The sequence below is a fragment of the Flavobacterium sp. LHD-80 genome (genome assembly GCF_030929605.1).
In the GTDB taxonomy this organism is placed as follows: Bacteria; Bacteroidota; Bacteroidia; order Flavobacteriales; family Flavobacteriaceae; genus Flavobacterium.
Genome location: NZ_JAVFVS010000004.1, coordinates 1 through 57,671, shown reverse-complemented (window position 1 = coordinate 57,671; position 57,671 = coordinate 1). Strand labels below are relative to the sequence as shown.

The 57,671-nt window shown below is 33.5% G+C and carries 46 protein-coding genes and 1 tRNA gene (1 of these 47 running past the window's edge); 26 read left to right on the top strand and 21 right to left on the bottom strand.

The window, feature by feature from the left end:
• The 6 genes from RB619_RS04805 to RB619_RS04780 all read right to left on the bottom strand — a co-directional run.
• On the bottom strand, window positions 1-381 hold the beginning of the coding sequence (locus RB619_RS04805; protein WP_308094844.1) for an MATE family efflux transporter. 924 nt of this gene lie to the left of the window's left edge; only the first 381 of its 1,305 coding nucleotides appear in the window; the start codon lies at window positions 379-381; its stop codon lies off the left edge, out of view.
• 4 nt (window positions 382-385) lie between these two features.
• On the bottom strand, window positions 386-1,363 hold the full coding sequence (locus RB619_RS04800; protein ID WP_308094842.1) for a hypothetical protein: 978 nt from the start codon (window positions 1,361-1,363) through the stop codon (window positions 386-388).
• 8 nt (window positions 1,364-1,371) lie between these two features.
• Window positions 1,372-3,051: a hypothetical protein gene (locus tag RB619_RS04795; RefSeq protein WP_308094840.1), complete on the bottom strand. Its 1,680-nt coding sequence runs from the start codon at window positions 3,049-3,051 to the stop codon at window positions 1,372-1,374.
• A gap of 75 nt (window positions 3,052-3,126) precedes the next feature.
• Window positions 3,127-3,735: a transposase gene (locus tag RB619_RS04790; protein ID WP_308094838.1), complete on the bottom strand. Its 609-nt coding sequence runs from the start codon at window positions 3,733-3,735 to the stop codon at window positions 3,127-3,129.
• A 70-nt stretch (window positions 3,736-3,805) separates the two neighbouring features.
• Window positions 3,806-5,302, bottom strand: a complete 1,497-nt coding sequence (locus RB619_RS04785; RefSeq protein ID WP_308094836.1) for a GH3 auxin-responsive promoter family protein — start codon at window positions 5,300-5,302, stop codon at window positions 3,806-3,808.
• 11 nt (window positions 5,303-5,313) lie between these two features.
• A complete protein-coding gene (locus tag RB619_RS04780) occupies window positions 5,314-5,814 on the bottom strand; it encodes a peptidase (RefSeq protein ID WP_308094834.1) in 501 nt (166 codons plus the stop codon).
• Window positions 5,815-6,026: 212 nt separating this feature from the next.
• On the opposite strand from RB619_RS04780, the gene RB619_RS04775 reads away from it, so the two are divergent.
• A complete protein-coding gene (locus RB619_RS04775; RefSeq protein WP_035646675.1) occupies window positions 6,027-6,203 on the top strand; it encodes a twin-arginine translocase TatA/TatE family subunit in 177 nt (58 codons plus the stop codon).
• A gap of 100 nt (window positions 6,204-6,303) precedes the next feature.
• On the opposite strand, the gene RB619_RS04770 is transcribed toward RB619_RS04775, so the two are convergent.
• Window positions 6,304-8,427, bottom strand: a complete 2,124-nt coding sequence (locus RB619_RS04770) for a Tex family protein (protein WP_308094831.1) — start codon at window positions 8,425-8,427, stop codon at window positions 6,304-6,306.
• Window positions 8,428-8,537: 110 nt separating this feature from the next.
• Between RB619_RS04770 and RB619_RS04765 the strand changes: the two genes are divergently transcribed.
• Entirely contained in the window at window positions 8,538-8,813 is a 276-nt protein-coding gene (locus tag RB619_RS04765) for a DUF1294 domain-containing protein (RefSeq protein ID WP_308096162.1), read from the top strand.
• Between the two features lie 147 nt (window positions 8,814-8,960).
• Here RB619_RS04765 and rpiB read toward each other — a convergent pair whose 3' ends face one another.
• Window positions 8,961-9,392 carry a ribose 5-phosphate isomerase B gene (gene rpiB / locus RB619_RS04760; RefSeq protein WP_308094829.1) on the bottom strand — a complete coding sequence of 144 codons (432 nt, stop codon included), beginning with the start codon at window positions 9,390-9,392 and terminating at the stop codon, window positions 8,961-8,963.
• Window positions 9,393-10,217: 825 nt separating this feature from the next.
• Entirely contained in the window at window positions 10,218-10,451 is a 234-nt protein-coding gene (locus RB619_RS04755; RefSeq protein WP_026727317.1) for a putative signal transducing protein, read from the bottom strand.
• Window positions 10,452-10,560: 109 nt separating this feature from the next.
• On the opposite strand from RB619_RS04755, the gene rnr reads away from it, so the two are divergent.
• The 3 genes from rnr to RB619_RS04740 are packed head-to-tail and all read left to right on the top strand — an operon-like array spanning window position 10,561 to window position 14,120.
• Window positions 10,561-12,741 (top strand): ribonuclease R, encoded by a 2,181-nt coding sequence (rnr, locus tag RB619_RS04750; RefSeq protein WP_308094825.1) that lies wholly within the window; start codon window positions 10,561-10,563, stop codon window positions 12,739-12,741.
• A 23-nt stretch (window positions 12,742-12,764) separates the two neighbouring features.
• On the top strand, window positions 12,765-13,433 hold the full coding sequence (locus RB619_RS04745; protein ID WP_308094823.1) for a head GIN domain-containing protein: 669 nt from the start codon (window positions 12,765-12,767) through the stop codon (window positions 13,431-13,433).
• Between the two features lie 6 nt (window positions 13,434-13,439).
• On the top strand, window positions 13,440-14,120 hold the full coding sequence (locus RB619_RS04740) for a LysE family transporter (RefSeq protein WP_308094820.1): 681 nt from the start codon (window positions 13,440-13,442) through the stop codon (window positions 14,118-14,120).
• Window positions 14,121-14,469: 349 nt separating this feature from the next.
• Here the strand turns inward: RB619_RS04740 and RB619_RS04735 are convergent.
• Together RB619_RS04735 and folB are read right to left on the bottom strand one after the other, a co-directional pair.
• Window positions 14,470-14,540, bottom strand: a tRNA-Cys gene (locus RB619_RS04735).
• 94 nt (window positions 14,541-14,634) lie between these two features.
• Entirely contained in the window at window positions 14,635-14,994 is a 360-nt protein-coding gene (folB, locus tag RB619_RS04730) for a dihydroneopterin aldolase (protein ID WP_308094817.1), read from the bottom strand.
• A 107-nt stretch (window positions 14,995-15,101) separates the two neighbouring features.
• Between folB and RB619_RS04725 the strand changes: the two genes are divergently transcribed.
• The 5 genes from RB619_RS04725 (at window position 15,102) to RB619_RS04705 (ending at window position 19,683) form a co-directional block, all read left to right on the top strand.
• The gene (locus RB619_RS04725) at window positions 15,102-17,219 is read left to right on the top strand and encodes a glutamine--tRNA ligase/YqeY domain fusion protein (protein ID WP_308094815.1); all 2,118 of its coding nucleotides are present in this window, start codon (window positions 15,102-15,104) and stop codon (window positions 17,217-17,219) included.
• Window positions 17,220-18,103: 884 nt separating this feature from the next.
• On the top strand, window positions 18,104-18,583 hold the full coding sequence (locus tag RB619_RS04720) for a hypothetical protein (protein ID WP_308094811.1): 480 nt from the start codon (window positions 18,104-18,106) through the stop codon (window positions 18,581-18,583).
• Between the two features lie 90 nt (window positions 18,584-18,673).
• On the top strand, window positions 18,674-19,000 hold the full coding sequence (locus tag RB619_RS04715; RefSeq protein ID WP_308094807.1) for a YtxH domain-containing protein: 327 nt from the start codon (window positions 18,674-18,676) through the stop codon (window positions 18,998-19,000).
• 72 nt (window positions 19,001-19,072) lie between these two features.
• Entirely contained in the window at window positions 19,073-19,423 is a 351-nt protein-coding gene (locus tag RB619_RS04710; protein ID WP_308094804.1) for a competence protein, read from the top strand.
• 5 nt (window positions 19,424-19,428) lie between these two features.
• Window positions 19,429-19,683: a DUF6327 family protein gene (locus RB619_RS04705; protein WP_308094801.1), complete on the top strand. Its 255-nt coding sequence runs from the start codon at window positions 19,429-19,431 to the stop codon at window positions 19,681-19,683.
• Between the two features lie 14 nt (window positions 19,684-19,697).
• Here RB619_RS04705 and RB619_RS04700 read toward each other — a convergent pair whose 3' ends face one another.
• Window positions 19,698-20,678 carry an SPFH domain-containing protein gene (locus tag RB619_RS04700; protein ID WP_308094799.1) on the bottom strand — a complete coding sequence of 327 codons (981 nt, stop codon included), beginning with the start codon at window positions 20,676-20,678 and terminating at the stop codon, window positions 19,698-19,700.
• Between the two features lie 135 nt (window positions 20,679-20,813).
• Window positions 20,814-22,319 carry a glutamate--tRNA ligase gene (gltX, locus tag RB619_RS04695; protein ID WP_308094797.1) on the bottom strand — a complete coding sequence of 502 codons (1,506 nt, stop codon included), beginning with the start codon at window positions 22,317-22,319 and terminating at the stop codon, window positions 20,814-20,816.
• A 164-nt stretch (window positions 22,320-22,483) separates the two neighbouring features.
• Here gltX and RB619_RS04690 point away from each other — a divergent pair, with 164 nt between their 5' ends.
• The 4 genes from RB619_RS04690 to RB619_RS04675 all read left to right on the top strand — a co-directional run bounded on the left by RB619_RS04690 (window position 22,484) and on the right by RB619_RS04675 (window position 29,657).
• The gene (locus RB619_RS04690) at window positions 22,484-25,876 is read left to right on the top strand and encodes a DUF4175 family protein (RefSeq protein WP_308094794.1); all 3,393 of its coding nucleotides are present in this window, start codon (window positions 22,484-22,486) and stop codon (window positions 25,874-25,876) included.
• Window positions 25,873-26,292, top strand: a complete 420-nt coding sequence (gene ybeY, locus RB619_RS04685) for an rRNA maturation RNase YbeY (protein ID WP_308094791.1) — start codon at window positions 25,873-25,875, stop codon at window positions 26,290-26,292. Before RB619_RS04690 ends, ybeY begins: the two co-directional genes overlap by 4 nt.
• A 328-nt stretch (window positions 26,293-26,620) precedes the next feature.
• The gene (mnmG, locus tag RB619_RS04680) at window positions 26,621-28,492 is read left to right on the top strand and encodes a tRNA uridine-5-carboxymethylaminomethyl(34) synthesis enzyme MnmG (protein WP_308094786.1); all 1,872 of its coding nucleotides are present in this window, start codon (window positions 26,621-26,623) and stop codon (window positions 28,490-28,492) included.
• A 316-nt stretch (window positions 28,493-28,808) separates the two neighbouring features.
• Window positions 28,809-29,657, top strand: coding sequence for a class I SAM-dependent methyltransferase (locus RB619_RS04675; protein ID WP_308094783.1), 849 nt, complete (start codon window positions 28,809-28,811; stop codon window positions 29,655-29,657).
• On the opposite strand, the gene RB619_RS04670 is transcribed toward RB619_RS04675, so the two are convergent.
• The gene (locus RB619_RS04670) at window positions 29,643-29,885 is read right to left on the bottom strand and encodes a hypothetical protein (protein WP_308094781.1); all 243 of its coding nucleotides are present in this window, start codon (window positions 29,883-29,885) and stop codon (window positions 29,643-29,645) included. The two genes, RB619_RS04675 and RB619_RS04670, sit on opposite strands and share 15 nt — an antisense overlap.
• Window positions 29,886-30,286: 401 nt before the next feature.
• Here RB619_RS04670 and RB619_RS04665 point away from each other — a divergent pair, with 401 nt between their 5' ends.
• The 3 genes from RB619_RS04665 to RB619_RS04655 all read left to right on the top strand — a co-directional run bounded on the left by RB619_RS04665 (window position 30,287) and on the right by RB619_RS04655 (window position 34,196).
• Complete coding sequence (locus RB619_RS04665; RefSeq protein ID WP_308094779.1) at window positions 30,287-30,868, top strand: OmpH family outer membrane protein; 582 nt, start codon at window positions 30,287-30,289, stop codon at window positions 30,866-30,868.
• 105 nt (window positions 30,869-30,973) lie between these two features.
• Window positions 30,974-33,253, top strand: coding sequence for a helix-turn-helix domain-containing protein (locus RB619_RS04660; RefSeq protein WP_308094778.1), 2,280 nt, complete (start codon window positions 30,974-30,976; stop codon window positions 33,251-33,253).
• 181 nt (window positions 33,254-33,434) lie between these two features.
• Complete coding sequence (locus RB619_RS04655) at window positions 33,435-34,196, top strand: hypothetical protein (RefSeq protein ID WP_308094777.1); 762 nt, start codon at window positions 33,435-33,437, stop codon at window positions 34,194-34,196.
• Between the two features lie 35 nt (window positions 34,197-34,231).
• On the opposite strand, the gene RB619_RS04650 is transcribed toward RB619_RS04655, so the two are convergent.
• Both RB619_RS04650 and RB619_RS04645 read right to left on the bottom strand, forming a co-directional pair.
• Window positions 34,232-34,699: a hypothetical protein gene (locus tag RB619_RS04650; protein WP_308094776.1), complete on the bottom strand. Its 468-nt coding sequence runs from the start codon at window positions 34,697-34,699 to the stop codon at window positions 34,232-34,234.
• A gap of 128 nt (window positions 34,700-34,827) precedes the next feature.
• On the bottom strand, window positions 34,828-35,793 hold the full coding sequence (locus tag RB619_RS04645; RefSeq protein WP_308094774.1) for an SPOR domain-containing protein: 966 nt from the start codon (window positions 35,791-35,793) through the stop codon (window positions 34,828-34,830).
• Between the two features lie 238 nt (window positions 35,794-36,031).
• Here RB619_RS04645 and dprA point away from each other — a divergent pair, with 238 nt between their 5' ends.
• Both dprA and RB619_RS04635 read left to right on the top strand, forming a co-directional pair.
• Window positions 36,032-37,132: a DNA-processing protein DprA gene (gene dprA, locus RB619_RS04640; protein ID WP_308094772.1), complete on the top strand. Its 1,101-nt coding sequence runs from the start codon at window positions 36,032-36,034 to the stop codon at window positions 37,130-37,132.
• A 74-nt stretch (window positions 37,133-37,206) separates the two neighbouring features.
• The gene (locus RB619_RS04635) at window positions 37,207-38,055 is read left to right on the top strand and encodes a hypothetical protein (RefSeq protein WP_308094770.1); all 849 of its coding nucleotides are present in this window, start codon (window positions 37,207-37,209) and stop codon (window positions 38,053-38,055) included.
• Between the two features lie 69 nt (window positions 38,056-38,124).
• Here the strand turns inward: RB619_RS04635 and trpS are convergent, their stop codons facing one another.
• Entirely contained in the window at window positions 38,125-39,099 is a 975-nt protein-coding gene (gene trpS, locus RB619_RS04630) for a tryptophan--tRNA ligase (protein ID WP_308094768.1), read from the bottom strand.
• A gap of 193 nt (window positions 39,100-39,292) precedes the next feature.
• Between trpS and RB619_RS04625 the strand changes: the two genes are divergently transcribed.
• Window positions 39,293-40,078 carry a lysophospholipid acyltransferase family protein gene (locus tag RB619_RS04625; protein ID WP_308094766.1) on the top strand — a complete coding sequence of 262 codons (786 nt, stop codon included), beginning with the start codon at window positions 39,293-39,295 and terminating at the stop codon, window positions 40,076-40,078.
• A 540-nt stretch (window positions 40,079-40,618) separates the two neighbouring features.
• Here the strand turns inward: RB619_RS04625 and recA are convergent.
• The 4 genes from recA to RB619_RS04605 all read right to left on the bottom strand — a co-directional run bounded on the left by recA (window position 40,619) and on the right by RB619_RS04605 (window position 43,925).
• Window positions 40,619-41,626, bottom strand: a complete 1,008-nt coding sequence (gene recA, locus RB619_RS04620) for a recombinase RecA (RefSeq protein WP_308094763.1) — start codon at window positions 41,624-41,626, stop codon at window positions 40,619-40,621.
• Window positions 41,627-41,779: 153 nt separating this feature from the next.
• A complete protein-coding gene (locus RB619_RS04615; protein WP_133523739.1) occupies window positions 41,780-42,289 on the bottom strand; it encodes an acyl-CoA thioesterase in 510 nt (169 codons plus the stop codon).
• Window positions 42,290-42,385: 96 nt separating this feature from the next.
• On the bottom strand, window positions 42,386-42,769 hold the full coding sequence (locus RB619_RS04610) for a DoxX family protein (RefSeq protein WP_308094752.1): 384 nt from the start codon (window positions 42,767-42,769) through the stop codon (window positions 42,386-42,388).
• Window positions 42,770-42,776: 7 nt separating this feature from the next.
• On the bottom strand, window positions 42,777-43,925 hold the full coding sequence (locus tag RB619_RS04605; RefSeq protein ID WP_308094750.1) for a DNA polymerase III subunit delta': 1,149 nt from the start codon (window positions 43,923-43,925) through the stop codon (window positions 42,777-42,779).
• A gap of 434 nt (window positions 43,926-44,359) precedes the next feature.
• Here RB619_RS04605 and RB619_RS04600 point away from each other — a divergent pair, with 434 nt between their 5' ends.
• The 6 genes from RB619_RS04600 to RB619_RS04575 all read left to right on the top strand — a co-directional run.
• Window positions 44,360-44,812: a hypothetical protein gene (locus RB619_RS04600; RefSeq protein WP_026727351.1), complete on the top strand. Its 453-nt coding sequence runs from the start codon at window positions 44,360-44,362 to the stop codon at window positions 44,810-44,812.
• Window positions 44,813-45,000: 188 nt separating this feature from the next.
• Complete coding sequence (locus RB619_RS04595) at window positions 45,001-46,290, top strand: hypothetical protein (protein ID WP_308094746.1); 1,290 nt, start codon at window positions 45,001-45,003, stop codon at window positions 46,288-46,290.
• Window positions 46,291-46,391: 101 nt separating this feature from the next.
• Window positions 46,392-46,805: a hypothetical protein gene (locus RB619_RS04590; RefSeq protein WP_308094744.1), complete on the top strand. Its 414-nt coding sequence runs from the start codon at window positions 46,392-46,394 to the stop codon at window positions 46,803-46,805.
• Window positions 46,802-48,250 (top strand): gliding motility protein SprC, encoded by a 1,449-nt coding sequence (gene sprC / locus RB619_RS04585; RefSeq protein ID WP_308094742.1) that lies wholly within the window; start codon window positions 46,802-46,804, stop codon window positions 48,248-48,250. The genes RB619_RS04590 and sprC overlap by 4 nt, the downstream gene beginning before the upstream one ends.
• Window position 48,251: 1 nt before the next feature.
• Window positions 48,252-52,679, top strand: a complete 4,428-nt coding sequence (locus tag RB619_RS04580) for a type IX secretion system membrane protein PorP/SprF (protein WP_308094740.1) — start codon at window positions 48,252-48,254, stop codon at window positions 52,677-52,679.
• 128 nt (window positions 52,680-52,807) lie between these two features.
• A partial coding sequence (locus RB619_RS04575) for a hypothetical protein (RefSeq protein ID WP_308094738.1) occupies window positions 52,808-57,671 on the top strand: 4,864 nt, incomplete at its 3' end.

Here is a 57,671-nt window from a genome sequence, read left to right as displayed (position 1 = left end):
TGGATCTGAAAAGTAATTGTTTATCGTTTCTTTGCTAATAATGGCAATTAAAAGCAATACAATCAATGAGGTTCCAAAAAGCATTAGAACCATTTTTGCGTATATATTTTTTAATTCGTCAAGCGCATTTTGACTGGCCAATTTCCCTTTAAAATAGATAATCGACTGATCAAAACCAAGCAAACACATACTCCCGATGGATAACAAAAAAGAACGCACAAAATCGTATTGTCCGACCAATTTTGGACTATAGTTTTTTGTCAAGAAAACGGTAAATCCAAACAAAAGCAACGCACCAAAAACACGTAAAGATAAAGTGCTGAAACTTTGCCTTAAAAAGCGATTCTTTGAAAATCTTTCAAAAATAGAACTGGCTTTCAATTACTTAAAGTTGATTTGCTTTTGAAAGAGCAAGTTGTTTGCGGTAAAATTTTCCAAACATACTAATCAAAACAAAAACAAAAATGAAGAAAAGCGGGAACCAGATTTTAAGATTTCCGTTCACAACTTTGTTTTCATTTATATTAAGCGTCGAGTTGATTTCTTTAATCGTTTTGTCAGAACTAATTAATCTGATTTTGTTTTTTCCTTGTTCTAAAATCAGTTTTTGTTTGGTTTTTAAAATGTCATTCAGTTGCAGATTTTCATTGTAATAAACCAATTTATCATTTTTTGCTGTACTCGAAAGTCCTTTTAAAACTTGATCGATCTGCGAAATAATAGTATCATTTTGAGCAATTTCGCGTTCTAGGTTTTTGTATCCAATTTTTTGCGCTGCATCAAAATAATCCGAATTATTCAAGAATTTTAATAACGGCTCAACGATTTCTTTTTCGCTGATTTCTCCACTTGACGTAAAAGTAATGGTGTGAAAAGTATAGTTTTTACTCGTTACATTGTCTTCCAAAACCTTTTTTACGTCGCCAACCTCAGCCATTAATTTAATCAATTCCAGATTTTGTTCCTTGTCTTCAATAAATTTATAAACGTCAGCAACTGGTTTAATTTCAATTCTTCTAATGGCATTTGGACTTGAATTTCCAAAAACTTGATGTAAAAAATCAACGTCTCCGGCCACAATTTTCGCCTGAATCAAATCGATTTTGGCATACAAATAATCAACGCTTTCAAAATTTGGCGTTACAACTACCTGATTTTGAAATGACTTTTTATTTGAATCCAAATAAAATCCAAGCGCAATTCCAAGTACAGCCAAAATCAGAATCGCAATCCAGTTTCGGATAAAAAACTGAATCGCTCTAAAAATAGATCTGTTTACACGGTCAAAAAAACCGCCAATGCTTTTTGAAAGCTGAAAAATATCTATTTCCTGATCTGTATTTTGGGGTACGTTTGTACTCATGTATTGCTTTATTTTACGTTGAAAATTTGTTCCAAAATTTTAATGGTAATCAAATAAGTTGGTTTTACACCGGTTGTTCCCAATCCGCCCGAAGCTAAAGTGCTTCCAGTTTCCAATGGATTATCTGATGCATAATACGCATAACGAACTTTAATATCGTGTGGCACACTTTTTCTAATTTTTGATGCCGACTGAATTGCTTTTTGGTAATATGAACCTTCCATTTCAAGGCCAATTACACCCCAAGTCGATTCGTGGAAAAACTTCAATAAATCCCTATTTTGCAAAGATGTTCCAAGAACGGTTACCATTGCGCCTTCATAAACCGCAATATCATTTCCTCTGAACATATCTCCTGTTAATTCATTTTCGAAGAAATAATTATCCGCGGTTCCTTCGTTGATATGTGCTGTTGGAATCATAATATCGCCTTTTCCACCTTCCAGAATTCCAGCTTTCCCCATAATCGAAACTGATTTTACATTCAGCAGCGTTTCTTTTTTAAATGGTTTTAAAAGTTCGTCGATTGTTTCATATGCTTGCTCGCCAAAGGCATAATCCATTACAATAATTACCGGCTTTTCTTCGCCCACATTTGCGTTAGAAAATGCTGTTTTTGACCAGTCTATTTTAGCTGTATCAAAAATCTGAACATCAATATTAGTTCCCGAACAATCTGGAAGTGAAATCATTCCGTTTTTTAACGCCAATTCTTCAACTTGACCTCTAATTTCTTTTGAACCCGAACTACTTAATTCTTCATAAATATGGAAATCACTTTTCCCTTTGTATTTTGAAGTCAATAACGGCGTTGCAAAAATAGAATTCATCACACTGTGCATGTTTGCACTAATAACGTGAATTGGTCGTTTTAAAAGATCGTTTGTTTTTAAAACTTCCTTGATGTTTGTTGCCCAGATTTCTCCGTGAATATGATGTCCTAAACGCTCACGCAAAACCGGACTGAACGTAATTGTTCTTTTGTTATTTTCAACTATTTCTTCAATCGCTAATTTTCCTAACCAATAAATGACATGCAAGAAACGATCTGGCGCATTTTCGGAACCGAAAGCGTCGTAGATATCCAAAACTTCTTCAAAAGTTCTGGCTAATATATTTGCAACGTGCGAAATTGCTTTTTCTTTTTCAATTTGCGAAAGCTTTTTGGTCTGCGTAACGGCTTGTTCTAATTTTAACCAATCTCGCGAAACTTCTCCGCCGTCGTCAATTAAAACTCTGTTTTTGATTTTGTGCGATTCGATGAAAATAAAAGTCAAATGCGTCAGAATATCATAAATATCTGAACGTCCGCGCGTGATTTCGACATTCATTTGTTCCTCGTCGATTCGGTAACAATTTCTTCTTCTTTTTGGAGGAACAATTGGCTGAAAATGCGATTTAGAATATCCTTCGTCTGAAGTTAAATTGATGAATCGGCATTGTTCGATTCCTATTGGAAGACGCTCTATAACGTACAAAAGTCCGTTTAGTTCTACTTTTTCCTCGGCGATATTTCCATAAATTTCCGGGCGTAAAGCTAATAATGATTCGCGTAAACTGTCGCCAGAAACTCCCATTGGTTTATAAAAACCACGGTTGAATAAATGGCGCATTGTAATGTACATTTTTTCAATAGCCGCAGATGATTCCTGCGCTCTTGATCTTGATATATGTTTGGTTTCTTTCATGCTTTTTTATTTTGTAAAATCAAATTTAAGCAAATACAAGGCATACCTTGTATCTACTACATTATTTTTTAAAAATCATTTCGATTTATTTTCTGTTTTAAATTTATCCTTTGTCCAATTTTCTGGATTTGAAACAATGTAATCAGAAATTCTTTGATAGTCATTATTGCTCCTAATGATATTGTCGTAAAATAATTTTTGCCATTGATGTGGATATCCTAATCTGTTGGCATGTTTGGTTACCGCAGATTTATAGGATCCAACAATTGACGAAATGGTGTTTTTTCCAATATTTTGAAACCGTTGCGATCCAGGATTTTGTAGAGACAGGGCATGCCCTGTCTCTACATGCCCTGTCTGTACAATATTGGCGTCATTTACGAAATCCAAATCAATATTATTCGATTTTTTATCAATAATCAAAATCCCATGAATATGATTTGGCATGACCACAAAATCACCCAATTCAACGTTTTTATGATGTATGGGAATTTGATGCCACAATAGATCGGCAATAATTCCAACCTCTGACAAAATCATTCTATTATTTAGAATTTCTCCAAAATAATGTTCTCTGTCTTGTGTACAAATTGTTATAAAATACGCTCCGTTCCAACCATAATCCCACCATTGCGCTCTTATTGAAGAAATGCGATATTTATTTTGAAATTTTTCTTTATTCATAATAACTAAATGCTTCTATCTTTTTTATTCACTAAAAAAGAGGCACTAACTTACAAATATAAATATTTTCCTACTTTAAATTATCGGCAATCTTTCTATCATTGGACAATCTCGGAATTTTATTCTGCCCGCCCAATTTCCCTTGCGATTTCATATATTCTTGAAATCCGTTTTTTGAAACTTTGCTTACAACTACTTTCTGCAAAACATTTCCGGTAATCAAATCGTCATAATAAATGTTTTGCTTTCGCATTGAATCGTCTATTGCTTCGGCGAAAGCCTGCATATTGTCTGGTTCATTTTCAAATTCTACAAACCATTCATGATACGGCAATCCGCTTGACGGCGTAATTTGAGGCGCAACTGTAAATTCATTAATTACTATATTAGTTCCGGCTGTTGCTTCTTTCATTGCATTTTCGACTTCATTGGCAATAACGTGTTCTCCAAAAGCCGAAATATAATGTTTGATACGTCCTGAAACTATGACACGATAAGGAGCCAAAGACGTAAACTGAACAGTATCACCAATATTATAACCCCAAAGTCCGGCATTTGTCGAAACAATTAAAGCATAATTTACGCCCAATTCTACTTCGCCAATTGTATATCTTTTTGGTCCCGAACCATCGGGATCTGCAAAGAATTCATCGGCTTTAATAAATTCGTAGAAAATTCCTGAATTCAAAAGCAAAAGCATTCCTTTTTCTTTCTGAGAATCCTGATAAGCAAAAAATCCTTCAGAAGCTGGAAACAGTTCAATACTGTCTACTTTTTTGCCAATCATTTGTTCAAATTTGGCACGATACGGCTCGTAATTAACACCTCCGTAAATGAACAAATTAAAATTTTTGAAGATTTCGCTGATTTTTTTTCCACCGCTTTTTTGCTGTAAACGCTCAAAATACATTTGTACCCAAGACGGAATTCCTGAAATCACCGACATATCTTCTTTGATTGTTTCGTCAACTATGGCGTTTACTTTGGTTTCCCAATCATCAATACAATTGGTTTCCCAGGATGGCATTCTGTTTTTCTGCAAATACTTTGGAACAAAATGCGCTACAATTCCAGAAAGTCTTCCAAATTTAATTCCGTGTTTTTCGGTCAAAATTGGGCTTCCTTGTAGAAAGATCATTTTTCCATCAACAAAATCGGCATTTCCGGTTTCGTGAATATAATGCAGAATCGCATTTCGCGCAGCTTCAACATGATAAGGCATTGATTCTTTGGTCAGCGGAATATATTTTGCGCCCGAAGTTGTTCCAGAAGTTTTAGCAAAATAAATAGGTTTTCCTTTCCAGAGAATGTCTGCTTCGCCAATTTTTACTTTTTCAATATACGCTTTCAAGTCTTCATAATCCCTAATTGGAACATTCTTTTGAAAATCTTCAATTGTTTTGATGTTTCCAAAATCATGATCTTTTCCAAATTCAGTTTCTTTGGCGTTTTGAATCAAACTTTTAAAAACTTCAAACTGTATTGCAACTGGTTTATTTGACCAAGCCTGAGTTTGATAGTATATTTTGCGCGCAAAAATTTTTGCTGCTATCGATTTAATTGACATTTGATATGGTATTATTTTTTGTCGCTTTTCTTTTTCTTGGTTTTGTTTTCACCCGATTCTTTCTCTGTTTTGGCAACATCTTCTCTCAATTTAATTTCTTCTTCAGAAGCTTTCATATTTACTTCAGAAGGTTCATCAACTTCTGCCAAAATAGAATCTTTGTTGAATTTCGCATATTCCAGTTCGCCTCTCAAAACTTTCTGAACGCCTTGCAAATAGGCTTCATTTTTCTTCAAAGCAGTTTCCAAAGAATCTGATTTTATCGCCAATTTAGTTGCATTTCGTTTTAATTCAGTCGAAGAATACCCTGGAATAAACTCACGCAACGGTGTAAACGCAATAATGAAAGTGGTTACTAAAATTAAAAATATCCCTCCTAAAGTAAACGTTACAAACACATTCATTAAAGTCAGCCTAAATGAAAAAATTTCTTCAAATGTGTTTTCATTCAAAATTACCAATCGGTTTTTAATGAATAATTTTTTTCTGAAATCAAATCTTTTCTTAGTCATTTCGGATGATTATTATGAGCAAATATAGCAATTAATAGTATTGATGGTAGTGAAGAAAAAACGCCAAATAATGTAATTTTATTATTTTATAAAATATTTAACGCGGTAAGAAACAAATATTTTAATCCAAAAACTCTTGTTGTTCGTATATTCTATATACCTTTGCGGTTAAAATAAAAAATAAATTTGCTTCGGCATTAAATATAATAGTCATGGGAAGATTAGGTCTTACAGAAATCCTTGTTATCGTAGGTATTGTGATATTACTTTTTGGAGGTAAAAAAATTCCAGAATTAATGAAAGGTTTAGGAAGTGGAATTAAGGAATTTAAAAACGCTGCTAAAGACGATCAACCTGCTGCTTCTAAAAAAGAAGAAGAAACAAAATAAGAAATTAAAACGTATTAAAAATCCCAGATTACAAATTGTAGTCTGGGATTTTTTTGTTTATCATTCCAATTGGAATTTGGAATTTAAAAATTGGGTTTTTCTAAAGTATCATCGTCAATTGAATTCTCTTTCTATCTTCATCAACCTCAGTAACTTTCACATCAACATGTTGATGTAATTTTACGACTTCGTTTACATCGCTTACAAAACCAGCTTTCAATTGCGAAATATGAACCAAACCACTTTCTTTGATTCCAATATCAACAAAACAGCCAAAGTTGGTAATGTTATTCACGATTCCAGGCAGAATCATTCCGGTTTTCACGTCTTTGATTGATTTTACGTTTGCATCAAATTCAAAAACCTTAGCCGACTTTCTTGGGTCTAAACCTGGCTTTTCAAGCTCTTTTATGATGTCTTTTAATGTTAGTAAACCAATTTCAGGTGTAATATAGTTTTCGGCTTTAATAAGCGCTGTTTTCTCTTTGTTTGCAATTAAGTCGTTTACCGAAATTTTCAAATCTTTCGCCATTTTCTCCACAACCGGATACGCCTCAGGATGCACCGCCGAATTATCCAACGGATTTTTAGCATTTGTAATTCTGATAAACGCTGCGCCTTGTTGATATGCTTTATCACCCAAACGTGGCACTTTTTTCAACTGCTTTCTGTCTTCAAAAGGTCCGTTTTCAGAACGATATTGTACAATGTTTTCGGCCAGCTTCTCTCCTATTCCACTCACATAACTAAGTAAATGTTTACTTGCTGTGTTGATGTTAATTCCAACTGAATTCACACAACGAATTACCGTGCTATCCAATTCTTCTTTCAATTTCGTTTGGTCAACATCATGCTGATATTGTCCAACTCCAATCGCTTTTGGATCAATTTTTACCAATTCGGCCAAAGGATCTGAAAGTCGTCGCCCGATAGAAACCGAACCACGAACCGTCACATCATAATTTGGAAATTCTTCTCTCGCAATTTTTGATGCCGAATAAACCGAAGCTCCAGCCTCAGAAACAATAAAAACCTGCACCGGTTTGTCGAACGCAATTTTTTTGATGAAAAATTCAGTTTCTCTTGAAGCTGTTCCGTTTCCAATCGAAATCGCATCAATTTGATACGCATTTACCATCGAACGGATTTTCTTGATCGCCATTGATTCCTCATTTTGAGGTGCATGCGGATAAATCGTTTCGTTGTATAATAAATCGCCTTTTTCATCCAGACAAACTACTTTACAACCACTTCTAAATCCTGGATCGATTGCCAGAATGCGTTTTTCTCCCAAAGGCGGAGCAAGCAATAACTGACCTAAATTGTTAGCAAAAACCTGAATTGAATTCGCATCGGCTTTTGCTTTTGCTTCTTGTAAAGTTTCATTTCCAATCGCCGGATTCAATAAACGTTTGTAACTATCCTCAATTGCTAACTGCAAATGAGCTGTTGTATTATTTTGTTTTTTAATTATGATTTCATCAATAACATCGTAAGCATCATCGATATCAACATCGATTTTCATTTTTATAAAACCTTCATTTTCTGCACGAAGCATTGCCAATAAACGGTGTGCTGGCGCTTTTGTCAAAGGTTCTTCCCAATCAAAATATTGACTGAATTTTTGTGCGCCTTCTTCTTCTGCTTTCTTTTTTACCACTTTTGTAGCGATAGTTGCTTTTCGCTGATATAATCGACGAAGCTGTTTACGAACATAAATGTTTTCATTAATCCATTCTGCTACAATATCACGCGCGCCTTGAATTGCCGCTTCTTCGTTAATAACATTATCATTTATATATTGTGTAGAAAGGAAATCAATATCAACATCACTTTCAGATATAATCAATTTTGCTAAAGGTTCTAAACCAAATTCACGGGCAACATCAGCTTTTGTTTTTTTCTTCTTTTTGTATGGAAGGTAGAAATCTTCTATTTCCTGTAAATCAAAACTTTCTTCAATTTTTTTCTTCAAATCTGGCGTAAGCGCTTTTTGTTCTTCAATAGATTTAAGAACTGCTTCTTTACGTTTTATAAGCGTATCGTAATCTTTTTGCAATTTTGCAATCAGCTCAATTACAGTTTCATCAAGATTTCCTGTACTATCTTTTCGATAACGCGAAATAAACGGAATCGTACAATCTTCCTCTAATAATTTTACTGTGTTTTGAATACTTACTGCCGGCGCCTGAACAGACTTGGCAATGAATTGAATATTAGTCATACTTTTAATGAAATAAATTCTTAATTATAAATTAGTATAATTTACTTGTTAAAATATACAAGAAAAATCACTAATCATTTGGCTAAAATAATATCTTTGTTTTGAATATTATGCCAATGGAAATTTTTTTACTCTATTTTTTATTTATAAATATCATCGTTTTTATTCTTGCCGGCTATGATAAATATCAAGCTCGAAAAAATAAACGACGAATCCCTGAAAACACGCTATTCTTTCTACAATTAATAGGAGGAACTCCAGGTTTATTAACAGCTATGTTTTTCTTCAGACATAAAACGAGTAAAACTTCATTTATTATCAAATTTCTTATTATTTTTTTGATTCAAGCTTTCTTGATTTACCTTAAATTAAGTTCTAAAATATAGATATTAACATTGTTAATAACCTAAAAACTTAATATTTAATTACCTTAAAATCAATTATTTATAATAAAAAAACCGGATAGATTTTTAAATCCGCCCGGTGTGTTTTATTTGTATTGGTGCGAAGCACCCGATTTTTTTTTTGACGTTTTATGAACAAGCAATCTTATTCACTCTATTTTGGTGTCTTCCACCTTCAAAAGCTGTATCTAAGAAAGTTTCAACAATTTCAACAGCTTGGTGAATAGAAGTAAAACGCGCCGGAATACTCACGATGTTTGCATCGTTGTGTAAACGTGTTAGATAAGCGATTTCTTTAGTCCAACATAAGCCAGCTCTCACTTTCGGGTGTTTATTAACAGTCATTGCGATTCCGTTACCGCTTCCACAGATTACAATTCCAAAATCGGCTTTTCCTTCAGATACATCATTTGCAACCGGATGCCCAAAATCAGGATAATCTACAGAAGAATCAGTATCTGTTCCGTAATTAGTTACTTCATAACCTCTTGCTTTCAGCATTTCAACAATTGCTTTTTTATATTCAGGGCCAGCGTGGTCGTTTCCTATCGAAATTTTCATTTTTCTATACTATTTAGTTGTGTTATGCAAATTTACTTAATAAATAGATGTTCGCCACGAATTACACCAATTTTCACAAATTATTATCTTTTTCAATACTATATAAACATTCCAATATAAATTCGTGTACATTCGTGCAATTCGTGGCAAAAACACTTCATTTTACAACTATTTCACTGTCAAAACCTTATCAGTTATTAACAATTTTAATAACGCTATAAGTAACTCATAATCAATAAATAATAAACAATGTTTTTGTTAAAATTTTGAAGTGTTGATAGCGATTCGTAATTCGTTGATATTCAATTAACTTTAAGTTAACATTATTTGTTAATAAGTTCGAAAAGAAAATTAGAAGTTTTTTTTGGTTGTGTCGAAAAAAAACCTAATCCAAAACTGGATTTAAATATGCAAGAAAAGTTTCGTGAATTTTTGGAAAAGTTATCAATATCAAAAATGGCATTTTCAACAGAAATCAACATATCAACTTATCTACAAAATGAATTCATTTTTGGTTGTCAACCGTTGTTAATTAAAATTCAAAAAGTCTTAAAAATTAAACTTTTAACTAAAAATAAGTATGTTAATAACTGCCAATAACTAAGAGAAACTTCATTTCAATACTTTTAAAAATAAATTTATTCGACATATTAACAAGCTATAATAACCAACAAATTTTTTTAAATTTTTAAAAATCTTTTTTGTTGTATTTAATATATGTTGAAAACTAAAAAAGTTGAAAAGGAAAAATTTTATTTTTTGAAATGAATTTATTCTGATTTGAAATTGATTTTTGAAATTGGAATTGATTTTTTATTTTTTGTTTCAGACGATTTTCAGAGGATTGTTGAGATTGTCTAAAATTTCCTGAACTTGTTCGAAATCGTCCGGATGAACTTTCAGGCGAATGCCTCCCAGCGCTGCAGAGTACATTGGCGCGACCGAAAGCGTCATTTCGTTTTCGAAAAAATAGGGGATTTCTTCCTGCTCAAGTAAGTGTTTCAGAACCACAGTTTCGTGCTGGTAATTGAATATGGCGATGGTTTTAAAGCTTTCCATAAAGGTCTTTTTGTAAATGTACGAAAAGTTATATTTTTAATAATTCTAATTGTTAAAATCTATATTCTGATATCTTATTTGTAATTTTAAACCTTATAAGAAAAGATATATGAGTAAGAAAATTAGAAAGCCGATAAAAAAAGAGAAAGATTTCTCTAGTAAGATAGTAAAAATTTTATCGCAAAGTGCTAATAAACCATTCAATTATAAACAAATAGCTGCAAAGCTTGAACTTGATGATACCAATAGCAGAAATCAGATTATTAAAGATTTGAAAATTCTTGCTGCTCAAAAGAAGATTATTGAAACTGAACCTGGAAAATATTTGATCAAAGCAATTAGTCAAGATTATTACGAAGGAACGATAGATATGACGAGCAGAAAAACGGCTTATTTTATTTGTCCCGATTTTGCAGAAGATGTTTTTATTCCGACAAATAATTTGAATCGTGCTTTAGATAAAGACAAAGTAAAGGTTTATGTTTATAACCGAAGAAAAGGAAAAAGACCTGAAGGTGAAGTAATTGAAGTTATAGAAAGAGATAAAACAGAATTTGTTGGAGTTATTGACATTCAGGCAAATTTTGCTTTTGTTTCGACTGCAAATCCTAAAATGTATACCGATATTTTTATTCCAAAGGATAAAATGGATGAAGCAGAAAATGGTGATGTTGTTTTAGTTAAGATTGAAGACTGGCCAAAAAGAGCTGATAGTCCGTTTGGATCTGTAATCAGAGTTTTAGGAAAACCAGGAGAACATAATACTGAGATTCATGCTATTTTAGCAGAATACGGATTGCCATCTGATTTTCCAGTTGAAGTTGAAGTGTACGCACAAAAATTAGACACTTCAATTCAGGAATCTGAAATTGCAAAACGTCGTGATATGCGTGATACGCTAACGTTTACGATAGATCCAAAAGATGCAAAAGATTTTGATGATGCGTTGTCTTTCAAAAAGTTAGAAAACGGAAATTTCGAAATTGGAATTCATATTGCCGATGTTTCGTATTATTTGGAAGAAGGAACAATCCTAGATGATGAAGCCTATCAAAGAGCAACTTCAGTTTATTTAGTAGATAGAGTAGTGCCAATGCTTCCAGAAGTTTTATCTAATTTTGCCTGTTCACTTCGTCCGAATGAAGAGAAATATACTTTCTCTGCAGTATTTGAAGTTTCACCAACTTCACAAGTTATTAACCAATGGTTTGGAAGAACAGTAATTTATTCCGATCAGCGTTTTGCTTATGAAGAAGCGCAATATATCATTGAAACAAAAGACAATACAATTCCGGTTGATATTTCTATTACTGGTGAATCTTACGTTGTTTCAGATGAAATTGTTGAAGCGACTTTGAAATTGGATGAATTAGCTAAGATTTTAAGAAAGAAAAGAATGCAGAATGGTGCTATTTCTTTTGATAAAGTAGAAGTGAAATTCAACTTAGATGCGGAAGGAGAACCAGAAGGCGTGTATTTCAAAATTTCAAAAGATGCGAATCATTTGATTGAAGAATTCATGCTTTTAGCTAATAGAAAAGTGGCAGAATACATTGGTAAACAAAAGAAAACATTTGTTTACCGTATTCACGACGAACCAAATGAAGACAAATTAATTGCAATGGCAACTGTAATTGCTAAATTTGGTTATAAAATAGATTTCCGTAATAAAGGCGATATTTCAAAATCATTGAATGCTTTGATGGAAGAGGTAAATGGAAAAAAAGAGCAAAACTTAATTGATACTCTTGCTATTAGAAGTATGAGTAAAGCCAAATATTCGACAGATAATATTGGTCATTACGGTTTAGCTTTTGATTATTACAGCCATTTTACATCGCCAATTCGTCGTTATCCAGACGTTATGGTACACAGATTGTTGCAATATTATCTAGATGGAGGAGCTTCTGTAGACGAAGAAACATACGAAACAAAATGTCTACATTGTTCAAATATGGAAAGTTTAGCAACAAATGCTGAGCGTGACAGTATCAAATACATGCAGGTTAAATACATGCAGGATCATCAGGATGAAGAATTCTTGGGTGTTATTTCTGGTGTTACAGAATGGGGAATTTATGTTGAAATCGTTTCGAATAAATGCGAAGGAATGGTAAGAATCAGAGAAATAAAAGATGATTATTATACTTTCGATGAAAAACAATATGCTTTGGTTGGAGCAACTTCAAACAGCATTTTGCAATTGGGAGACGAAATTTATGTTAAAGTAAAAAATGCCGATTTAGTTAAAAAACAACTGGATTTCCATTTTTTAAGAAGAGCCGAATAAGTATTAATTAAAAAAATAAAAGTATGAAAAAGCTAATTATAGGAGCAGTAATTTTATTTGTTCAAATGTCTTTTGGTCAGGTTACTAAAGACTTAGGTGATTTTGATACCGTAAAAGTATTTGATAAGTTAAGTGTAAAATTAGTTCAGTCATCTGAAAATAAAATTGTTATAAAAGGAGCAAGAGAATCTGAAGTAGAAGCCGTAAATAAAAATGGAACTTTGAAATTAAGAATGCCTTTTCCAAAGCTTTTATCAGGAAATGATCTTGATATTACGCTATATTACAAACATATCGAGCTTATAGATGTAAACGAAGGAGCAGAGGTTAAAAGCAGTGAAGCCATCAAAGCAACTTCATTTAAAGTAAGTGCCCAGGAAGGTGGTTTAATTACTGTTGAACTAGATGTTGATAAACTAAAAGTAAGTTCAGTTTCTGGAGGAGAAATTACTTTGACAGGAAAAGCTTCAAATCAAGATGCAAGTTTAGGAGCTGGCGGTTATTTGCTGGCAAGTAAATTAGCTACGTCTCAAACTACTGTAAGCGTTTCTGCGGGAGGAAAAGCAGATGTGAATGCATCAACCCTTGTTGACGCAAAAGTAAGCGCAGGAGGCTCTATTTACATTTATGGAAAACCTAGACAAATAAACCAAAAAACAGTTTTTGGTGGTAAAATTGAAGAAGTAAAATAATTTTTGATGATAAATGATATTCTGGCTGGACTGCCATGGGGACTTGTTCTAAGCTTTATGGTAGGTCCGGTATTTTTTGTTTTATTAGAAACCAGTATTACAAAAGGTTTTAGATCTGCAATTGTATTTGATTTTGGAGTGGTTTTAGGCGATATATTTTTTATCGCTATCGCGTATTTAGGAAGTTACAGACTGATTTCGAGCTTAAAAGATAAACCAGCTCTTTTTATTTTTGGAGGTATAATAATGCTTTCTTATGGTATTATTTCTTTTGTAAAATTGAAGAAAGAAGAAAAAATTAATGATGAAGAAATTGATCGTGATATCTTAAAAAGAAACTACGGAAGTTTGTTTGTAAAAGGTTTTTTACTCAACGTTATCAACATTGGAGTTCTTGGTTTTTGGCTGGCTGTGATTATTTCTGTTGGACCAAAGTTAGAAATGCAAAACTCAAGAATGATTACATTTTTTACTGCAGTAATTTTAACTTATTTATTTGTGGATTGTCTTAAAATACTATTAGCTAAACAATTAAAATCTAAAATGACACCAACTAATATATTAAAAATCAAAAAAGGAATTAGTGTAGTTTTAATGGTTTTTGGATTTGTTTTAATGATTCAAGGATGGTTTCCAAAAGAAAAAGAAATGGTTAAGAACGCTTTTGAAAAGATTGAAAATAAGTAGTTGTTAATAACTCAAAAATAGATAATTAAGCCTCTGAATTTCAGAGGTTTTTTTGTGTTTATAATTGTTGGTTTTTAAATTTTTGTAAAGTTGTTATATACAGTTGTCATTTCGAGGAACGAGAAATCTTTGCAAGTAACTCCGTAATAATTGTCCAATCTTTGTAGAGCTTCTCGTGAAGATTTCTCGTTCCTCGAAATGACAAGATTGTGGAAAAATTAGGTATAAAAAACTCCAAGTTTCCTTTAAGGTTTTAGAGGCATCGTCCGGATTCGAACGTAAATCTTTATCTAATCTTTTCTAAAAATTAAACATAAAAAAAAGAGACACATTTCTGTATCTCTTTTTGAGGCATCGTCCGGATTCGAACCGGAGTAGGAGCTTTTGCAGAGCCCAGCCTAGCCGCTCGGCCACGACGCCATTGCTTGAACGGATGGCAAAAGTAACTAAAATCTTTAAAATTCAAAAGTTTCATATGAAGTATTTTGAAAAAATACGATTTTAGTTTTAAAAATTACTTTCTAATTTCCGTCATTTTTATGGTAACTGTTTCAACATCACCACCAATAGGCGGATTAATTTTAGAAACCCAAACTGTAGTTTTTTCTACCATTTCTATTTCAGCAAGTACACGAATATTGATTCTTTTGGCCACATGTTCCAATAAATGGGAACGAATTGCCATTTCTTCTTCAACAATTTTATTCAAATGTACGTAATCAACAGTGTCTAAAAGATGATCTGTTTCTGCCGATTTTTGAAGATTTGTTTTAATTTTTAGATCAACAGTATAATTAGATCCAATTTTTCCTTCTTCAATTAAACATCCGTGGTATGAAAAAGTACGAATGTTTTTTAGTTTTATAACTCCCATTTTTATATTGTTTCACGTTTAAAGTTTCAGGTTATGCGCCACTTAAATAACTTTAAACCTGAAACCTGAAACCTTTTTTTTATCTTTGCTAAAATTACTATAAAATAATGGCATCAGAAGAGAAATCACTCAATTTTATTGAACAAATCATAGAGGAAGATTTAAAATCAGGTCTTTCACAAAACAAACTTCATTTTCGTTTTCCACCAGAACCAAATGGTTATTTACATATTGGTCATGCAAGTTCTATTGCATTAAATTTTGGTTTAGGAATTGATTATCAGTCACCTGTAAATTTACGTTTTGACGATACGAATCCTGAAAAAGAAGAACAGGAATTTGTTGATGCTATTAAAAAAGATGTTGAATGGCTGGGTTATACTTGGGCAGAAGAACGTTATGCATCAGATTATTTTCAACAATTGTACGATTGGGCCGTTTTGTTAATTAAAAAAGATAAAGCTTATGTTGACAGTCAATCTTCTGAAGAAATGGCAACTCAAAAAGGAACGCCAACAACTACAGGAACTGACAGTCCATACAGAAATCGTTCTGTTGAAGAAAACTTAGATTTATTCGAAAGAATGAAAAACGGTGAATTTGAGGCTGGTACACATATTCTTCGTGCAAAAATTGACATGAAATCAACAAATATGTTGATGCGTGATCCAATTATGTATAGAATTTTACACAAGCATCACCATAGAACGGGAGATGCCTGGAAAATCTACCCAATGTACGATTGGGCACACGGACAAAGTGATTATTTAGAAGCAATTTCACACTCATTTTGTACACTTGAATTCTTGCCTCATCGTGAATTATACGATTGGTTTTTAGATCAAATTATTGATGAAAATGAGATTCGTCCAAAGCAAAGAGAATTTGCAAGACGTAACCTATCACATACTGTTGTTAGTAAAAGAAAATTACAGCAACTAGTTAAAGAAAAGCATGTTAACGGTTGGGATGATCCTAGAATGTCAACAATTTCTGGATTGCGACGACGTGGTTATACAGCTACTTCTTTACGTAATTTTGCTAATACAATTGGTATTGCAAAACGTGATAATTTAATAAATGTATCAGTTTTAGAATTCTGTATTCGTGAAGATTTGAACAAAATTGCACCTCGCGTAATGGCTGTTTTAGATCCTGTAAAATTGGTAATTACAAATTATCCGGAAGGAAAAGAAGAATGGCTAGAAGCTGAAAATAATCAGGAAGATGAAAATGCTGGTTTCAGAAAAGTACCGTTTTCTCGTGAATTATATATCGAAAGAGAAGACTTTTTAGAAGAAGCTCCAGCTAAATTTTTCCGTTTGACTTTAGGAAAAGAAGTGCGTCTTAAAAATGCTTATATCATTAAAGGTGAATCTGTTATAAAAGATGAAAACGGAAATATTACTGAAATTCATGTAACTTATGATACAGATTCTTTAAGCGGAAGCGGAACAGAATCAAGTCAAAGAAAAGTATCTGGAACATTACACTGGGTTTCAATTCAGCATGCACTTGAAGCAGAAGTTCGTTTGTACGATCGTTTGTTTACAGATGAAGCTCCGGACAGTTATAAAGAGAAAAATTTCTTAGATTTTGTGAATCCAAATTCGTTAGAAATTGTAACCGGATTTGTTGAACCAAGTTTAGCAACAGTTCAAAATGAAGATAAATTTCAGTTTCAACGTTTAGGTTATTTTACTGTTGATAAAGACTCAACTTCTTCAAAATTAGTATTTAACAAAACTGTTGGATTAAAAGATGCCTGGGAAGAAAAAGGCAAAAAAGAAGAAAACAGCATCAATAATTCTTTGAAAGATATCAATAAATATTTCAAAGTTGAGACAAAACCAGAGCGTATTGCAATTGAAAGCGCAATAGGGGAGAACATTAAAAATATCTCTACTTTTTCACTTTTGCAGAATTCTTTGAAGAAGAATATCAATAATAATAAGGCTTCACTGTTGTTTTCTCAGTTTATTTTAAAATATTCAAACTGGAAATCTACAGATTTTGAAGAAGAAGATATTAAGAAATTATATTCAATGTCTTTAAAAAGTGAATCAACTTATGTTCGATCAAAAGCACTTTTAAATTTAAGAGATCTTGAAAACGAAAGTTTCAAAAATCAGTTTGATGATGAAATTTTGAAATTATATTCAAATCCTCCAAAAAATGCATCAGAAAGAGAAATTGAAATTTTATCTGAAATGGTAAAAATATAAAATAATTAGAATCTATGGAAAAGCGCTTTTTATAAGCGCTTTTTTTATTATTTAGTTTTTCTATCAAAATTAAAAAATATATAAATATTTTAGATTAAAAATAACCTTCATAAATTGATTTTAAGCTAATTTTTTATTTCTTCCGATATAGAACTCATCTTTTATAAAATAATTAAATTAAAGCCTTAATTTTAATTTTAGACCTGAATTTAGTACTCGTAAAGGCTTATTAACACTGAATTGTTTATAACCTTAATTTTTAAATTCATTTTTGTAATTAGATGAAATTACATCTTTAAAAATTTATTGAATCTTAAAATATAAATTTTATTTATTAATTTTTAAATTTTACAAGTTTTTATTAATAATAAGTTTAATCTATTTTAAAATTAAATTCAATAGATGATTTATCGTAAAAATGACCTTCATAAATCTATTTTAAGCTCATTTTTTTATTACTTCGATACATAACTCATTTTTTGAGTTATTGTTTATTTAGTGTCTTTATTTAACTTTTTGCTGTTATTTTTGTCAGTTTAACGGGTTGTTAACATACAATTGTTTATAAAGTTGCTATTTTTAACTCAATACTAAAAATCAGAGATGATTTTTATAAAAATTAAAATTTGCCGTTACAGAAACGAAACTGAAATTTATTGGTTTTAAAAACTCGTGATTTTTACTGCAGTAGATTTTCAATATTGATTTCTTGAAAAGACAATTTTATGTTCTCATTTTTATTGTGATATACTTTTGATAATATTTCGCGTAAAAGGTATTTTTCAAATTATATCATAATGACAAAATTCCATAATATTGAATTTGTGTTAAGCTTTAGTTTTTAAATTTCAAATCTGATCATTTTTAATTTAAATCTAATAATCATGAAAATTTTATATTTTACGCTAGCAATTTTATTTGCAAATGTTGCAATTTCTCAGACACATCAAATTACAAAACACAATGGTGAACAGCTTGATGTTAATTTCATTAAAAACGAAAATGGTTTAATTTACTATTCAGTAAACGGAAGTTCGGAAGAGGTAAAAATAAGTAAACATGCCGTTTCATCTATTACAAATAAACAAACAAAACAAACGCAAAAGGTTTCAGATAAGATAGTTGTAGATTCAAAAGACGATTACAAAATGGTAACTGTTCTGCCTCAAGAAAAGACAATAGGACTGAAACAGGCAGCTAGTTTTACTGGAGTTTCGACAAGGACAAAGGGTGAACCGCCAATTGCAAATCAGAACCAGACTGCTATGAGAATCAAAACAAAATCGGCTTCAAGTGGATATCCATTTGTAAGTATTGTTCAAAAGGCAGATGGTAAATATGAAGCTGTTGCTTATATGTATTAATTGTATTGTTAAATTTTTGTAAATAACATTTATTCAGTAATTTATATTTTAAAAAAGTTTACCTTTATTACTCATTTAAATTTTAATATTATGTCAAAGAACTTAAATACTGCAGCCGCAATTTTAGCTGCTGCCGCTGCTGGTGCAGCTATCGGAATTTTATTTGCCCCAGACAAAGGATCTAAAACTCGTGCAAAATTAAAAGAAGGTATAGATGATGCTACGCATAATTTAAAGGATTCTCTTTCTGCAAGTTCTGAAGTACTTCGTGAAAAATATAAAGGAGCAACGCAAAATCTTGATGGAACATTAAATGAGTTGCTTTCTAATGTAAGCCATAAAACTGAAGAGGTAATCACTTTTTTAGAATCTAAATTGGCCGATTTAAAAGCACAGAACGCTAAACTTCAAAAATAATATCATTCTCAAAACACATTACTTGATTATTTTTATGAAAAGTAATGTGTTTTTTTATTTAAAATCATCATTATGGCTTTTGAAGAATTAAAAGAAAACACTGAAAATATTCAAGATCAGGCTAAAGAATATATTGAAAGTCATTTAGCATATTATAAACTTTGGGGTTTTAAAGTAGCAATGAAATCTACTACTTTAATTTTTAAGTTTACCTTGATTTTGGTTTGTTTTACAATGGTTTTAATTTTTGGATCTTTTGCAGCAGCGTACGCTTTTGGCAGTTTGTTTGAAAGCAATGCTCTTGGATTTTTGACAGTAGGAGGGATCTATTTGGTTTTTACCATTTTACTTTTCTTTGTAAAAGACAAGTTTGTTGAAGGACCAATTTTAGAGAAATTTTCAGAAATCTTTTTTAATGATTAAGAATTATGGAAAAGAAAAAATACTCATCGTATGCAGAACTTGACAGAGATCTGGAAATTTTGAAATTGGAAAAAGAGATAAATTATCAGAAATTAGTTTTAAGTATTCAAAGAACTAAAGAGAGCATAACACCACAAAAAATTGTAAATGGTTTTGTTTCCTCTTACACAGATTACTTTAAAAAATCATATCCAAAAATTTTACAGTCTATTATACCTTTTGTTATCAATTGGTTTATCAATAAAAAAAGAGGCAATTAAAGCCTCTTTTTTTATTAAGTATTTTGTGGTTGAATATCATCTTCATAACCAGATTGTGGTGGAGTTGGTTTGTGTTTTTCAACTTTTTTGTAATTCTTTTTCATCATTTCACCAACTTGATTTGATGCTGTAAAGGAAGCAACCATATTATTTAACATGTCACTTCCGGCTTGTGGAGAATTAGGAAGCAAGATTAAATTAGAATTTGCATCGGCTCCAATTGCTTGTAAAGTATCATAATGTTGCGTAACGACAATTAGGGCAGAAGCTTCTTGCGAATTGATTCCAACATTGTTTAAAACTTCAACACTTTCTACTAGACCTCTTGCAATTTCACGACGCTGATCTGCAATACCTTGACCCTGTAAACGTTTACTTTCGGCTTCTGCTTTTGCTTTTGCAACAATTCTGATTCTTGAACTTTCAGCTTCAAATTCAGCAGCAGTTTTTTCTCTGTCAGCAGCGTTGATTCTGTTCATTGCATTTTTAACTTGAATATCTGGATCAATATCTGTTACCAAAGTATTGATAATATCATATCCATAAGTTGTCATTGCTTCGTTCAATTCTCTTTTTACAGCAATTGCGATATCATCTTTTCTTTCAAAAACATCATCCAATTTTAGCTTTGGAACTTCGGCACGAACAACATCAAATACATAAGCAGTGATTTGATCATGAGGATATTCTAGTTTATAAAACGCATCATATACTTTATCCTGAATAACTTTAAACTGTACCGAAACTTTCATTTTGATAAAAACGTTGTCTCTAGTTTTGGTTTCGATGATAACATCTAATTGTTGAATTTTAAGATTTACACGTCCGGCCAATCTGTCAACTAACGGAATTTTAAGTTGTAATCCTGAATTACGAACACTGTGAAATTTCCCAAATCTTTCGATTATGACAGAACTTTGTTGTTTTACAGTAAAGAAAGATGACAAGAAAATAAATAATCCGAAGACTATTAAAATAATAAATGCTGTACCCATGGTGATAATTAATTTAGATTTTTGATCTCGTAAATTACGAAAATTCTTCTAAAATAAAATTTTAAAACATTAAAAAAACGCTAAGAACATTTGTTTGATGTTTCTTAGCGTTTCTATTTTTGAATTGAATTTTAATTATAAAGTAGCTATCGCTTTCTGAATTCTCGAAATAGTTTCTTCTTTTCCGATGATCTCAACAATGTCAAATAGATGAGGACCTTTAAGAGCGCCAACCAAACTCAAACGGAAAGGTTGCATCACTTTACCCATTCCAATTTCGTTTTTAGTCAACCAATCTTTTACGATTGCTTCGATATTTGCTGAATCAAATCCATCAATATATTCAAGAGTTGAAATCAATTCCTGCATTAAAGCCGGAGTTTCTTCCTTCCAGTTTTTGCTTGCTTTTTCATCGTAAGTTGTTGGTGCCTGGAAAAAGAAATCGGTTAAATCCCAAAATTCTGAAACGAAATGAGCTCTTTCTTTAATCAAAGAAACGATTCTTGTAACGTCATATTTTGAAACGTCAACACCTTTTTCAACCAAAATAGGAGAGAAGCTCTTCGCTAAATCAGCATCATTTTGTTTTATTAAATATTGGTGATTGAACCATTTGTTTTTCTCCGGATCAAATTTAGCTCCCGCTTTATGAACACGGCTTAAGTCGAAAGCTTCAACTAATTCTTCTAAAGAATATAATTCCTTATCCGTTCCGTCATTCCAACCTAATAAAGCAAGGAAGTTTACAACCGCTTCCGGGAAAAATCCTTTTTCTCTGTAACCAGATGAAATGCCTTCTTCCGTTTTCCATTCAAGTGGAAACACAGGAAATCCTAATTTATCACCATCTCTTTTAGATAATTTTCCGTTTCCAACAGGTTTTAAAATCAAAGGTAAATGTGCAAATTCCGGAGCATCCCAACCAAAAGCTCTGTATAATAAAGCGTGAAGAGGCATAGATGGCAACCATTCTTCACCACGAATTACGTGTGAAGTTTCCATCAAATGATCATCAACAATATTCGCTAAATGGTAGGTTGGCATTCCGTCACTTTTAAACAAAACTTTATCATCAAGTAAACTTGTTTCGAACTTAACATCACCACGAATAATATCTTTTAAATGTAAAGTTTCATCAACCGGAGTTTTAAAACGAATCACATAATGTTCTCCATTTGCGATTCTTTTCGAAACTTCTTCTGCAGAAATTACCAAAGATGTATCTAACTTTTCACGAATGGTATGATTGTAAATAAATGTTTTTCCTTCCGCTTCTTGTTCTTTTCTCAAAGCATCAAGAGCTTCCGGAGTGTCAAAAGCATAATACGCCCAACCCGAATTGATCAATTCATCTGCATATTTTTGGTACAAATGTTTACGATCACTTTGTCTGTACGGACCAAATTTTTCATTTTTTCCAACGGTTTCTTCAGGAGAAATTCCTAACCATTCAAGCGCTTCCATAATATAGGCTTCGGCTCCTGGAACAAAACGGGTCTGATCTGTATCTTCAATTCTTAGATAAAAAACACCGTTATGTTTTTTTGCAAATAAATAATTAAATAGGGCAGTACGAACTCCGCCAATATGTAATGGTCCAGTCGGACTTGGTGCAAAACGCACGCGAACTTGCTTTGACATTTGTATAAATTTTGTTGCAAAGATACGATATTAGTCAAAAGCCAAAAGTCGAAAGTCTGAAAGGTTTTTAGTTGTGTGCTAAACTTTTGACTTTCGACTTTTGACTTTCAGACTTATCGTTATAATTAGTACTTTTATGGGTTATAATTAAAAGAGATTTTATTTTGAAAACATCATCTGCAATATATCAGAAGTTAGAAGGATTTATAAAGAAATATTATATGAACGAATTGATAAAAGGAGCACTTCTTTTTATTGGTTTCGGACTTTTGTATTTTCTTTTTACCCTTTTTATAGAATATTTTCTTTGGCTAAAACCAGTTGGAAGAACTCTTTTATTCTGGATATTTATTGCAGTAGAAGTTTTCCTGTTGTTTCGATTTATCTTATTTCCAATTTTTAAGTTATTTAAACTTCAAAAGGGAATCGATTATAATCAGGCTTCGGCTATTATTGGAAATCATTTTACAGAAGTAAGTGATAAACTGACGAACTTCTTACAGCTTTCTTCTAATGAAAATTCGGCTGAAAGTTCAGAATTAATGTTGGCTTCTATAGAACAAAAAGCAAATTCACTGCAACCAATTCCGTTTGGAAATGCTATCAATTTTAATTCAAATAAAAAGTATTTACCGTTGGCTTTGATTCCGGTTTTATTGTTTGCAGTATTTTTTGTTTCTGGAAATAGTAATATCATTTCGCAAAGTTTTAATAGAGTAGTACATTTCAATTCCGCTTTTTTACCACCGGCTCCTTTCAAATTTGTGGTTTTAAATGACAAACTTCAGACAGAACAAAACAAAGATTTTATTGTAAAAGTTGAAACTGAAGGAAAAATTGTGCCAGAAAACGTAATGATTCATATTGGGGATGAAAGCTATTTTATGGAATCTTCTCAAACTGGAAAGTTCGAATTCAAGATTGAAAAACCAACTTCTGATATTGCTTTTTCTTTCGAAGGAAATTCAGTTTCATCAAATGAATATGAATTAAAAGTTATTACAGTTCCATCAATTGCGAATTTCGAAATGATTTTGAATTTTCCATCGTACCTAAAAAAGAAATCAGAAACCATTCAAGGAACCGGAAATGCGATCGTACCAGAAGGAACAATTGTAACTTGGAAAATGAAAACACAGTCGACTCAAGAGGTAGTTTGGAAAGATGAAAACTTGATTTTGAAGTTTAACAAGGCCGAAAACGAGTTTAAATTGGCTAAAAATATCAATCAAAATACAGAATATCAAATTCTTACTTCTAATAATAAGGTTAAAAATTACGAGAAATTAGACTATCAACTGTCAGTTATCAAAGATCAGCATCCAACAATTGCAGTTTCGCCAGCTCCGGATAGTTTAAAGTTAGATAAAAATTATGTTTTAGGAAGGTTGGGTGACGACTACGGTTTATCAAAATTGCAGATTATTTATTACGAACACGGCAAACCACAAACTGCAAAACGAGGAACCATTCCTGTAAAGCAAGCAGTTTTTGATCAGTTCGTTTTTAACTTTCCAAGTAATCTTGCAGTAGAAGAAGGAGTATCGTATGAATACTATTTTGAAGTTTTTGATAACGATGCATTGCACGGATTTAAAAGCACAAAGTCTTCTACATTTTCAGATCGAGTTGCTACAACAGATGAAATTCAGGATGCCGAATTGCAACAGCAAAATGCAAATATTAATAGTTTGTCGAAGTCATTAAAGAATCAGGAAAAGCAATTTTCTGATATGGACAAACTAAAAAATACCGGAAAAGAAAAAGATAATTTAGAGTTTAAAGATCAGCAAAAAGTAAATGATTTTATCAAACGTCAAAAACAGCAAGACGAGATGATGAAGCAGTTTGCTGAAAAAATGAACAAAAATTTAGACAAATACAATACCGATAAGAAAGATAAAACTGCCGAAGATTTACAAAAGCGTTTAGATAATGCCGAGAAAGATTTAGAAAAGAATCAGAAATTAATGGATGAGTTGAAGAACTTAAACGACAAATTAAACAGCGAAGAGTTGTTTGATAAGATGGAAAAGTTCAAACAAATCAGCAAAAATCAATCTCGTAATTTAGAACAATTAGTGGAATTGACCAAGCGTTTTTATGTAGAAAAGAAAGCAGAGCAAGTTGCAGAGAAGCTAAATAAGTTGGCAGAAAAACAAGAAGAGCTTTCTAATAAAGATGCTGAAAACACAAAAGAGAAGCAAGACGATATCAATAAATCATTTGATAAAATCCAGGAAGATCTTAAAGATTTGAAAGACGAAAACAATACTTTAAAATCTCCTTTGGATATTCCGAAAGATGCTTCAAAAGAAAAAGATGTAGAGAATGATTTGAACAAAGCTTCGGATGAATTAAATAAAAAGAATACTTCTTCGGCTAAGCCAAAACAAAAAAGTGCTTCAAAGAAAATGAAGTCAATGGCAGAACAAATGAGTTCAACTATGGAAGGCGGAGAACAAGAACAATTGGAAGAAGATGTTGCAATGCTTCGTCAGATTCTGGATAACCTTTTAGCATTTTCATTATCTCAGGAAGATGTAATGAAACAATTTAAATCGATGAAATTGGGTTCTTCTGCATATACGAAGAATATCAAAATTCAGCAGAATTTAAAACAACAGTTCCGTCATGTCGATGATAGTTTGTTTGCAATGTCTCTTAGAAATCCAAAAATTGCAGAAGATGTAACTAAGGAAATTGGGAACGTACAATATAGTATGGACAAAGCAATTGAAGTTTTAACCGATGTTCAAATCCCAAAAGGAGTTTCGCATCAGCAATACGCTGTTTCGTCTGCAAACAAATTAGCCGATTTTTTAAGTGATCTTTTAAACAATATGCAGATGCAAATGTCTAAACCGGGAATGGGAAAACCAAAACCAGGAGACGGACAAGGAATGCAATTACCAGATATTATTCAAAAGCAAAAAGGTCTTGCCGATAAAATGAAGGATGGAATGAAGCAAGGAGATAAACCCGGAACTGGTCAGCAAGGAAAAACTGGAGATGGAAAACCAGGTCAAGAAGGTCAGCAAGGGAAGGATGGCAATGGAAAAGACGGAAAGAATGGTCAAGGCAAAAACGGACAAGGAAGTAAAGAAGGAGGAAATGGTAAGGATGGAAATGAAGGAAATGATGGAGAAGGAGATGCCGAAAAGATAATGGAGATTTACAAAGAGCAAGTGAAACTTCGTGAAGCTTTGCAAAAAGAGTTAGCTAAAAAAGGTTTAGACGCTCAAGGAAAAAATGTAATTGATCAAATGAAAGCTTCAGAAAAGCAGATTTTAAATAAAGGTTTTAAGAATGAGAACCTGCAAAGAATTTTAAATATTCAGCAAGAATTATTAAAATTAAACAATGCAGTTCAGGAACAAGGTCAAGATACGAAACGTCAATCAGAAACAAATAAGGCTGAATTTTCGAATCGTTCAAATGCTTTACCAAGCTCATTAACTGATTATTTAAATAGTGTAGAAATTTTAAATAGACAATCGCTACCTTTGCGCTCGAATTTTAATCAAAAGGTTCAAGAATATTTTAATACAAAATGATAAACTTTAATTACGAAACCGAATTTTCTTTAAACAACGAACAAGCTTTTACAGATTGGTTGAGCGCAGTTATTGTTTCTGAAAAGAAGAACGAGGGAGAAATAAATTATATTTTTTGTGATGATGAATACCTGCATAAAATAAATGTTGAGTATTTAAACCACGACACACTAACTGATATTATCAGTTTTGATTATACAGTTGGTAACGAATTAAACGGAGATATTTTTGTTTCTGTTGAAAGAGTAGAAGACAACGCAAAAGATTTTAATGTTTCTTTTGAAGAAGAATTGAAACGCGTTCTTGCTCACGGTATATTACATTACTGTGGATATAAAGATAAAAGCGATGCCGATGCAGAACTTATGCGTTCAAAAGAAGATGAAAAGATTGCGATGTTTCACGTGGAACAGTAATTAAACATCTAAAAGAAAAGATATATATGTTCCACGTGAAACATGTAATTGAAGTAAATTGTTTTGTGTTCCACGTGAAACGTTTCTTTTTTTTTGAAAATTGGTCCTCAAAAGTGTTTCACGTGAAACATCTTGCGTTTAGTTTTCGATTTTAAAAGAAAGCGACATGTGTTCCACGTGGAACTTTTAAGTTTTAGTTTTGAAAGGTGAAATCTAAAATCTGAAACTTGAAACTTGAAACAAAACAACAGTTCCACGTGGAACAAAAGAAAAATAAAGTTAATTCTGAGAACTGCCTTAAACGGTTTCCAGAGAATAATAAAACAAAATGTTTTTAGAAGAATACGATGTTATTGTAGTTGGTGCTGGTCATGCAGGATCTGAAGCCGCGGCAGCGGCCGCAAATTTGGGATCCAAAACTTTGTTGGTAACAATGAGTTTGCAGAACATAGCCCAGATGTCTTGCAATCCTGCAATGGGAGGAATTGCAAAAGGACAAATTGTTCGCGAGATCGATGCGCTTGGAGGTTACTCCGGAATTGTTTCAGATCGAACTGCAATTCAGTTTAAGATGTTGAACAAATCGAAAGGACCAGCAATGTGGTCGCCAAGAGTTCAAAGTGATCGAATGCGTTTTGCAGAAGAATGGAGAATGATGTTGGAGGGAACTCCAAATTTAGATTTTTACCAAGAAATGGTGAAAGGTCTGATTATCGAGAACGGAAAGATAAAAGGAATTCGAACTTCGCTTGGAGTTGAGATTCGTTCCAAATCGGTTGTGTTGACAAACGGAACTTTTTTGAACGGATTGATTCATATTGGAGAAAAACAATTCGGTGGAGGAAGAGCAGGCGAAAGTGCTGCAACTGGAATTACCGAAGATTTAGTGAATGCCGGTTTCGAAGCTGGAAGAATGAAAACGGGAACACCGCCACGAGTTGATGGGCGTTCTTTGGATTATTCGAAAATGAACGAAGAAAAAGGAGATGCAAAACCGGATAAGTTTTCTTATTCGGATTTAACCGTTCCGTTAACGCATCAGCGTTCTTGTCATATGACATATACGTCGCTAGATGTTCATGATATTTTGAGATCTGGTTTTGATCGTTCACCGATGTTCAACGGAAGAATAAAAAGTTTAGGTCCGAGGTATTGTCCTTCGATTGAAGATAAGATTAATCGTTTTGCAGATAAAGAACGTCACCAACTTTTTGTTGAACCAGAAGGATGGAAAACTTGTGAAGTTTACGTAAACGGATTTTCAACTTCGCTTCCGGAGGATATTCAATTTAAAGCTTTGCGTACCGTTGTCGGTTTTGAGAATGTAAAATTTCTTCGTCCAGGTTACGCGATCGAATATGATTATTTCCCACCGACGCAATTGAAACATACTTTGGAAACAAAGTTAGTTGAAGGGTTGTATTTTGCCGGACAAATTAATGGAACGACAGGATATGAAGAAGCAGCTTCGCAAGGTTTGATGGCCGGAATAAATGCTCATTTAAAAGTGCACGAAAAAGCGCCGTTAATTTTAAAGCGTGATGAAGCTTATATTGGAGTTTTGATTGACGACTTGATTACAAAAGGAACGGAAGAACCATATCGTATGTTTACATCGAGAGCAGAATATAGAACATTGTTGCGACAAGATAATGCCGATTTCAGATTGACGCCAATGTCATTCGAAATTGGTTTGGCTTCTGAAGCAAGAATGCGAAGAATGGAACACAAACTAAACGAGTCTGAAAAGATGGTTTCTTTTTTTAGAGAAACTAGTGTAACGGTTGCTGAGACAAATCCAATTTTGGAAGCGAAAGAATCAGCGTCAATTTCGCAAGGTGATAAAATGTTTAAGATTTTCTCACGTCCGCAGATCGAATTGGAGGATATGTTGAAATTTGAAAAAGTAGATTCGTATATCAAAGAAAATGATTTGGATGAAGAAATTGTTGAGCAAGCAGTAATCCAAGTTAAATATTCTGGCTACATCGAAAAGGAAAGAAATAACGCTGATAAACTAAATCGTTTAGAAGAAGTAAAAATTCCAGAGAATTTCGATTACAATAAAATTAAATCAATGTCAATTGAAGCAAAACAAAAATTAAGCAAAATTCGTCCTGTGACCATTTCTCAAGCTTCAAGAATTAGCGGCGTTTCACCAAGTGATATTTCCGTGCTTTTGATTTATATGGGAAGATAAAAAATGTTTCAAGTTTCAGGTTTCACGTTTTTGTGGAATCTGAAATTTTGTTTTTATTTATTTTTCGTTCCACGTGAAACTTGAAACCTGAAACAAAGAAAACCTGAAACAAAAATAAATTGTTCCACGTGAAACTTTTTTTAAAAGTAGTGCGTTGGATTATTTTGAAATAAAAAATTGATAATCGTAGAGATGGGCAGTAGTCCATCTTTTTACGGTTTGATTGAAAAATAAAAAAATAAATGTTTAGATGAACTTCTGTTCAATTCTGAATAAATTCAAACCCGAATTCTATTAAATAACTATTAATTAAAAAATGGACGTTTTAAATAAAAAACATTTTCTTACCGTAAAAGACCATTCTGTTTCAAAAGAAATTTTCGATTTGTATCATGATGAAGATCTTGATATGCTGATCACATCTCCGCAACCCGATTTAGAAAATTTAGGAAGATATTACGAAAGCGAAGATTATATTTCGCACACAGATAACAAACGTTCTGTTTTTGAAAAAGCATATCATTTTGTAAAAAGTATCGCTTTAAAAAATAAACTGAATTTAATTAATTCGGAACAAACTCAAAAAGGAAAAATTTTAGACATCGGTGCAGGAACTGGTGATTTTTTGCTGACAGCAAAAAATGACGGTTGGAATGTAATTGGAGTTGAACCAAGCGATCGTGCAAAAAATATTGCTAAGCAAAAGGGTATTTCATTTGTTGAAGAAATCAGCGAACTTGAAAATAATTCTTTTGACGTAATTACGATGTGGCACGTTTTGGAACACGTTCCAAATTTAGAACTTCAAATTCAAGAATTGAAGCGTTTGCTTAAGCCAACTGGAACATTAATTGTTGCGGTTCCAAATTTTAAATCATTCGACGCAAAACACTACAGAGAATTTTGGGCAGCTTTTGATGTGCCAATTCATTTTTGGCATTTTTCAAAAAAAGCGATTCAATTGCTTTTTGAAAAAGTGGATATGAAATTAGAAAAAGTACTTCCAATGAAATTTGATTCATTTTATGTGAGTCTTCTTTCTGAAAAATACAAAACAGGAAAAATGAATTTTATCAGCGCATTTTTTGTCGGTTTGCGATCAAATTTAAAAGCGTCGTCTACAAAAGAGTATTCATCGCACATTTACGTCCTAAAAAACAACTAAAACGCAAAATAAGCGCATTTGAAGCGTTTTCTCGACTAAATCGAGGGTTTGTGTTGTTTTTTTTGAAAAAACACCTCTAATAAAGGCTATGAAAGTCACTTTTAATAGTGATATTTTATAGCTTTTTTTTGATCCATAAAGAAAACTAATACCTTCGAATTGGGAGTTTTTTTCGGTTTTTTGTTTCCATTTTTCTCTTTCTTTTAAAATGAAAATTTTAGAAATCATTCAAAGGAAATTTTTCATTTTAAATTTTGAAAAGACGAAATTTTTGGAAATGAAAGTTTGTTTGTACTTTTTTCTCTCATTTTCTAATTCAAATTTTATAAATAGAAGTTCAAAAAAGTTTTCTTCACAAATTTATATACGAGAAAGACTCAAAAGATAAAATAAGCAGATTTAAGAGGTTTTATTAAGTAAAACGAGGATTTGCGTTGTCTTTTTTGAGAACATATCTTAAATAAAAGCTATGAAAGCCACTTTTAATAATGATATTTTATAGAATGCTTTTATGCCATAAAGAAAACTAATATCATAAATTTTTAGCATTTTTTAAACTTTATGTTGGTGCTATTTATTTTTTTATATTTTTGTCTTTCATACCAATAAAAAAAAATAGAAATTTAGAAATGAAAAAAGCATTAGTAATTATCGCACTTTCAATTTTAGTTGTTTCATGTGAGAAAGCAGCCGAGGTAAAGGAAGTAAAAACAGCTTACGTAGATACTTCAGTTTTAATGAAAGAATACACTGAAGCAAAAGACCTAGAAGCAAAATACAAAGCTCAGGCGGAGGAAAAAGGGAGACAACTACAAGCTGAAATTACTCGTTTTAAACAAGACGCTGCTAATTTTCAAAGTCAAGCGCAGGCAAATGGCCAGCAATGGGCACAACAAAGAGGAGCTGAATTGCAAAAAAGAGAGCAACAATTGGGTTATGCTCAACAAGCTTTATCGCAACAATTACAGCAAGAAAGCGGTGTAGAAATGGATTCTTTAATCAGTGGTGTTAAAAAATTCATCAAAGATTACGGTAAAAAGAACGGTTACGCATACATTTATGGTACAGGTGATGCTGCATCAATTTTATATGCTGAAGATAAATTTGATATCACTAAAGATATCATCAAAGAATTGAATGAAAAGTACAAAGCAGCTCCAAAAACCGATGGAAAGCCTGCAGTAAAAGAAGGTGAAGAGGCAAAAAAATAAACTACCAAACTAACTAAATTAAATGAAGAAACCTAAATCAGTTGCTGATTTAGGTTTTTTTCTTTTATAAAAATGCGATACTTTTGACGTTTAATATCTGCCAGAATGCAAAACGTTTCAGAAGCTGCTGCTTACACCTTACAATTCATAAATCAAACGCAAAAATCGATCTTTCTTACCGGTAAAGCGGGCACCGGAAAGACAACGCTTTTGCGTGAAATTATTGCTACTACGCACAAAAATACTGTTGTTGTAGCGCCTACAGGTATTGCAGCGCTAAATGCCGGCGGTGTTACGATTCATTCTATGTTTCAGTTGCCTTTTTCGGCTTTTATTCCTTCTTACGAAGAAAGTTCTCAGTTTACAGAAACGGTTAAATTTGAGAATAAAGAATCACTACGCAGGCATTTCAAAATGAACAATGTCAAGCGAAATGTGATTCGAAATATGGAGCTGTTGATTATTGATGAAGTCAGTATGCTTCGTGCCGATTTACTGGATGCTATTGATTTTATGATGCAGACAGTTCGAAGAAATACCCGTGCTTTTGGTGGTGTTCAGGTACTTTTTATTGGCGATTTATTACAGCTTCCGCCAGTAATTCGTGATGAAGAATGGCGAACTTTGCGTAACTATTACAAAGGAAAATTCTTTTTTCATTCACATGTAATTCAGCAAAATCCGCCTTTGTATATTGAATTGTCTAAGATTTATCGTCAAAGTGATGATGTCTTTATTTCTGTTTTAAATAATCTTCGAAACAACCAAATTACAAAAGAGGACGTTCAGGTTTTAAATCAATATGTAAAACCCGATTTTGACCTAAAAATGAACCCCGGTTTTATAACCCTAACAACGCACAATGCAAAGGCAGATGCAATCAATGAACAGGCAATCAATGATTTACCTGGAATTGAATTTTCTTATCAACCCTTTGTAGTTCACGACTTTCCCGAGAAAATTTTTCCAGTTGAAGAGAATTTGAAATTAAAAGTTGGCGCACAAGTTATGTTCGTCAAAAATGATTTGTCTTTTGAAAAGCGATATTTCAACGGAAAAATGGGAATCATTAAATCGCTTTCAGCAGAAGAGATTTTTGTTCATTTTCCAGAAGAAAATAAAACCATTGAAGTCGAAAAATACGAGTGGAAAAATATCCGATACAAAGTAAATGAGCTCACAAAGGAAATTGAAGAAGAAGTTTTAGGAACTTTTGCACATTATCCGCTAAAATTGGCGTGGGCAATTACGGTTCATAAAAGTCAAGGATTAACTTTTGAGAAAGCAGCGCTCGATGTATCGCAAGTTTTTCTGCCCGGACAGGCATATGTCGCACTTTCGCGTTTAACGTCTTTAAATGGGCTTATTTTGCTTTCTTCGATACAAATGAACGGACTTTCGAATGATCAAGATGTGATGGATTATGCTTTGAACAAAGCTTCGGAAGATGATTTGAAAAATTCGCTTCATTTTGAAACTAAAAATTTTATTCACAACTATTTGATTAACAGTTTTAATTGGACAGATTTAGCACAAGAATGGCGCAATCACCGTTTCAGTTATAATGAAAATGCAACGGGATCTGAAAAAGCTAAACATTCGGCGTGGGCACACAAACGTTTGGACACAATCGAAGCGCTAGTAAATCCTTCGCAGAAATTTATAAATCAGCTTAATAAGATTTTCAGTAGTGAAACTGTCGATTTGGTTTTTGTAAAAGAAAGAGTAGAGGCGGCTTACGATTATTTTTTCAAGCCAATGGATAAGCTGGTTACAGATCTTTTAAGTAAAATGGCTGAAATTCAAAAATTTAAAAAGGTTAAGGAATTTTATGAAGAATTGTCGTTGTTAGACGATTTACAAACAAAAGCTGTTTTACGTTTAATGAAAGCGAAACTGTTGGTTGAAATAGTAGTTTCCCGTGAAACAATCAGTAAAGAAAGTCTGACTTCTCCAGCGATAAAAAATTATAAAACCGATAAAATTTCTAAAATCAAAGAGGAATTTAAAATGTCGAATACCGACATGTTTCAGGTTGAAGAGCCTGTTACGCGTTATTCTTATAAAAAAGCTGATAAAGAAGCTGAAAAAGCGATAAAAAAAACCACTGTAGAAGAAACATACGATCTGTGGATCGAGAAAAATTCTATTGAAGATATTGCACGCATCAGAAAATTGACCGTACAAACAGTCGAGACGCATTTAATTAAACTGATTCAGACTAAAAAAGTGGATATTGTTGATGTTCTTCCAGATGATAAAATTCTGGCGCTTCGTGATGCTTTTGAGTTTTATCAAGAAGAATCTTTGAGTCCGTTGAAGGAAAAATACGGTGATGAATTTACTTGGGATGAACTTAAAATGTTTAAAGCCAGCATAAACTGATTTTAGATTTCCTATAAAAACATTATGTAAAATAGAAAACTAAAATAATTTTGTTTGCCTTAGAATTGTTCCACGTCAAACAAATTATTGAAGGGAGTAACTCTAAAAAATACTAAATTTAATTTGATTATATTTGATTGTTTTTGTGATAGTTAGTTTTTAATTAAAAAATATTTTTAAGATGAAAAGAAGCTATTTATTTTTAATTCTATCGATTTTAATCAGCGATTATGCATCTGCCCAAGAAGCAAGTTCAGAGTATCAGATTTTTGCAAAACGGTTTATTGAAAACGTAAAAAGCAACAAAAAAGAAACATTGGCAGATCTGGTTGTTTACCCATTAAATCGGGAATATCCAATACCTGATATAATCGACAAAGCCGATTTTATAAAGCGGTACGACGAAGTGTTTGATGCAAATTTTAAAAGTGAAATCATAAAATCTAACCCTAAAAAAAATTGGTATGATATGGGTTTGCGGGGTACAATGCTTGACAAAGGAAGCATTTGGCTAGATGTAGACGGAAGGTTGACGGCAGTGAACTATTTGTCGAAATTTGAAATTGATCTGAGAAAGAAACTGATCGCCGCGCAGAAAAATGGTTTAGATGAAAGTATCGCTTATTTCCAGACTCCAATATGCATTTTAGAAACGGATAAATTTACTATCAGAATCGATGACCTAGGTAAAAAAAATTATCGTTTTGCATCATGGGCTGCTGGAAAAAAGATGAGCGAAAAGCCCGATATGATTCTTTACAACGGAAAACTTATTGTAGAAGGTATCGGTGGCAATCACCAATATGAATTTACAAACGATAAATATACTTACGAATGTGCAATTATAATTTTGGGCGAAAAAAATTCCCCTCCGGCTCGATTTACGATATATCAAGGCAGTAAAAAAATACTAATTCAAGATGCAAAAATTGTTTCACGATAAACAAAAAGCCTATTCAATTCGAATAGGCTTTTTGTTTACAGCGCATACATGACTTTTTCAAGCTCTTTTTGCTGCGTTATTTGCGTTAATTTTAGTTTTTGAATACTTACCTCGTTTTCTTTGGTTTTTAGCCTTTGTTTCGTTGTTTCTTCTTCTGAAATTGAAGTCGTGTTGATTTTGTTCTCAATTTTTTGATTTTCCTTCTCAAGTTTACTGATTTTGTCTTTTGTTGACTTCAGATTATTTTCAGATTTGGTTAGGTTTTTCTTTTTTGATTCTACTTCTTTTTTTTGTTTTTCAAGCTCTTTTTGCTGTTTGCTTAATTCCGAAATTCGATCATCAAGTTTTCTATGATTTTCTGCCGAAGTTCTTAGCGCTTCTTTTTCAGCTTTTTGAAACTCTAATTCTTGTTGTGTTTGATCTTTATTAATTTGTTGCGCAATAAAGTATTGTGAATTTAGAAAGAGCATTGCAACGGCAAACGTTTTGAATATTTTTTTCATCCTTTTTTAAGTTTTATTAAAAACGAAATTATAAGTGGATGAGATTTAAAACGGAAAGTTTACGCCTTTTAAACAATAGAATAAGGCAAAAAAAAAACCGATTCAATTGAACCAGTTTTTTTTGGAATTTATAAGTTTTCGACTAAAATCCATGCATCTGGATTTTCGCCTTTTTGTATTTCTTTTTGAGCTTTTGTTGCTTCGGCCATTGTTGCATAACTTCCGTATAAAACCGGGAATAAGCCATGTTTGTTTTCACCAAGCATTCGCGCCTGATAACCATCTTTAATCAATTGGTTATATGCTTTTCGTGCATTTTCTTCGCTTCTAAAAGCACCAGCCATAATGTGGTACGGCATTAGTTTAGCTTCAGGCGATTCTACTTTTGCAGAATCAACAGAAAGCGTTACTGCTGGCAAAGGATTTTGAATAAAGAAAGTCGCTTCTTGAATTTTGTTCTCTACTTTTTTCTGAACAGCGCTTTCAACAACTAATGTTTGCGATGCAATTTGATTTTGGTATAATGGATATCCAATACTTCCTGTAATTCCAAGTCCTAGAACAAAAATAGCCGCATATTTTAGGAACGAATTTGACGAACGTGTTTCTTCATCATTATAAAGAGCCACAGTTTCTTTCTCCGAAATTACTTCTAATTTGCGCTCAAGAACTTCTTTTTTGATAACAGGAGAAATAAACGGACTTAGTCCAAACGAAGTTGCTAAATAGTTTGTTTGATCATTTGGTGTGAAAATGATATTTTTTTCAGAATTCAAACGAATATCACCAATGTTTTTTAAACTGATTGTTCCGTCTTCTTCAAGTGTTTTTTTCCAGCTTAAAACTTCAAAAGCAATAGCGCTTACAGCAAAACCGTATGATGTTTTTTCAGCATGTGCAATATGATTAGCAAGCAAACCGTCATTGTTTTTTAAATGACTGTTAAAAGTGATCATTTTTTTTGGCGGAGAGAAAGAATTAGTGTTTTCATTCAGCTGCGCTGACTGAATTTCCGTCAAAAATGCACCAAAGCCTGGAACCGTTACACACTGATAACGATACAATAACTGTCCTATGTAAGTTTCGATTTTCATAGTAACAAAGTTATGGAACGAATATAGTTATCAAAATTTTATTCACAATTTTTATTAACAATTGAGATTATTTTATATACAATTAATTATCAATTATTTAAATATTGATGAATGAGATTTAACAAATGCTCATAAGTATAAAATTATAAATTTATTAAGAAATTACTTTAAATTAACCATATTTGCAGCTTTAAATTGTTTTAGTTTTTAATTCTATTTTACATAATATTTTTAAACAATGTCAGACCAGGAATTATTTTACTTGTTAGCCTTACTTAAAGTGGATGGAGTGGGTGATATTATGGCGAAAAAATTACTGACACATTGTGGAAGTGCCGAAGCAGTTTTTAAAGCAAAATCGATTCAAATTGCCGGAATAGATGGAGTTGGTTCTGTTTTGCTTAAAAATTTGAAAGACAAAACTGTTTTTGAAAAAGCAAATCAAGAACTCGAATTTATAAAATCAGATGGAATAAATGTTTCGTATTTTCAAGATGAAAGTTATCCTGAGCGCCTAAAACATTGTATTGATGGACCTGTTTTGTTGTTTACTTCTGGAAATATTGATCTAAAAGGAAAAAAAATAATAAGTATTGTAGGGACTCGACAAGTTACCTCTTACGGAATTGATTTTTGTAAAAAACTTATTGAAGATCTTGTACCACTAGATCCTGTAATCGTTAGTGGCTTTGCTTATGGTGTTGATATTGTGGCACATCAGTTAGCGATGGAAAATAACTTGCAGACGATTGGTGTTTTGGCACATGGATTAAATCAAATTTATCCCAAAACGCACAAAAAGTATATTGCAAAAATGGAAGAAAACGGTGGATTTATTACAGAATTTTGGAGCTCTTCAAATCCTGATAAAGAGAAGTTTGTGCGTCGCAACCGAATTGTGGCCGGAATGACGGAGGCAACAATTGTGATAGAATCTGCAGACAGAGGAGGATCATTAATCACAGCCAATTTAGCTAATGATTATAATCGTGAAGTTTTTGCTGTTCCGGGACGTGTTTCTGATAGATACAGTCAAGGTTGCAATGATTTAATTAAAACGCAAAAAGCAAATGTACTTACAAGTGTGGCCGATTTGATTTATGTCCTGAATTGGGATCTTGAAAATAAGCAAAAAACAATTCAAAGACAGCTTTTTGTTGAGTTGAATCCTGATGAGGAAAACATTTATAATTTCCTGATTAAAAACGGAAAAGAACTATTAGATATAATTGCTTTAGAGTGTAATTTCCCGATTTTTAAAATATCTGGAATTCTTTTAAATATGGAACTCAAAGGATTAATTCGACCCTTGCCAGGCAAAATGTTTGAGGCTATTTAAGTGTTTTTTTAACACTGAAATTAGGATTAAATGATTTAAAGAATATATTTGTTTAACCAAAAACCTAAAGTTAAATGAATATAATTGAACTATTTGAAAATGCCGGAATCTACAAAGAAAACCTGAGAGATTTCAGCCCCGAAGACATTGAAAAAGCAAGACGACAGTTTGAAATTGAACGCTCAGGAAACTCAAATTTACAGCCAGATCTAGGCGATAATTTAGTTTTAGCGATGACTAATTTTGCTGGACAATTGTTGTTTATTTCTAACAATCGAATCTTATATAATTTCTTTTCTAAAAAGAATTATTCACGTAACAGATTTAGTTCTGATTATACAGTTTCTTCCAGTAAAGCTGATGTTCAGGCGTTTATTGATAAATTTTTATCGAAAGATTTAGATTCAATTTTAGATCAATTGATTGAACAAAATAGATTTGATAACATTGATGATCTTTTGGAAGTTAAGGAATATCTTCCTGAAAATTCTTTGGAAAATTTAAGCAAGAAATTATCTGAAAAGCTTGATTTTGCAGCAAATTCAATTAATGGAAGCTTGCAATTAAATGATATAAATAGAACAGTTGAATTCCTTAAATATCGCAGTTTTTATGTTTTAGTTTCTCATTTCAGATCTGCTGAAAAAGATGAAAAAATTAAAACAGTTTACAACAAGGTTTATAATTTGCATAGTAATTCGGCAGTGAGACATGAATTAATGAACCCAATGATTTCATCATTAGTGAATTATAATGCAGTTAATTTTGAACTGAATAATTTGTTCCGAAAAAACAAAGATGCTCTTGATGTAGCAAACGAAAGAGTAACTGATTCTGGAGGTTCTTCAGGCCTTTCTGGCTGGTCAATCTTTGCGATTATAGTGATTATTTTACGCGTGATTATGGCGTTGGCACGAGCTTAGAAGTCTAATTATAGAATATAAAAAAGCCTGAGAGATTAATTTTCTTTCAGGCTTTTTTTGTTTGATTTTTTATTTTTCAAATCCAAGAACGTTACGAACTTTTGCTAAAACTCCGTCGGCAACGATTGAAGCTTTTGCAGCACCTTTTTTCAGTAACGAATCTACTTCTTCAAGGTTGTTTATGTAGTAATTGTATTTTTCTCTTTCGGTTTTAAATTTTTCTGTAATCAATTCAAACAAAGCTTGTTTGGCATGACCGTAGCCGTAATTTCCACCTAAATAATTGGCTCTCATTTCAGCAATTTGAGCTTCATTCGCAAGTAAAGAATAAATTGCAAAAGCGTTGCAGGTATCCGGATTTTTAGGCTCTTCAAGTGGAGTACTGTCAGTTTCAATACTCATAACTTGTTTGCGTAAAACTTTATCATCAAGAAAAATATTGATGATGTTATTAGCAGATTTACTCATTTTTCCACCATTAGTTCCAGGAATCAACATGCTGTCTTCTTGAATCTTAGCTTCTGGAATTACAAAAGTTTCTCCCATTTGATGGTTAAAACGAGAAGCAACATCACGTGTAATTTCTAAATGTTGCAATTGGTCTTTTCCAACAGGAACAAATTCAGCATCATACAACAAAATATCGGCTGCCATTAACATCGGATATGTAAAAAGTCCAGCGTTAACGTCGTCTAAACGATCTGATTTATCTTTGAATGAATGTGCCAAAGTCAATCTTTGGAACGGAAAAAAACAGCTTAAATACCAAGTCAACTCGGCAGTTTGAGTTACATCAGATTGTCTGTAAAAAGTAACTTTATCAGGATTTAAACCACATGCAAGCCAAGCGGCAGCAGTGCTATATGTATTTTCTCTTAAAGTTTTACCGTCTTTAATTTGCGTGATTGAATGTAAATCGGCGATAAACAAATAAGATTCGTTTGCCGGATTGTTTGATAACTCAATTGCAGGAATAATTGCTCCCAATAAATTGCCTAAGTGCGGTGTTCCAGTACTCTGAACGCCAGTAAGTATTTTTGCCATTCTAGTTTTTCTTATTCTTTAACTGCAAAGATTGCAAGTTTATTTTTTCTAAACGCAAAGGTCGCAAAGTTTTTCGCAAAGTCCGCAAAGTTTATTAAACATCTGAATGATTTAAAGTTTTTTTTCAAAAAAAGTCTAAAAATCTAATGATCTAAAAATCTAAATTCACTCCCGTTTTCTTACATTTGAAGCTATGAAAATATTTAAAATTGTTTTTTGGGTTTTGTGGCGCATTTGGTTTTATGTTTTAATGGCCATTCCGATATTGATTATGTTGCCGTTTTTACTGATTTCTATCATATCAGAGAGCGGATACCCCTATTTTTTTAAAATGGCCCGCATTTGGTCTAAATTTATCCTTTACGGCATGGGTTTTTATTACAAAGTAAAGCGCGAGCAAAAGCTTATTAAAAACACAAGCTATATGATCGTCGCCAATCATACTTCGATGACAGATATTATGCTGATGTTGGCGATTATTAAAAATCCGTTTGTTTTTGTTGGAAAGAAAGAATTGGTGAAGATTCCGTTGTTTGGATTTTTCTACAAAAGGACTTGTATTTTAGTAGATAGAAATTCTTCAAAAAGTAAAAATGAAGTTTTCAAAAGAGCGCAAAACAGACTTAATCAAGGACTTAGTATTTGTATTTTTCCCGAAGGCGGTGTTCCAGATGATGAAAGTGTTTTATTGGATGAATTTAAAGACGGTGCTTTTCGTTTAGCAATTGATCACCAGATTCCAATTGTTCCGATTGTTTTTCCAGATAATAAAAAACGTTTTTCATATACTTTTTTAAGCGGAAGCCCTGGTAAAATGCGTGCAAGAATACTGCCATTTGTTGAAACAAGCGGATTGACAAGCGAAAACAGAAAAGAACTCCGCGACCAAGTAAGACATTTGATTTATGATGGATTGCTTGAATTTGAGCAGAAAGATTCGAAAAAATCGTTTTTAAAAACAGAACCCGGTAATCCTTAAGCATCAGGAATACCGGGTTTTCTTTTGAACTAAAATAACCCCTTATTTATATTCAAAATCTTATCTGTGAATAATTTTTTCCGAAATAAATCGTAATACTTTTTTGAATTTCAATTTGGTTTTTCTTCGGTTTTTACTGTACAACACTTCTATTTTCTCTTTCATGATTAAAAAACATTATTGGTTGATAATAAAGAGTTTGGTTAAAACTCAAGTTAACGTCACATTACTATAGAGAGCAAAAAATGAAAAAGGTTGCGTGAGATATCAAACTTTTTTTTCCAAAGAGAATAAAAACCCGTCAGCACCAAACCAACCAACGGATTTTTATTAAAAACAAATCAACCAAATTCATTCTAAAAATTTTCTAAATGGCACTTATGGCGATGCCAATTAAAATTGCATTACTATTTATTAGATGAATATTTTTTGAATGGTTGCGTGAACTTTTGTCTTTTTTTTTGCAAATAAAAAACCCGACAAGATTTTATCCTGCCGGGTTTCAAAAAAAAAGTCTGCAAACTGCAGACTTTTAAAGTTTTAGGCATTTGCCAATTCTTTCATATGATCTTTGATTTTAGCTTCTAATTCATCAGCTAATTCAGGATTATCTTTAATTAAAGCTTTAACAGCATCACGTCCTTGGCCTAATTTTGTATCTCCGTAGCTGAACCAAGATCCTGCTTTTTTAACGATTTCAAATTCAACCGCTAAATCAAGAATTTCTCCAGTTTTAGAAACACCTTCTCCGTACATAATGTCGAATTCAGCAGTTTTAAAAGGCGGTGCCACTTTATTTTTAACAATTTTAACTTTAGTTCTGTTTCCAATTACGTTTTCTCCATCTTTAATTTGAGAAGAACGACGAATATCTAAACGTACAGAAGCATAGAATTTTAATGCATTACCACCCGTTGTAGTTTCAGGATTTCCAAACATTACACCGATTTTCTCTCTTAATTGGTTAATAAAGAAAACAGTACAATTTGTTTTACTGATTGTTCCTGTCAATTTTCTCAAAGCTTGAGACATCAAACGCGCGTGAAGACCCATTTTAGAATCTCCCATTTCACCTTCGATTTCACTTTTTGGAGTCAAAGCCGCAACCGAGTCAATTACCACAATGTCAATAGCTCCAGAACGAATTAAGTTTTCAGCAATTTCTAAAGCTTGCTCGCCATTGTCTGGCTGAGAAATGATCAAGTTTTCGATATCTACGCCTAATTTTTCTGCATAATTTCTATCAAAAGCATGTTCAGCATCTATAAAAGCTGCAATTCCACCTGCTTTTTGAGCTTCGGCAATTGCATGTAAAGTTAAAGTAGTTTTACCAGACGATTCTGGCCCATATATTTCAATAATTCTTCCTTTTGGATATCCATTAACTCCAAGAGCTAAATCAACGCCAAGAGAGCCAGAAGAAATCGTTTCTACCTCCACAATAGCTTTGTCGCCCATTTTCATTACGGTTCCTTTTCCGTAGGTTTTGTCAAGTTTATCAAGCGTTAATTGTAATGCTTTTAATTTGGCTTCTTTGTCTGAACTCATCTTTTCTTAAATTATCTAAATGGTTATTTTTAGTCGTCAAAAAATAAAGAAGAATGTTTTCCCTCTTTTTTTGAGCGACTTATAATTTTGTAAAAATACTTCTTTTTTTGAAGTTTGATTCCTTCAAATTGTTACAAATTGCAACAATTTGCACTATAAAAATAATGCTTTTAATTCGGTTGCTTCAGATGGCTTCATCTTGCCTGCGAGTACTAAACTTAGCTGTTTACGTCGTAGGGCAGCATCAAAACGCTGGATTTCCAGTTCGGTTTCTGGAATAATTGCTGGAACTTCAACAGGTCTTCCAGTGTCATCAACAGCGACAAAAGTATAGATTGCTTCGTTCGCTTTTGTTCTGCTTCCAGATTCGCGGTCTTCGACCCAAACGTCGATAAAAACTTCCATCGAACTTTTGAATGATCTTGAAACTTTTGCTTCGACTGTAACAACACTTCCAAGAGAAATGGCTCTGTTGAAAGCAACGTGATTTACAGAAGCTGTTACTACAATTCGGCGTGAATGTCTGCGGGCCGCAATACTTGCCGCACGATCCATTCTGGCTAATAATTCGCCACCAAAAAGATTGTTTAAAGGATTTGTTTCGCTCGGTAAAACTAAATCTGTTAAAATAGTTATGGATTCTGAAGGGTGTTTTGGATTCATTTTTTTAATAATAAAATTTTGTTTTTGCCACTCCCAATAGCTATCGGGATCACAGATTAAAATGATTAGTGGCTTATTTTTAAAAAAGGTTGATTTTTAATTCAACCAGTAAACCGCCATTACAGCTGGTATAAAATAAATTACGATTGTTCTCGCTCCATCGTAATCTTTAGCTAATCTTTGTCCGAAAAGCATCATTAACAAACTGATGCACGAAAAAATGGCGCCATAAAAACCAAATTCTCTGCCACTGTTTAATAAAAGCTGAATTGCTCCTACAACTGATAAAATTCCAGAAATTAGTTCTAGAATTAAAAGATGCAGTAGTGCAAGAGGGACTTGATTTTTTAATCTTGTTTTCGAAAAATGTTCTTTTAGCCAAGTAACATTATCGTTCCAATAAAATATTTTTTCGTATCCTGATTGTAAGAACGTTAAGGCTAAAAATGCTAGAATTAAGATAGAGGCAACATTATTCATATGTAAACTATTTTTTATGAATTAAACGTGTAAGTTTGATTGATAAATCGGTTAAAATTATTTTTGCATTTCCGTTTCTTTCAATGTGATACATAGCATCTGAAAGCTCTTTGAAAATTTCATGAATATTGTTTCCGTTCACAAAAGGCGCAAAATTTTCAAGTTTGAATTTGTCTACTTTCGGCTCAATATAAACTAAGCTTGGTGCTTGATAATTAAGCATTAAAGCTTGACGGAACATTTCGATGCAAAACTGAATAAATTTTTTCTGGCTTTCTCGCCCAAGTCCGGCGATTTCTTCGCTCCAGGAAATTAAATCCTGAATTGCGGCAGCATTTCCTTTTGCTCTAAAAGCAGCTCGAACCCAATTAACAAACCATTGCTCAAAAGGATATTCAGAGTCATCTTCTTTCAACAAATGCATTGCTTTATTGAAATTTCCTTGAGCCTGATGGGCTATTTTTTTTGCTGAATTTTGGTCGATATTTTCGCGTGAAACTAAGGCATCTGCAATTACTTTTTCTGGAAGTCCGTTAAAGTGAATTACCTGACAACGAGAACGAATGGTTTGAATAATATCTTCTTCATTTTCAGAAATCAGAATAAAAATGGTTTTATCTGAAGGCTCTTCCAGAAGTTTCAAAAGCTTGTTTGAAGCTGCGATATTCATCTTATCGGCCATCCAAATAATCATGATTTTATAACCTCCTTCGTAGGATTTCAGTGAAAGCGATTTTAAAACTTCTTGTGCATCTTCAACCCTGATTTCGCCTTGTTTGTTTTGAACGCCCAAGATTTTATACCAGTCAAACAACCCTCCGTAAGGCATTTCCTGAATAAATGTTCTCCAATCCTGAATGAAGTCTAAACTTTTTGGTTTGGTTTTAACATCTTCCGTCGTAACGGTTGGGTAAATAAAATGCAAATCGGGATGCGAAATGTTTTGAAATTTCAAATTACACGACTCGTTTCCATTTTCATTTTCGTTTCCGGAATTATTGCACAAAATGTACTGCGCATAGGCTATTGCGGTTGATAAAGTACCGCTTCCTTCTGGCCCAATAAATAATTGCGCATGCGGAATTCGTCCTGAAGATGCACTTTTTATCAAGTGACTTTTGATATAATCCTGACCTAAAATTTGAGAAAATTGCATGAGACAAAGATAGAAGAAAATGATGTAGTCAAAAATTTTAGATTAAAAGATTATGAGTTGGATCAAATTTGAAAAAATGAGAATGTTTTTTCGGATAAAATTTTGAGTTATGTCAACTTTATTTTGTTAATAAATTACTTCACGCGAGTAGATATGAAGACTTTTTTGTTAATATTTTTTTGCCAAAAACGATAAACGTAAGGTTTTTTTAGTTATTTAAAGTTAAAAACACATAGTTTTTTATAGTTAATATCTTACAGTTTTGAATTTAACAATTTTAACAAAACCCTCGTTAAAACGCACATTTTCTCGACATACGACTGTTTTTTAAGTTTTTTTTAAGGATTTTTTTTGAAAAAAGAATTCAATAAAGTTGCAATTTAAGTTAAATTATATATTTTTGTTTGCATCAACTACTACTAAAAATAGAATTTATGAAAGGGAAAATTATTTTATTAAGTACACTTTTTTTCTTAACAACTGCAGCTGTTTCAGCGCAGGCAAAAAATGCTCCAAGAAGTATCATTAGTACAACAGCTCTTATCAGAAAATACCATGATCAAAAAGAATTGAGTGGTATGCAAAAAGGAGAACTTTTGGAACTATACATTGAGCGTATTAAAGTTTTAGTGAAAACTCTCCCTTACATTGCTTTGGTTACTAAACCAGGTGTTACTATGGCCGACTTAGGTATTCCGGACGATAGTGAACACAAAAAAGTATTAGACAACCAAGCGGTTGGTACTACAACTTTCCTGGATACTACGGTAGATTTCCAAAGAAAGATGATGCCTTATTCAGATAAAGGAAACTTGATCGCGGCAATTTTATTTTACGAAAGCACATTGAAATCATTACACGAGTTCAACGATTTGAACGAAATGTAATAAATAATATATTTTTAAAACCTTTTTTGACTTGTTTACGTAGATGATTTAGATTTTCGAAAAACATTTTAAAAGAGCGATAAAAAATAACTCGTTCTCGATGTGTTCTGATTATTTCAGAAAAATCGAGATGAGTTTTTTCATTTACGCATACCCAAATTTATTATTAACCCTAATACCCCCTTATCATGAAAAAAATTACTCAAATGATCTGCGTTCTTTTGACAGTTACTAGTATGAGTGCTCAGCAAGAGAAAGGAATTATGGGCTACAACAATTGGTTGAATAACTGGACCGAATTTAAGCCTAACAAAGTAGAGTATGGAGAAGCAAACCAAATTTTAGCAGGAAACATTTCTGTTAATACTAAATTGCTGAAGAGGAATGTTTATGTTTTACAAGGCAACGTATATGTTACAAACAATGCAGTTTTAAGTATCGAACCTGGAACTTTAATTATTGGTGATTTCGAAACAAAAGGAACATTGGTAGTTACAAAAGGTGCACAACTTGTTGCAGATGGTTTAGAAACTGACCCAATCGTATTTACTTCAAACAGAAGCCAGAAAAAAGCTGGTGACTGGGGTGGAATTGTACTTCTTGGTGATGCTCCAATCAATAAATTTGGAAATGTTGGTTCTTATAACTTAGACCTTGATCCTACGCTTACTACTTATGGTGGTGATAACGTAAACGGAAACTCTGGTGTTTTAAGATTTGTTAGAATCGAATTTGCAGGAAAAAAAGTTAAAGGCGCAGATACTTTCAATGGTTTGACTATTGCTGGTGTTGGTGCTAAAACGATACTTGAAAATGTAATGGTAAGCTACTCTGGCGGTGACTCATTTGCTTTCTTCGGAGGCGATGTAAACGCTACTAAATTAGTTTCTTACAAATCAATCAACGACGATTATAAATTTACTCAAGGTGTTCAATGCCGTTTATTTAACTCATTGGCAGTTAGATCATCTTACTTATCAAGTAATAAAGATGGATCTCGTTGTATGGAAGTAAAATCATTCGAAAAGAAAAGCGAAACAGATTTTACTAAAAAACAAACTCTTGTTGTTGCAACAAATATCACAATGTTAAATGATAGTGAGAACATTAAGGCTGATATTCAGGCAGGTTTAGTAAAAGAAGCAATTTATGTTGCTGAAACTTCTTCTCTTGAAATGAAGCGAAGTGTAATCTCTGGATTCAACCCAGCCGTTTTGATAGACAGTAAAACTGAAATCAACGATGCCAATCTTAAGAAAATCAAAATTGAAGAAATGTATTTCAATTTATGTAATGGAAACATCTTTACAGAATTCAATTCTAACAATGAAGATTTAGAAAGCTGGTACGGAAATCCTCTGTTTTTCAATGTTATGTCACAAAGTGATAACAAAGAAACATTTATTGATATTTACAATCCTAAAAAACCAGATTTCAGATTACAATTAGGAAAAATTACAGCGTCTAGCGGAAAATAGATAAGTTTAGATTTTTATTTCAGAGCGTAAATTTTATTAATAAAGTCCCCAGACACAATTTATGTCAGTCTCGTACAGGACCAAATAAAGATCAGAACATAATGGCCCCATCTATAAAAAAATATTTTATTTATATTATATTTTTGGTTTCGCCTATTGCTACAATAAATGCACAAAGTACATCAGAGAACACTACTGTTTCTAATGGCTTAAAATGCATTGTAACGGCGTGTAACAACAACCAAAAACCAGAAACAGCTGATACATCTGTGATCAGCAAATTAGATAATTCTAATCAGTTAGCAGTGGAGCTGTCCATCCCCAAGGACAGCTTTGCTTCAACAAGTGATGCGAAGAATCAATCTTCAGAATGCCAAGAAAAATCATCAATTACAGCTTCTTATTCTGTTCTTGCAAAAGACATTATTGAGAACTATAAATATGATTTTTCAGAAACATTCATCGATATCTTGTTTTTTGAAAATATAGACTTAGCAAGAACTAGAACTATATGATTCAAAAAACTACTTTGTCTTTAATTCGTTTTTTCCTTTTTTTTAGTATTTTTTTATGTACTAAAACAAATACGCATGCCCAGACGATAGTGCCACAACAGCTTGATGGTCTTGAAAAATTATGTGCTGGAAGTAGCTTTAATGAATTTTATGCGACTTTCAGTTATGTAAATTTTCCTGCCGGTACTACATTCGTTATCGAACTTTTAGACAATGCAAATACCCCAATTAGTACTACTTTATTAGGAACACCTGTCGATGTTTCTGCAACGCAGCAAACAATAAAATTTGCTGTTCCAGTAAATCTTACTGGATCTGAAACATATGGAATGAGAGTTAAAAGCTCTACAGGTTTCACTAGTACGAGATTTAAAAATTCTTTAGGAGCTACTTCTTTTCCAGCTTATTACAAAGAGTACGAATCTAAATTTTCTATCAATAACAAAGGAATTAATGCAGCGATTTGTTCTAGCGGATCTATAACGCTTTCTGTAGACAATGATACGCCAACCATTCCAGCTTCTTCACCGGCAAATTATCCGAATCTTAAATACAAATGGTATAAAGATAATATTGTTATTACAGGACAAACCAGTAAAACATTAACGGTAAATGCTGTTGGAGATTATTTCGTAGTTATTGATTATGGTGCTTGTAGCGACGTAAATATTAGCTCTAATCACGTAAATGTTGTTTCATCAAGTTCAGGTTCAGCAACTACAGTTACTTCAAGTTTAGGAAATCCATTTTGCGCTAACGGTACAGGAACAGTTTTAACTGCAACTTCTGGTAATAGTTATATTTGGAGAAAAGATGGAACTGTAATAAATGGAGCTACGACTCGTAATTACACAACTAATGAATCTGGAACTTATACAGTCGAAGTTGATTTTGGTGGATGTAAAGCAACAGGAAGTATTAATTTGAGCTCAAACGGATTTAATGCAAGTATTGATGTTGCTGATGAAGTTAAACTTGATGAGGGTGAAACAATAACTGTTAGTGTCACAACTGATGCAACAAGTCCAACATATGAATGGTTTTTAAATGAAAATCTTATTACGGGTGCAACAAGTAATTCTTATTTGGTAGCCGCAGTAGGTAATTATAAAGTTAAAATTTCACAGGTTTCAGGTTGTATCGCTACAAAAGAATTTCTGTTTAAAATTACCGGCCCGGCCCCACCAACAACGGTAATTCCAAATATAGTAAGCTTAAGTGGCAGTTATCCATACTGGAATATTCCTGATGTATACAAAAACGCGAATACTAAATTGATGATTATTAGTTCCAACGGAGAAATGATGTTTAATGATGTTGGAAGCAATTATGACCCCCAAGTTAATTCGTTTATTAAAGATTTTAAAAATGTAAATCCAGTTTATTACTATGTTATTCAATCAGATACAGGTGAAAAAAAAGGATCAATAACTGTGATAAAATAATATGAAGAAAATCCTACTATTCATAACTTTATTTTACGGTTTTTCAAATGCACTCTATTCCCAGGAAACAACTGAGAATGGAGTTGTTTCGTTTTCATTACCTATCAGGAATTCATTAAAGTTTAATAGATATTTAATCAACCCAACATTTAGTTTTGTTCGCGAATCAAATCCGTATGTAAGTTTCTATAATAAAAGACAATGGGTTCAGTTTGAAAACGCACCAAATACTTATTTATTTAATTATTCAGGCCGTTTTAGAGAAAACGAAGCTTTTGCTATAGGATTATTTCAACAAAACTACGGATTGATGACTGTGTTTGGCGGAGTAGTGAACTTTGCTCATAATATTGTTTTGGAGCAAGACAGTAATTTAACTTTCGGTTTAAACGTTGGAGCTTATCAAAGTGGTTTGGACAAAGGAAAAATTATATCTGATGATCCAAATATTCTAAATGGCGATTATCCTTCAAATACGATGTTAACAGTAAATCCAGGTATTAATTATGGAAATGCTTTTCTTGATTTCGGATTATCGGTAAACAATCTTATTCTTTACAATTTTGGTGGTGGAATGATAAAAGAAGATCCGGAAAGAGCGATTGAACTTCATGGGATGTACACAGGTTACCTTGACAGCTACGGATTTTTTGACAGAAGTAAATTTTCTGGTATAATAAAAACAGAAATCAAAAAAGATAAAACAGTTCTTTCAGGTCTAGCAATGATTGCCATTCCACAAGGAGTTTGGGCACAAGCTGGTTATAATACCTTATACGGAGTTTCTGCAGGTTTAGGTGTTAATATTTCACCAAGTATTGCGATCGAGTATAACTACGAAAGAGGTTTCGGCAACTTTACAAATTTGGGAGGTTCTCACGAATTTGCAATTGCCTATAAATTTAAAAGCAAAAATTATTATTACGGCGATGATGATGAAGGTTCTCTTATTGATCCTTCAAAACCAAAACCTGTAATGGCTAAGAAAACAACAACAGCTCCAGTTACAAGAGTAGATGGTGCAGAAAAAGCAAGATTAGCTGCTGAAGCAAAAGCTATTGCCGATGCCGAAGCGAAACAAGCAAGACTTGCAGCTTCTGAAAAAGTGAAGGCTGATGCTGAAGCCGCAGCGAAAGCAAAATTAGTAGCAGATAATAAAGCAAAAGCAGACGCTGAAGCATTGAAAATAAAACTTGCTGCAGATGCAAAGGCAAAAGCTGATGCCGCAGCAGCAACAAGAGCACAAACTGCAACAGCAAACAGAGCAGTTGCTACGACTCAAAAAACACAAGCGCAATTAGCTGCAGATAAAGCGAGAGCAGATGCAGAAGAACGCAGATTAAAATTGGTTGCAGATAATAAAGCTAGAGTAGATGCAGCTGCAGCTGCAAGAGCTCAAGCAGCTGCAAACAAACCTGGAGCAGTAGCTGCAAAAACACCACAACAGTTAGCTGCCGATAAAGCAAAGGCAGATGCCGAAGCAATGAAATTAAAATTGGCTGCTGACGCTAAAGCAAAAGCAGATGCTGAAGCTACAAAAGCTAAAACAGATGCTGCACCTCAAAAAACAGCAGCACAATTAGCTGCTGACAAAGCCAAAGCAGATGCTGAAACTGCTGCAAAAGCAAAATTAGCGGCTGATGCTAAAGCGAAAGCAGATGCGGAAGCATTGAAAATTAAATTAGCTGCAGATGCAAAAACAAAAGCTGATGCTGCAGAGGCGAAGAGAAAAGCAGATGCAAAAGCAAAAGCAGAAGCTGCCGACTTACAGTCAATTTTAGCTGCCGATGCAAAAGCGAAAGCAGATTCTGACGCATACCAGGCTCGACTAGCTGCAGAAGCAAAAGCAAAAGCAGCAGCAGAAGCAAAAACGAAGGCGACAATCGATGCTGCGAATAAAGCGAAAGCTGCGGCAGCCTTGAAAGAAAAAGCCGCTGCAGATGCTGCCTTAAAAGAAAAATTAGCTGCTGATGCAAAAGCAAAAGCGGATGCTGAAGCAAGACAAGCATTAATTGCTGCAGAAGCAAAAGCAAAAGCGGATGCTGAAGCATTGAAAATAAAACAAGCTGCTGATGCGAAAGCAAAAGTGGAAGAGGAAGCAAGACAAGCAAAATTAGCTGCTGATGCTAAGGCTAAAGCCGATGCAGAAGCAATTCAAGCGAAACTTGCCGCTGACGCAAAAGCAAAAGCTGACGCAGAAGCTTTACAGGCAAAATTAGTTGCTGACGCAAAAGCCAAAGCTGATGCAGAAGCACTTCAGGCTAAACTTGCCGCTGACGCAAAAGCGAAGGCTGATATGGAAGCATTACAAGCAAAATTAATTGCTGATGCGAGAGTTAAAGCAGATGCTGAAGCTACGGCAAAAGCCAAAGCTGATGCTGAAGCAAAAAAATTACAAGAAGAGGAAGATGCTCGCCAGGCAAAATTAGCTGCAGATGCAAAAGCGAAAGCAGATGCTGAGGCTCTTAAAGCGAAACAAGAAGCTGATGCAAAAGCAAAAGCGGATGAAGAAGCTCGTCAAGCAAAATTAGCTGCTGACGCAAAAGCAAAAGCGGATGCAGAAGCTTTACAAGCTAAACTTGTTGCAGATGCAAAAGCAAAAGCCGATGCAGAAGCACTTAAACTAAAACAAGCTGCTGAAGAAAAAGCGAGAATTGAAGAAGAAGCTCGCCAGGCAAAACTTGCAGCTGACGCAAAAGCAAAAGCCGACGCTGAAGCACTACAAGCGAAATTAGCAGCCGATGCAAAAGCGAAGGCAGATGCAGAGGCATTACAGGCAAAACTTGCTGCAGATGCAAAAGCAAAAGCCGATATGGAAGCGTTACAAGCTAAGCTTCTTGCTGATGCTAAAGTAAAAGCTGATGCTGAGGCAACTGCGAAAGCAAAAGCGGAAGCTGAAGCAAAACAATTACAATTGGCTGAAGAAGCTCGTTTGGCAAAATTAGAAGCTGATGCAAAAGCGAAAGCAGACGCTGAAGCATTGAAAGCAAAATTTGCTGCTGAGGCTAAAGCAAAAGCGGATGCAGAAGCATTACAGGCGAAACAAGCTGCAGAAGCTAAGGCCAAAGCAGATGAAGAAGCTCGTCAGGCAAAATTAGCAGCAGATGCAAAAGCAAAAGCAGAAGCAGAAGCATTGAAAGTTAAACTTGCTGCCGACGCAAAAGCAAAAGCAGATGCTGAAGCATTACAAGTGAAACAAGCAGCAGAAGCTAAGGCTAAAGCAGATGAAGAAGCTCGTTTAGCAAAATTAGCTGCTGATGCAAAAGCGAAAGCTGACGCAGAAGCATTAAAAGTTAAACTTGCTGCAGATGCAAAAGCGAAAGCGGATGCAGAAGCATTACAAGCAAAATTAGCTGCCGATGCAAAAGCGAAAGCCGATGCAGAAGCTTTACAAGCTAAACTTGCTGCAGATGCAAAAGCAAAAGCTGACGCAGAAGCGTTACAAGCAAAATTAGCAGCAGATGCAAAAGCAAAAGCCGATGCTGAAGCATTACAGGCCAAACAAGCTGAAGAAGCAGAATTAGCCAAATTAGCAGCAGCAAAAGCAGCCGCGGCTCAAAAAGATGAAACAGCAAAAGCTATTGATAATTTAACAGAGTCTCTAGACGCTTCTAGCAAAAATCAAAATGATTTATTAGCTCAGTTTAACGCGACAATTGCTAATAAACAAAAAGATTTGAATGACTTAAGAGAGGAAAATGATTTAAGTGAAAAAGGAATCTATAGAGAGCCAAAACCATTTAAAAGTGTTGCTGCAGAAAACAGTCAGTTAGAAGCTTTAAAAGTAAATATTGCCGAGGCTAACAGACTTCAAAAAGATGAAATTGCGAAGTTGACGAATTTGTACAACGAAAGACTTAAAAAAGTTCCGAATAAAAATGACGCTTTAAACAAAGCTTATCTAGAAAAGATAAATCAGTTGAAAGCAGCGCAATTAAAAATGGAAACGGACAGTGCAGCATTATTAGCGAATTTAGAACGTATTAAAGCTGAAACTGAAATTGAGAAAAAACGTAGAATTAAACGTGCAGCTTACGAAAATGATCAAGGAAGATACAATCAGGATCTAGCAGCACTTAAGCGAATTAAGGAAACAACTAAAATTAGTACTACACCTTTAACAGCAAGTGATTTTGATTTTGGCGAAGACCAGTCAAATATGCAGATTATCAAGAATATTAAAAATTCTGAAAGTGGTTATTACATGATTGTTGCTGTTCACAGCAGTGTTGAAAAAAGAGATGAATTCCTGACTAAAGCAGTTGCTGCGGGACGTACAGATATTAATTTCTTCTATAATGTAGCAACAAGTAAGTATTACATCTATTACGAGAAATATGAAGGTTTGCAAGAAGCTACTAAAGCATTAGAAGCAAAAGGTAACAAACCTTATAATGGCAAAATGGCCATCGTAAAAGTTGAAAATTAATATAAATCATAGATTACAATCAGGCCTTTTTAATGAGGGAAAAAGGCCTTAATAATAAATAGAATACTAATTGTTTTATTAACTAATGCCCCTTAGCGGATAAGACGTAAGTAAACAAAAGAATGATTATGAAAAAACCTACTATTTTAAGAACGTTGATTTTTGTTTTAGCTATGCTTTTCAATTTTGCATCCTACTCGCAAAATATGATAGCATATAATTCAAAGTTTAGTACGAACCTAAACGAGAATTTATTCTTAAATTCAAATAATCTGCCTAATGATCAATTTGATGTAACTTCTAATAAGGATAATGGCGCCGATAAACCAGCAGCGCCTATGGTGAATCCAGCAATTAAATATGCTCAGACACCTTATCTTGGAACGGTTTCGATCTGTCCAAATGATGGTAAAGAGTTGCCAAAATTATTTCTTTGCGGTAGTAATGAAACAAGAAAAATCGAAACAGGATTAGTAAATCCTCAGTTGATAGTTTGGGAAAAATTTGACGTAGGAGGAACTTGTTTAAATGTTTCAAATTCGAATTGTGCCAATGAAACAGCAGCGGCTTCTTGTTGGTTGTCAGTAGGAACTGGTGTTGATTTTGTTGCCAACACTGCTGGACAGTTTCGTGTTCGAATAGTAGATAGCGCAGGAACTCCATATACTTTTTATTTTAATGTTTATCAAAACACATTAGATCCTGGAGCGGTTGCGAAAAATGATATTATTAAATATGGAAGTACTTGTACCATTAATGGAAAAATTACAGTTAATGGTTTTGGTTCTGGATATGAGTACGGAATAACTTCTACTCCTTCGCCACCAACAACTTGGCAGTCAAGCAATATTTTTAATGTTACTTCAGCAGGAAACTATAATGTATTTATCAGATTGGCAGGTGTGTCAGGTTCTTGTGATTTTAAGGTTCCAAATATTGTAATTAAGAGTACCACTTTTGTAGTTGACAGTCAGATTACTTCTGCAAAGTGTAGTGGTGATCTTGGAAGCATTAGAGTATTTGCTACTGATGTTAATTTGCAATATGTTTATAAATTAACAGGCCCTAGTCCTAGTACTAGTACTATAACGATTCCAGCGACAAAAATTCCAGAATATACATTTACTGGATTAGCGGCAGGAAAATATACTGTTGAAACTTCTATTGAAGGCTCTTGTGCCGTAGACAAAAAGATAGATCTTACAATTGCGGCATCTCCGGATGTATTAAAAAATACATCAACATTAACAAAAAGCTTAACTCCTTGTGTTACTGGTGAAATTACAGGATCTGTTACAGGTGGAAAAGCACCATACAGATATTATGTTAATATAGACAACACAGGATTTGTGAATGTAGCTAACGTTACCAATATCATTACAGTTGCAAAAGCTGGGTCATACGTCATTCGTGTTGAAGATGGTAATGGATGTACAGCCGATAAAACTATTAGTATTGGTACAGTTGATAAACCAGTTTACAAAGTTGATAAAGTGGATGGTACCTGTACAGGTGCAGCAGGAAGCATAACGGTAAATGTTACTGCTCCAAATGGCTTTACAGATATTCAATACAGTATTGACAATGGTTCAACTTTTAAAACTGGTAATGTTTTTCCAAATCTTGTTTCAGGTATTTACTATGTAGTGGTGCAATACAAAAAAACAGGTGTAAGTGGTGCAAATGATGCTTATTGTGTCGATCCAGCAATCATGACAACTGTTGGTGCTGCTACCCCTTTGACAGCATCTGCTGGTATTGCAGCATTATCGGGTTGTGGTCCTGTTGGAAAAGAAAAACAAGGTTTGGCACGTATCGTGAATCCACAAGGAGGAGTGCCTCCGTACCAATATAGTTTTATGGGGTCACCTTGGAGCAATTCTAACGAAATGTATATTGATCCAGTTGGACCTTATACTTTTAGTATAAAAGATGCTGTAGGTTGTACGTATGATATGACTGGTATTAAATTGGATGAAAAACCAGCGCCTCCAACTATTAAAGTTTTGGATCCCGTATTTAATTGTGATGGCTCGGCAACGACTACTGTACAAGTTAACGGTGGAGTTCCAGATTCGAAGTTCAGCTATAAATATTATATGGATGGATTCCTTAACAACAATACACCATCTAATGTATTTTTAAATGTTAGTGAAGGACCACATACTGTAACGGTAGAATATACTGTATTAAACGTTTCGACCTATAGTAATTTATTGATCGAAACTTTTGGAAGTGGTGGAACAACTACAACGCCAGGTATTGCAAGTACGTATTGTTTTAATGATCAAAGGGTGAACGCTCCTTATACTTGTAACGCAAAAGTTGTACGTTCAGTTGAAGACAATCAATATTCGGTTGCTAGTTTCTTTTGGAGAGGTGATGATTACAGTGGTAGTACATACGTTGGAAATGGTGCGTGGTTTCACTTTAAAGATCACACTACTAATCCAAATAATACAGCTGGAGTAGGAGATGCAAATGGAAGATTATTACATGTCAACATTGGAGAGGCAGCTGGTGATTATGGAGTTTTATACAGTATGCCAATTACAGATGTGATTCCGAATCAACCTGTTATGATTGACTTATATGTTGGTAATTTATTGAAAAAAGGAGTCGACGGAGCATCACCAGATTTAATTATTGAATTAGTAGATCCTGCAGGTAATGTAGTGGCCACGGATAAAACAGGAGTAATTGCCGGAAATAAAGATGGTAATGAAAGAAACAAGTGGTTGCAAAAGACATTATCATTAAATCCGGGTAATAATACTAACCTAACGTTTAAGATTCGTTCAGGAAGTACTCAATATAATGGTAACGACTTAGTAATGGATGATATCTGGGTACGACAAATACCTAGGGCATGTGGTACTGTACAAGATTTCGATATCAATGTTGATGGTTCAAAAGCTTTCTCTGCTGAAATTACAGGAGTAAAAAATCTTCTTTGTAAAGGAGACACAAATGGCCAACTTACGATATCGGCTCAAAATTTTGATAAAAAGAAAGGATTTCAATATTCAATAGATGGAGCAACCTGGAAAACTCATGTACCAGTTCCTGAATCAACTAGTGGTAGTGTTACAATTACTGGTTTAGTAGAGAAAAATTACCAAATAAGAGTACGTTACGAAAATTTAGCTTCAAGCTGTACTTTGCCTTTCTCTCAAGATATTACAGCTCCAACAGCTTTACAAGTTTCTGCTAATGTTACGCAGCTTGCTACATGTCTTTTAGGCGGAACAATTACTGCTCAGGCAACATTTGGAACTGCTCCATATGAATACCAATTAGCGAAGAAGTCAAATGGTGCAATTGTAGTTGACTATAATATACCTAGTGGTGGGATATTTACTAATATTGCTCCAGGAGATTATGTAGTTTATGCTCGTGATAAGAATCGATGCCCAGGAAATGTTTTTGCGAATGTGACTATTTCTGATCCAGTAAAACCTACAGCAACTTTCGTAACTACTCCTACCTGCTTCAATTCTGGTACAGGACAAGACATTACAGTACAAGTTAGCGGTGGATTAGCACCATATACCTATAATGTGAAATTTAATTCAGGTTCAAAAAGCGGCGAGAGTGCTCCATTTAACGGACCTAATTTTACTTATCATGCTACACAATCTGGTTCATATACTTTCGATATTACGGATAGTAATGGTTGTACCTTAATAGCTCCAATTTCTCAAACGATAATTAATGAATTGGTAACAAGTTCAACTGTTACCTCACCAATAGACTGTGATGCTGCGCCAAATAATAGAGCTGTTATTACAGGAACAATAGGAGGAGGTACTACACCATATACAGTAACAATTGTATCTGGAGCAACGACTGGAACATTAACACAGCCAGCTAGCAATGGAAATACTTTTACATACGCTATTTTAACTCCAGGTTATTATAAATTTCAAATCAAAGATGCTAAAGGATGTGTAACAACAAGCGATGCAACTATTGACCCACTTACAGCGATTACTTTGGGATCTCAAAACACAGATCCAAAATGTAATGGCGATTCTACAGGAACTGTATTATTGCAGCCAGGTGGAGGTACAGGAGCATTTGAGTACAGCAAAAATGGAACGACTTATGTTAACAACCCACTTTTTACAGGATTCGCAGCAGGAAGCTATACTTTTTATGTAAGAGACATTAATACTAAATGTGTTAAATCTATTGGAGTTAACTTAGCAAATCCATTAGCAGTTACATCTTCAGCATCATTCCCTGCAAATACCACTTGTAGTCCTACTACATTAATTACGGTTACAGCAGGTGGTGGAACAGGCGTGTTCCAATACAGTTTTAATGGAAGTACCACGTATACAGGAACAAACACATTGCTTGTTACACTGACTTCTTCAGCTCAGACGATCACTTATTCAGTGCAGGATTCTAATAGTTGTACGCTTACAAAAACAATCACTATTCCGGCATTCAATCCACCAACAGGAGTTAAGTTTACTACTCCAGCGGCGATTACTTGTACAAATGCAACTACGAGCGTGACGGTAAGCCCACTTGCGGGTGGAATTTCGCCATTTACATATACTATTACAGCTGGGCCTGGTGCAGGAACTTCAAATACAAGTGGAACATTCTCAGGACTGGGCGCAGGAAATTATACTTTCGAAGTTAAGGATGCAAACGGCTGTGCGAAAAGTGGTTCAATTGTTATTGATGGCGCACCTACTATTTCTGCAGCGCAGTCAAGCACGGATGTAAAATGCGTTGGCAATACTGACGGTACAGCAGTATTTACAGTTACTGGAGCAAGCTCGACAGGTAATTTTAATTATACGATAACTCCGACTCCGGCTCCGACTTCTGTTTCGGTTTCAGGAAATGTCGTTACGGTTACTGGTCTTGGAGCAGGAAGCTATGTCTTCAAGGCTACAGACAAGACGACTGGCTGTTCTACAAATACAGTGACTGCGGTTGTGAATGCGGCTACTGCCATCACTTTTACGGCTC

Coding starts and splice junctions, on each gene's coding strand:
- RB619_RS04800 (WP_308094842.1), bottom strand. CDS start 1,363: ATGAGTACAAACGTACCCCAAAATACAGATCAGGAAATAGATATTTTT.
- RB619_RS04795 (WP_308094840.1), bottom strand. CDS start 3,051: ATGAAAGAAACCAAACATATATCAAGATCAAGAGCGCAGGAATCATCT.
- RB619_RS04790 (WP_308094838.1), bottom strand. CDS start 3,735: ATGAATAAAGAAAAATTTCAAAATAAATATCGCATTTCTTCAATAAGA.
- RB619_RS04785 (WP_308094836.1), bottom strand. CDS start 5,302: ATGTCAATTAAATCGATAGCAGCAAAAATTTTTGCGCGCAAAATATAC.
- RB619_RS04780 (WP_308094834.1), bottom strand. CDS start 5,814: ATGACTAAGAAAAGATTTGATTTCAGAAAAAAATTATTCATTAAAAAC.
- RB619_RS04775 (WP_035646675.1), top strand. CDS start 6,027: ATGGGAAGATTAGGTCTTACAGAAATCCTTGTTATCGTAGGTATTGTG.
- RB619_RS04770 (WP_308094831.1), bottom strand. CDS start 8,427: ATGACTAATATTCAATTCATTGCCAAGTCTGTTCAGGCGCCGGCAGTA.
- RB619_RS04765 (WP_308096162.1), top strand. CDS start 8,538: ATGCCAATGGAAATTTTTTTACTCTATTTTTTATTTATAAATATCATC.
- rpiB (WP_308094829.1), bottom strand. CDS start 9,392: ATGAAAATTTCGATAGGAAACGACCACGCTGGCCCTGAATATAAAAAA.
- RB619_RS04755 (WP_026727317.1), bottom strand. CDS start 10,451: ATGGAAAGCTTTAAAACCATCGCCATATTCAATTACCAGCACGAAACT.
- rnr (WP_308094825.1), top strand. CDS start 10,561: ATGAGTAAGAAAATTAGAAAGCCGATAAAAAAAGAGAAAGATTTCTCT.
- RB619_RS04745 (WP_308094823.1), top strand. CDS start 12,765: ATGAAAAAGCTAATTATAGGAGCAGTAATTTTATTTGTTCAAATGTCT.
- RB619_RS04740 (WP_308094820.1), top strand. CDS start 13,440: ATGATAAATGATATTCTGGCTGGACTGCCATGGGGACTTGTTCTAAGC.
- folB (WP_308094817.1), bottom strand. CDS start 14,994: ATGGGAGTTATAAAACTAAAAAACATTCGTACTTTTTCATACCACGGA.
- RB619_RS04725 (WP_308094815.1), top strand. CDS start 15,102: ATGGCATCAGAAGAGAAATCACTCAATTTTATTGAACAAATCATAGAG.
- RB619_RS04720 (WP_308094811.1), top strand. CDS start 18,104: ATGAAAATTTTATATTTTACGCTAGCAATTTTATTTGCAAATGTTGCA.
- RB619_RS04715 (WP_308094807.1), top strand. CDS start 18,674: ATGTCAAAGAACTTAAATACTGCAGCCGCAATTTTAGCTGCTGCCGCT.
- RB619_RS04710 (WP_308094804.1), top strand. CDS start 19,073: ATGGCTTTTGAAGAATTAAAAGAAAACACTGAAAATATTCAAGATCAG.
- RB619_RS04705 (WP_308094801.1), top strand. CDS start 19,429: ATGGAAAAGAAAAAATACTCATCGTATGCAGAACTTGACAGAGATCTG.
- RB619_RS04700 (WP_308094799.1), bottom strand. CDS start 20,678: ATGGGTACAGCATTTATTATTTTAATAGTCTTCGGATTATTTATTTTC.
- gltX (WP_308094797.1), bottom strand. CDS start 22,319: ATGTCAAAGCAAGTTCGCGTGCGTTTTGCACCAAGTCCGACTGGACCA.
- ybeY (WP_308094791.1), top strand. CDS start 25,873: ATGATAAACTTTAATTACGAAACCGAATTTTCTTTAAACAACGAACAA.
- mnmG (WP_308094786.1), top strand. CDS start 26,621: ATGTTTTTAGAAGAATACGATGTTATTGTAGTTGGTGCTGGTCATGCA.
- RB619_RS04675 (WP_308094783.1), top strand. CDS start 28,809: ATGGACGTTTTAAATAAAAAACATTTTCTTACCGTAAAAGACCATTCT.
- RB619_RS04670 (WP_308094781.1), bottom strand. CDS start 29,885: ATGATTTCTAAAATTTTCATTTTAAAAGAAAGAGAAAAATGGAAACAA.
- RB619_RS04665 (WP_308094779.1), top strand. CDS start 30,287: ATGAAAAAAGCATTAGTAATTATCGCACTTTCAATTTTAGTTGTTTCA.
- RB619_RS04660 (WP_308094778.1), top strand. CDS start 30,974: ATGCAAAACGTTTCAGAAGCTGCTGCTTACACCTTACAATTCATAAAT.
- RB619_RS04655 (WP_308094777.1), top strand. CDS start 33,435: ATGAAAAGAAGCTATTTATTTTTAATTCTATCGATTTTAATCAGCGAT.
- RB619_RS04650 (WP_308094776.1), bottom strand. CDS start 34,699: ATGAAAAAAATATTCAAAACGTTTGCCGTTGCAATGCTCTTTCTAAAT.
- RB619_RS04645 (WP_308094774.1), bottom strand. CDS start 35,793: ATGAAAATCGAAACTTACATAGGACAGTTATTGTATCGTTATCAGTGT.
- dprA (WP_308094772.1), top strand. CDS start 36,032: ATGTCAGACCAGGAATTATTTTACTTGTTAGCCTTACTTAAAGTGGAT.
- RB619_RS04635 (WP_308094770.1), top strand. CDS start 37,207: ATGAATATAATTGAACTATTTGAAAATGCCGGAATCTACAAAGAAAAC.
- trpS (WP_308094768.1), bottom strand. CDS start 39,099: ATGGCAAAAATACTTACTGGCGTTCAGAGTACTGGAACACCGCACTTA.
- RB619_RS04625 (WP_308094766.1), top strand. CDS start 39,293: ATGAAAATATTTAAAATTGTTTTTTGGGTTTTGTGGCGCATTTGGTTT.
- recA (WP_308094763.1), bottom strand. CDS start 41,626: ATGAGTTCAGACAAAGAAGCCAAATTAAAAGCATTACAATTAACGCTT.
- RB619_RS04615 (WP_133523739.1), bottom strand. CDS start 42,289: ATGAATCCAAAACACCCTTCAGAATCCATAACTATTTTAACAGATTTA.
- RB619_RS04610 (WP_308094752.1), bottom strand. CDS start 42,769: ATGAATAATGTTGCCTCTATCTTAATTCTAGCATTTTTAGCCTTAACG.
- RB619_RS04605 (WP_308094750.1), bottom strand. CDS start 43,925: ATGCAATTTTCTCAAATTTTAGGTCAGGATTATATCAAAAGTCACTTG.
- RB619_RS04600 (WP_026727351.1), top strand. CDS start 44,360: ATGAAAGGGAAAATTATTTTATTAAGTACACTTTTTTTCTTAACAACT.
- RB619_RS04595 (WP_308094746.1), top strand. CDS start 45,001: ATGAAAAAAATTACTCAAATGATCTGCGTTCTTTTGACAGTTACTAGT.
- RB619_RS04590 (WP_308094744.1), top strand. CDS start 46,392: ATGGCCCCATCTATAAAAAAATATTTTATTTATATTATATTTTTGGTT.
- sprC (WP_308094742.1), top strand. CDS start 46,802: ATGATTCAAAAAACTACTTTGTCTTTAATTCGTTTTTTCCTTTTTTTT.
- RB619_RS04580 (WP_308094740.1), top strand. CDS start 48,252: ATGAAGAAAATCCTACTATTCATAACTTTATTTTACGGTTTTTCAAAT.